The organism is Dactylosporangium sp. CA-092794 (assembly GCF_050948465.1).
Lineage (GTDB): Bacteria > Actinomycetota > Actinomycetes > Mycobacteriales > Micromonosporaceae > Dactylosporangium.
In genome coordinates, this window is the sequence record NZ_CP192044.1 from 2,693,768 (window position 1) to 2,750,703 (window position 56,936).

Below are 56,936 nucleotides of genomic sequence, written 5' to 3' on the forward strand. Positions count from 1 at the left end.
CGGTCGGTGCCGCCGTAGAGGTTGGCCAGCCCGCGGCCGTCCTGCGGCACGTGGAAGGCCATGTTCCAGGCGTCGGTCTCGGTGTAGTCGCCGCCCCAGTCGCGCGGGTCGAAGGCGCCGGGAGCCTTGCGCCAGTTGCCGGCGCTGTCGCGGCCCTGGAAGAAGCCGACCGACGGATCGAACATGTTCACGTAGTTCTGCGCCCGGTTGAGGAAGTACTGGTAATCCTCGGTGAGCTGGGCGCGCTGCGGGTCGCCGGGCGCGGCGTTGGCCAGCCGGGCCTTGGCCATGTTGGCGATGCCGAAGTCGTTGATGTAGCCGTCCATCGCCCACGACATCGCCTCGTCCGTCGAGTCCAGGGCGGTGTAGCCGAGGAACGGCGAGGATGCGAACCCCTTCCGCCCGACGTTGCTGTTGGGCGGCAGGACCGTGGCGTCCTTGACCGCCGCCTCGTAGGCCGCGTCGACGTCGAAGCCGCGCACGCCCTTGACGTAGGCGTCGGCGAACGCGACGTCGGAGCTGGTGCCCACCATCAGGTCGGCGTAGCCGGGGGAGGACCAGCGGGCGCTCCAGCCGCCGTCCTTGTACTGCTGCAGGAAGCCGTCGATGAACTCGCCGGCCTGGGACGGCACGAGCAGCGAGTACGCCGGCCACGCGGTGCGATACGTGTCCCAGAACCCGTTGTTGACGTAGACCTTCCCGTCGACCACGGGCGCGCCGGTGTGGGTCGGCGAGCTGGCCGGGGTGCTCGTCGCGGACTGCACGGCGTGCTGGTACTTCGGCCGGTCAGCGGTGCCGGTGTTCTCGAAGGCGGAGTTCGGGTACAGGAACAGCCGGTAGAGGTTGGAGTACAGCGTGACGAGCTGGTCGTCGGCGGCCCCCTCGACGTCGATCACGTGCAACTGCTTGTCCCACAGCGCCTTCGCCCGGTCGCGCACCGACTCCAGCGACTCGTCCGGCCCGATCTCCAGCTCCAGGTTGTGCCGCGCCTGGTCGAGGCTGATCAGCGAGGTCGCGATGCGCATCGTGACGACCTTCTCGGTCGACGTGTCGAACCGCGCGTAGCCGGTGGAGACCCGGTTGCCGTTCGGCAGCATGCCGCCGGCCACGACCGGCCGGTCCAGCTTGGCGTAGACGTACATGCGGGTGGCGCCGGTGGACAGGCCGCTGCGGTTGTCGGAGTACCCGGTGATGACCCCGTTGGCCTGGTCGATCGCGAGCGCGGAGGAGTTGTTGACGTTGTCGAAGACCAGGCTCGACGCGTTTCCGGTGAAGGTGAAGCGGAACACCGCCGCGTGGTCCGTCGGCGCGATCTCGGTCCGCATGCCGTTCTCGAACGTGACGCCGTAGTAGTGCGGGTACGCCACCTCGTTCTCGTGCTGGAACTCCAGCGCCCGGTTCTCCCGCACGCCGTCGGGCGTCGCGGACGGCGACGGCATCACCTGGAACGTCTGCCGGTCGCCCATCCACGGGCTCGGCTCGTGGCTGAGCGTGAACGCCTGGAGCATCGGCAGGTTGTGCGCGTCGCTGTTCAGCCGGTGGTACTCGTACAGCCAGCTCGAGGACCCGGCGCTGGTCATCGGCGTCCAGAAGTTGAACCCGTGCGGCACGGCCGTGGCCGGGAAGTTGTTGCCGCGCGAGAAGCCGCCGGTGGACTGCGAGCCGCGCCGCGTGTCGACGTACTCGGACGGGCCGGAGCGGGCTACGGTCACCGGGTCACCGATGCGGATGTCGTCGACCCAGGTCTTGAACGTGGTGGGCGGCCCGGTCGGGTCGTCGTAGCCGATGAGGATCCGCCGGACGGTCTTGCCCGCCGCGACCGCGCCGATCGCGGCGCGCTTGGCGTTCCACTGCATCGTGTACAGCGTCTTGGACGCGCCCTGGCCCTGCGGCGTGAGCAGCGCCCCCTGCGCGTCGAGCGCACCCAGGTCGGACAGGTAGGTGCCGTCGGAGAAGGCGAGGTCGACGGCGACGTACGTCGCGGGGTTGCGCAGGTCGCCGTCGGTGATCTCCGGGAAGATCAGGTACGACAGCTCGGTCGTCGGGGTCAGCGTCAGGTCGACGTCGAAGACCTTGTTGTACGAGTACGCGCGGCCGTCGCTCAGGTGCCGCCCGGAGACCTGGAACGCCCGCATCCCGTGGTAGCCGACCGCCGACTTGGCCGTGGGGGAGGACACCGGGCCCTTGCCGGCGAGGCTCTTCATGTCGCTCGGCGGCGGTGGCGTGGTGTCGCCGTCGGACAGTTGCCATTCGGCGAGCTGGATCAGCCCCGCGCCGCCGGCGGTGGCGCTGATGTCGAGCCGGTAGTACTGGTAGGCCGTCGTGTTGGCGATGTGGTACTGCTTGGTCGCGTGCCGGCCGGCGAACGTCTCGCCGCCGCGGCTGTCCAGCGCGATCCACCGCTGCCCGTCCACCGACCCGGACAGCGTCCAGTCCCGCGGGTCGCGCTCCGCGGCGTCGTTGGCGGAGGTCAGCGCGTAGTCCACGACCGCGACCGGCTCCGACAGCTGATACTGCACCCAGCCGGCCGCCGTGAACGTCAGCCACTTGGAGTTGACGTCGCCGTCGTTGAGGTTGCGGCTGACCTCGCCGGCGGCCGTGTTCTCGCCGCTGGCCCGCACGTCGATCACCTTGTCGGCGAGGTTGCCGGGAATGCCGGTGACCGAGGTGCCGTCGACCCCGGCCGCCTTGCGGGCGCCGGTGGCGTCGGTCTCCACGGTGCTGGTCCAGTCCGGCTGCGGGTCCGCGTCCTCGAACGAGGACGCGAACAGCGGCACCGGATCGGCCGCCGCCGGCGTGCGCCGCGACCCCGGCAGCGCCGCTACCGGGGCGGCGAGCAGCACCGCCACCACGGACCCGAACGTCAGCCAGAACCTGCCCGGCCGGAGCCGATGTCCGGTCATGGTCGCCTCCCTGCGCCCGTCCGACGCGGATGGCGGCCCGACGTCGGTCTGCCGGTCAGCCAAATACATAGATCCAAGCTTGTCAACGCCGCCCGGCGACCTTCACGGCGCCGGGCGGGTCGGGTCCCTCACACCGCGCGGGCCACCGCGATCGTGGCGGACAGGCGCGGGCCGGCCTCGTAGAACATGTACTGCACGCCGCCGTCGGTGCCGAAGGACGGGGCGGCGCTGCGGCCGCTGTCGGGGGCGCCGCTCAGCGGGGTGTGGAAGACGCCGAGGTGGATCTCGCGGTCGAAGTTGGTGCCGACCTCGGTGAGGAACATGCTGCCGCTGTTGCCGTGGTAGACGACGTAGGCCGTGCCGTTGCGGGTCAGCAGGTGCGGCCCGGAGATGTCCACCTGGTCGTCCGGTCCCGGCGTGACCAGCGGTGTCGGGTCGAACTGCCAGGTCTTGGCGTCGGCCGACCAGCCCCAGAAGATTTTCCGGGTACCGCCGGTGACGCCCATGAACAGCATCACGTATGTGTTGCCCAGGCCGGCGATCGCGTGCTCGAAGACGCGGGCGTAGGACGTCTCCGTCGTCCCGGGCACCATCGCGGTGCTCAGCACGACGCCGAAGTAGGTGAAGTGCACCCCGTCGGTGGACCAGGCCATCCGGGTCGTGCTGTTCTCGCCGTGGAAGTACAGGTAGAACTTGCTGTTCGCGGGGCTCCACAGCACGTGCGGGGAGGAGACGTGGCTGACCGAGTAGTGCGGTGACCAGACGTTGGACACGATCGGGTTGGCCGGGTACTCGGTGAACGGGCCGCCCAGCGAGTTGCCGTAGGCCAGGCAGATGCCGCCCGGCGCGTTGTGCGGGGCGTAGTAGAGGTAGTAGCGGCCGAGGCCGCCGCTGATCTTGTCGTAGACGCCCCGGATGCACGGGAAGATCAGCTCGTTGGTGGGGTTGTAGCGCAGCGCCGACTTGGTGAACGGCGTGCCGATGTACTGGTAGTTGGGGAAGCCGGCCGGCGCGGCGGAGGCCGGCGAGGGGAGCTGGAGCGCGCCGAGCGCGGCCGCGCCCGACGCCAGTGCCGCTCCCCGGAGAACCTGGCGGCGATTCATGGATGGGAGTGTGTCCGCGCCGGGAACCGCCGGTCAAGGTGCTAATACGAATTATCACGGGAACCCGGGGCTTGACGAAACGGCCGCGGCGGGTCCAGGATGGCGAGCCATCGAGTGATAATGCGAATTAGCAAGGATGGTCCGAGGTGACCGCAACACCGCGCCGCCTGACCCAGCGGGACATCGCCCGCATGACCGGGGTCAGCCAGGCGACCGTGTCGCTCGTGCTCAACGGGCGTTCCGACGGCGATGTGCGGATCGCGCCGGAGACCCGCGAGCGGGTGCTGCGGGCGATCCGCGACAGCGGCTACGTCGCCGATCCGATCGCCCGCCGGCTCGCCGCGCGCGACAACCGCATCATCGGCGTGTTCACCTACGAGCCGGTGTTCCCGGCCGGCAACAGCGACTTCTACCACCCGTTCCTGGTCGGCATCGAGGAGCGCGCCGAGGCCCTCGGCAGCGACCTGCTGCTGCTGACCAGCGCCCCGGTCGTCGACGGGCGGCGGCGCATCTTCCACGAGGGCAACCGGCTGCGCCTGGCCGACGGCTGCGTGCTGTTGGGCCGCTCGCTCGACCGGGACGAGCTGGCCCGGCTGGTCGCCGACGGGTTCCCGTTCGTGTCGGTCGGCCGGCGCGACGACGCCGGCGGGCCGGTGCCCTACGTGGGCGCGGACTACGCCGGGGCGACCGAGGCGCTGGTGCGCCGGGCCGCCGCCCTCGGCCACACCCGGATGGCCTACCTGGGCCAGGGGGAGGGGCCGGAGTCGCACGCCGACCGCAAGGCCGGCTTCGACCGGGGCATGGCCGCGACCGGGGCGACCGGGCCGCACCTGCCGGTCGGCGACCCCGCCGCGGTCGCCCGCCGCCTGGCCGGTGAGCGCGTGACCGCCGTGTTCGCCGAGGAGCACAGCGACGGCGTGGCCCTGGCGGCGGTGGCCGGGGAAGACCTGTCGATCGTCACGCTGGGCCAGCCGACCAGGCACGTCACCGACCCCACGGGCACCGAGTTCACCGGGTTTGCCATCCCGCGGCGCGAGATGGGCGCCCAGGCGCTCGAGGTGCTCACCGCCCTCATCGACGGCACCGAGACCGAGCTCCAGCGCCTGCTGCCGTGCGCGCTGGTCGAAGGCACCACCCTAACCGAAAGATCGTAAATGTCGGAAATGTCAACTGACGTGCTCGTCGTTGGTGGTGGCCTCGGCGGTGTCGCCGCCGCGCTCGCCGCGCTGCGGTGCGGCAAGCGGGTCGTGCTCACGGAGGAGTACGACTGGCTCGGCGGCCAGCTCACCAGCCAGGCCGTGCCCCCCGACGAGCACAGCTGGGTGGAGCGGTTCGGCGTGACCGCCTCCTACCGGGCGCTGCGCGACGGCATCCGCGACTACTACCGCCGCCACTACCCGCTCACCGCCGCCGCCCGGGCCTGGCGCGACCTGAACCCGGGCGCCGGCAAGGTGAGCCGGCTCTGCCACGAGCCGCGGGTCGCCGTCGCCGTGCTGGAGGCGATGCTCCTGCCGTACCGATCGAGCCGGAAGCTGATCGTGCTGCAACCGTTCGTGCCCACGGCCGCGACCACCCACGGCGACCGGGTCACCGCGGTGACGCTGCGCCATCGCGACACCGGCGACACCGTCGACGTGACGGCGCCCTACGTGCTCGACGCCACCGAGACGGGGCAGTTGCTGCCGCTCACCGGCGCCGAATACGTCACCGGCTTCGAGTCGCAGGCCGACACCGGCGAGCCGAGCGCGCCCGCCGCCGCCCAGCCGGCGAACATGCAGGCGGTCTCGGTCTGCTTCGCGGTCGACCACGTCGAGGGCGACCACACCATCGACCGCCCGGCGCGGTATGGCTTCTGGCGCGACTACACCCCGCCGTTCTGGGGCGGCCCGCTGCTGTCGTTCCGCGCGCCCAGCCCCCGCACGCTGCTGCCCACCGAGCGGGTGTTCGACCCCAACCCCGGCGACGACCCCCTCGCCGTCGACGCCGACCAGCGGCGCGACCCCGGCGATCACAACCTGTGGACGTTCCGGCGCATCGCCGCCCGGCGGCTGTTCGCCGAGGGCACCTACGACAGCGACATCTGCCTGATCAACTGGCCGATGCTCGACTACTTCGAGCACCCGGTCATCGACGTGCCCGACCCGGCCGCGCACCTCGCCGCGGCCCGGGAGCAGGCGCTGTCGGTGCTCTACTGGCTGCAGACCGAGGCGCCCCGCCCCGACGGCGGCACCGGCTTCCCCGGCCTGCGCCTGCGCGGCGACGTCACCGGCGGCGCCGACGGGCTCGCCCAGGCCCCCTACATCCGCGAGTCCCGGCGCGTGCTGGCCGAGTACACCGTCCCGGAGCAGGACCTGGCCCTGGCCGTGCGCGGGGACAAGGGCGCCGTGCAGTACCACGACAGCGTCGGCGTCGGGATGTACCGCATCGATCTGCACCCCTCGACCGGCGGCGACCACTACATCGACGTCGGCTGCTGCCCCTTCCAGATCCCGCTCGGCGCGCTCATCCCGCGCCGGATGGACAACCTGCTGCCCGCTGGCAAGAACATCGGCACCACCCACATCACCAACGGCGCCTACCGCCTGCACCCCGTCGAGTGGAACGCCGGCGAGGCCGCCGGCGCGCTCGCCGCCTTCTGCCTGGACCGCGGCTGCACCCCGCGCGCGGTCCGCAACACCCCCGGCCTGCTCGCCGAGTTCCAGTCCCGGCTCGACCGCGACGGCGTCGAGCGGCACTGGCCCGACGTGACCGGCTACTGACACCCCCTTGGAGTAGACGATGAAGTTCCGCGCCGCGATAGCCGCCCTGTCGCTCGCCACCCTCGCCGCCTGCGGCGGCGGCACCCCGGCCGCCGAGGAGACCGGCCCGGTCGAGCTGCGCATGACCATCTGGACCGCCAACGAGGCCCACCTCAAGCTGTTCAACGACATCGCCGCCGACTACAAGACGGCCCACTCCGACGTCACCGTGAAGTTCGACCCGCTGCCCTTCGACTCGTACACCACGACCCTCACCACCCAGATCGCCGGCGGCAACGGCCCGGACCTGGCCTGGATCCTCGAGGACTCCGCGCCCGACTTCGTCGGCTCCGGCGCGCTGGTCCCGCTGAGCAACCTCGAGAACCCCGACGACCTGGCGCCCGCCGCCACCAAGCTGTGGCAGAACGGCGGCAAGCTCTACGCATACCCGTTCTCCACCTCCCCGTTCGGCATGTTCGTCAACACCGACCTGCTCAAGCAGGCGGGCCAGGACAACCCGGCCGACCTCGTCACCGCCGGCACCTGGACCTGGGACAAGGCGTTCGCCGAGGGCGCCGCGGTCAACGCGAGGACCGGCACCGCCGGGATCGTCGTGCGCGACTTCGACTACAAGACCTGGAGCAACCTGTCGACGGTCTGGACCGGCTGGGGCGCGCAGGCGTGGAGCGCCGACGGCAAGACCTGCGGGTTCAACGCCCCGGAGATGGTCGAGGCGATGACCGCACTGCACAAGGCCGTCTTCGTCGACAAGGCGATGCCCGGCCCCGGCGTGGCCGCCGACTTCTTCGCCGGCCAGTCCGCGATGACCATCACCCAGATCTCGCGAGCGTCGCTGCTCAAGGACGCCAAGTTCGGCTGGGACCTGGTGCCGCTGCCGTCCGGCCCCAAGGGCAAGTACGCCGTCGTCGGCCAGGCCGGCCTCGGCGTGCTCAAGAAGGGCCGGCACGCGGCCGCCGCGGCGGACTTCCTCGCCTACTTCACCAACGCGGCCAACTCCGCCAAGCTCGCGCAGTACTTCCCGCCGGCCCGCAAGAGCCAGCTGGACGCCGGCACGATGGCCAAGACCAACCCCCTGCTCAAGCCCGCCCAGCTGCAGTCGGTCGTCATCGACGGCATCTCCACCGGCGTCGTCAAGCCCAGCCACACCGGCTCCGCCGAGATCGCGCAGAACGTGCGTGCCTCCCTCGACCCGCTGTGGAAGCCCGACGCCGACGTCAAGGGCGTGCTCGACGCCGTCTGCTCCGGCCTGAAGCCGCTGCTGGCGCGATGAAACTCTCGCTCAGAACCAGGGACCACCTGGCCGGCTACCTGTTCATCGCGCCGCAGCTGGCGGGCACGATCGTGTTCGTGCTCGTCCCGCTGGCGCTGGTCGCGTGGTACAGCCTGCACGAGTGGAACGTCCTCGCCGACGAGTTCACCTTCGTCGGCGGGGACAACTACCGGCGGCTCGCCGACGACCCCAACCTGCCCAAGGTGCTGGTCGCGACCGGCCTGTTCTCCGCCGGCCTGCTCGTGCTCAACCTGAGCCTGGCCCTGCTGCTGGCCGTGCTGCTCAACCAGCGGCTGCGCGGCACCGTCGTGTTCCGCACGCTCTTCTTCTCCCCGGTCGTGGTGTCGATGGTCGCCTGGACGATCGTCTGGGGGTTCCTGCTGCAGGACAACGGCGGCGTCAACGGCCTGCTCGACACCGTCGGCGTGCACGGGCCCAACTGGCTGCGCGGGGACGTCACCGCGATGGTGTCGGTCATCGTGGTCCAGGTGGTGAAGAACGTCGGCCTCAACATGGTGCTGTTCCTCGCCGCGCTGCAGGGCGTGCCGGCCGGGCTGCACGAGGCCGCCCGCCTGGACGGGGCCGGCGCGTGGCGGGCGTTCCGCAGCATCACGCTGCCGATGATCAGCCCGACCGTGCTGCTCACCTCGATCATCACGGTGGTCGGCTCGCTGCAGGTCTTCGCCCAGATCGCCGTGCTCACCCAGGGCGGCCCGGGCACGTCGACCACCGTGCTCGTCTACTACCTCTACCAGCAGGCGTTCCAGTTCCACCATTTCGGCTACGGCGCCACCCTGTCGCTGGTGCTGTTCGCGATCGTGCTGGTCCTCACCACCGTGCAGTGGCAGCTGCGCAAGCGATGGGTGTTCCATGAGTCGTAAAACCGCCCTCTACGGCCTGCTGTGCGTGCTGGCGATCCCGTTCGTGTTCCCCACCTGGTGGATGGTGACCTCGTCGGTGAAGCCGGTGAGCGAGGTGTTCCGGTTCCCGCCCTCGCTCTTCCCGTCCTCCGTCGACGTCTCCGCCTACCGCCAGGTGTTCCAGGCGCAGCCGTTCGCGCAGCAGTACCTCAACAGCATGTACATCGCCGCCGTGTGCACGATCGGCACCCTCGTCGTGTCCTCACTGGCCGGCTACGCGTTCGCCCGCATCCGCTTCCGCGGCCAGAACGCGTTGTTCCTGCTCGTGCTCACCGGCCTGCTGGTGCCCAGCGAGGTCACCATCGTGCCGCTGTTCCAGCTGTTCCAGCGCTGGCACATGATCGACACCCACTGGCCGCTGATCCTGGTGCCGATCTTCGGCGCGCCGAGCGTGCTGGCCACGTTCATCATGCGGCAGTTCTTCATCGCCCTGCCGCCCGAGCTGGAGGAGGCCGGGCGCATCGACGGCCTCGGCCGGTTCGGCCTGTTCCGCCGGGTCGCGCTGCCGCTGTCCCGCCCGGCCCTCGGCGCGGTGAGCATCTTCACCTTCCTGCACAGCTGGAACCTGTACCTCGAACCGATCGTGTTCCTGTCCACTCCCTCGAAGTTCACCCTGCCGCAGGCGCTCACCCAGTTCGTCGACGCCTACGGCGGCCCGGCCTGGAACGTGCAGCTGTCCGCGGCCACGCTCACCGCGATCCCGGTGCTGGCGGTGTTCGTCGTCGCCCAGCGCCAGTTCGTCGAGGGCCTCGCCCACACGGGCCTGAAGGGCTGAAGGGGATCATCGCGGTCTACGGGCATACAGCACGAAGGCGGGAGGTACGTTCCGCCAGACGGTGCGGCCGGGCACCACCTCTTCGAAGCGGCGGGCCAGCAGGTCACGGAACCGGCGAGCGGCGCTCATGGGCACGGCGTGGAGATAGGTGAAGGCGGTGAAGACTCCCCCCGGCCCGAGCGTCGAGGCTGCCGCGTCCATCAGCCGCCGCTGGGTGGCGGCGGGAAAGAGCGCCCACGGCAGGCCGCTGATGATCACGTCGGCGCGGTCGATGCCCCGTTCGTCCAGCAGGTCCCGCAGGTGCACGGCGTCCTGCTGGACCACCTCGGCCCCCGGGTAGCGGTCGCGCAGGTGCTCCGCCAGCCGCGGGTTGACCTCGACGGCCAGGTGCCGGCCACGGCCGCCGAGCCGGCGCTGGATCTCGGCGGTGAACGATCCGGCGCCGGCGCCCAGCTCGACCACGACCGGCTCGCCGCGCTCGGGCACGGGACCGCAGACCGCGCGGGCCAGGCGCCGCGAGCTGGGGGCGAGCGCGCCCATCCGGGCGGGCGAGCGCATCGCCTCGCCCAGGAACACGGCGAGGTCGTTCGGCCGGCCGTCGGCCGTGCAGCGGATCTTCGGCGGCACGGTCTGGATGTCGAACTCCGTCATGGCGTGTGGTCCTCCGCGTCGGTGGGGGCTCCCGGATCCGGCCATTCAACACCATCACCGTTTCCACCGGATCACCGTCCGGGCGCTCGCGGGAGTCCCCGCTGAGGGGGCCATCGGCAGGGCGGCGGTCACACCCGGTGCCGGTGCCGCTCTCAGGTGCGGCGGAGGACGAGCAGGAACTCGGCGGTGCCGTGGTCGGCGAGGGAGCCGACCGGACCGTAGCCTTCCGGGCTGGCCAGGCCGTAGTCCTTGAACGTGACCGGCAGCCGGCCGGCGACGTCGAGGTTCGCGCCGTCGCGGCGCAGCGCGAGTGGCACCGTCACGGTGTGGGTGACGCCGTGGAGGGTGAGCGTCCCGCTGGCATCGACCGTGGTGGCGCCGCCGGATTGTGCGGCGGTGCCGAGGGGCGCGGGCTGGGCCAGGCCGACGGTGGCCACCGGGTACTGCCCGGTGCCGAGGCTGATGCCGAACTGCGGTGCGGGCTTGTCGCCGTTGGAGGTGAGCGCGAGCAGGTTGATCCGGAGATCCGCGGCGGTGGCCTGGCCGCCGGTGACCGTGACCGTGCCGGTGACGTCGGTGGTACGACCGACCACCTCGCTGGTCAGGAACAGGACGGTCTGCTCGATCCGGAACCCGGCCGCGGACCCGGCGGCGACCTGGTAGGTGCCGTCGAGCGGCCCGTCGGGTGCGGCGGCGGAGGCCGGGAGGGCGAGCGGCGCGGGTGTCGGCTGGAGCTTGATGGCCAGGGCGACCCCGGCCAGCAGCAGCACGATGAGGGCGACGCCGCCGCCGAGGGTCCAGCGCAGCCAGCGGTGGCGCCGGCGTCCGGCGGGGATGTTCATGGCCTGCTCCCTCGAGCGTCGAACTCGACGCGGAAGACGGGGTACCGGGCCGCGACTTCCTCGTATGCGGACAGTGGCGCGCCGGGAGCGACCGGGACGTGCGGCCGCCCGCCGGGGACTTTCTGCAGGTAGCGCTTGAGGATCGGGGGCCGGTCGGCCGCGGGTACCTCGACCAGCCGGCACGGACGGGCGCGACCGTGCCGCAGTACGGCGCGACCGTCCGCCGCCCGGACGTTGCGCACCCAGTGACAGTCCTCGCCCAGCATCGAGACCAGGTACCACCGGCCCCGCCAGTCGGCCATGCCGATCGGGAACCGGGTGAGTCGGCCGGTCCGGCGCCCGGGGACCTCGAGGGTCACCCACCGGCGCGGCAACAGGCCGGCGCCGTGGACGGCCGCCCAGAACCGCGCGAACCGGCGGGCGGTGGCGTTGCCGCGGCCACCCGCATACATCGAGCGCAGCTGCTCATCTCGGTGCGTCCAGTGTGTCATGACCTCAGGATCGCCCGCGCTAGACTTGGGATACAGAGTCCAAAGTCCCAAAGGAAGCGTTCGTGACGGACGATCGATCCGCGCCGACCGGCCTCGGCCGCAGACACCGCCGCCTCACCGACGAGCAGACGCGGGAGCGCATGCTGCGAACGGCGATCGAGCGGATCAACCGGACCGGGCTCACGGTGTCCCTGGACCACATCAGCTTCGAGGACGTGATCCGCGAGGCCGGCGTGGCGCGCAGCACGGCGTACCGGCACTGGCCGTACAAGGACCTGTTCTACAGCGATCTCGTGCGGGAGCTGGCGAACACCACCAGCCCAGCGATCATCCGCGACGAGGTCGCCCTGCTGCGCCGGGTGCTCGCCGAGCATCTGGACTGGCTGGAGACCGCGCACCTGCGCGCCGCCCTGCTGCTCGAGTTGATCCGCGAGCTGGCCGAGCTGGACTTCCAGAGCGTGCTGGACTCACCCGGCTGGCGCACATACCTGACGCTGCACGCGGCGTTCTCCAGCCTGACCGACGACGACCTGCGCGAGCAGGTGCGGGCGGCGCTCGCCCAGGCCGACGCGGCCCACACCGCGCGGGTGGCGCGGGCCTGGCGAGAGCTGGCCGGGGTGTTCGGCTACCGCCTGCGGCCCGACCTGTCGACCAGCTTCGAGACGCTCGCGACGCTGCTGAGCGCCCAGATGCGCGGGTTGGTCATCACCGCGCTGTCGCGCCCGGAGGTGGCCGCCCACCGGACGCCGGCCAGCCCGTTCGGCGCCGCCGCCAAGCAGGACTGGTCGCTTGCCGCGATCGGCATCGCCAGCCTCGCGATGGCGTTCCTGGAACCGGACCCGCAGACCGAGTGGAACGACAACCGGCTCGCCGAGATCCATCGCCTGCTCGCCGAGTGGGACCAGTAGGCGCCCCAGCCCCGATCACCGCCTGAACCAGCGGCGCCGGACACTCCCGGGCCGCGCGCCCACGCCCAGCCCGAGCGCCGCGCCGTAGGCGACCAAGCCGTCCTCGGGCCCGTTGGAGAAGCGCCGCATGACCCGCTGCACGGGCCAGATCCGCTTGCCGTCCGGCAATTCGAGGCACACGTCGACCTCCGCGGCCGGATCGTCGTCGTCTCCCGACCAGTCGCCCCCCACGTGGCGGCGGACCACCTCGCCAACGTATGAGCCGAGCGCGAACAAGCGCGGGCCCAGCTGCTGCGCCAGCAGGCCGTTCGGGCGCGGCCGGCCGTCCGGGGCCTCGGCGTCGAAGAACCGCTCGATCTCCCACAAGGACCCCGGTGAGAAGTCGGCCCGGTAGCCGGACGCCGTCAGCGCCGCGGCAACCCATTCCGCGGCGTCGCGCACGTCACCGACGATCCCCATTCCCATGATCGTAGGAGCCCGCCGCCGTGCCGTCCCGCCGCCACAGAAACTCTCCGCGATCATGCAGGTGCCCGCCCCGACACCACGGGTTCTGCCTGATCTTGGAGACTTGTTGTACCTATGTGTACATCGACGCTCCACGATCATGAAAAACCCGTGGTGCGCGCGGCCGCTTTGCATGATCGCGGAGACATACGGTCACAGCACGCGGGGCGCCGGCGGCCGGCTTGATGGGCGACGACGCACAAGCTGCGCCGGCCCCGGGGACGGCGGGATAGGCCGATCGGTGGTGCGCGATGGCGAGAAGCGTGCGCTTGCCCACCGCACGTCACCGCACGCTGCGTCGCGCCGCGCGCCACCGGGCATCACCACACGTCGCGCGCCGCCACCGCTGCGCCACGCGACCCGCCCGTCGCTGGGTGCCGCCCTCGGCCTCGCGCGCCGTCATCGTTGCGGGGCGCGATCCGTGCGGCGCTGGGTGCTGTGCCGCCTCGCTGTGCCCTTACCCGGCGCGGCGTCACTCGCTGCGCCGAGGGTGGTGTTGCGCTTAGGGTGGGGTACATGCGTCACAAAAAGGGCAAAAGCCGTCGAAAGGGTGTCGTGCTGGGGGTGGCGGCGCTGGTGGTCCTGCTTGTGGTGGGGGTTGGTGGGTGGGGGGCGGTGCGTGCCGTGCAGGTGCGTGACGACCTGCAGGACGCGGCCCGGCTGCTGCAGCGGTTTCAGCAGGAGCTGGTCCGCGGTGATCCGGGGGCGGCCGCGGCCACGCTCGCGGCCATCCAGCGGCTGACCCGCAGCGCGGCCGGCGCGGCCGGCGATCCGGCGGTGCGGCTCGCGGCGCGGCTGCCCGGGCCCGGGCGTGACCTGCGGGCGGCTCGGGTGGTCGCGGTCACCGTCGACGACGTCGCGCGGCGCGTGCTGCCGGTGCTGCTGAGGCTGGCCGAGCAGGGCAACGGGCTGCGGGGCGGAAGTCTCGATCTCGGACGGGTACGGTCCATGGCCGGGCCGGTCGCGGCGGCGGCCGGGGCGCTCGAGCCGATCCGGCGGCGGATCGAGGCGGTGCCGGACGACGGGCTCTCGCCGCGCGTCGCGGCCGCCGTCGCCGAACTGCGCGGGCAGCTCGGGCGGGCCGCGGCGGCGCTCGACGCGGTGCGGCGGGCGACCGCGCTGGTACCGGCGATGCTCGGCGACGGTGGCGAGCGGACGTATCTCGTGCTGTTCCAGAACCCGGCCGAGGTGCGCGCCACCGGCGGCATGCCCGGTGCGTACGCGGTCGTCGCCGCGGGGGCCGGGCGGCTGCGGCTGGTGGCGCAGGGTACGGCGTCGGCGGGGCTGCGGGCGTTCGACGCGCCGGTGCTGCCGGTCGATCCGCAGACCCGGGCGCTCTACGGCGACGCCGTCGCCAGCCACCCCGCGAACATCACGATGGTGCCGAACTTTCCCGCCGCGGCGGCGGTGGCCCGGGAGATGTACCGGCTGCGCTCCGGCGTGACCGTCGACGGCGTGCTGGCCACCGACCCGGTGACGCTGTCGTATCTCCTCGCGGCGACCGGGCCGGTCGCCGTGCCGGACGGGCCGGCGCTGGACGCCAGCAGCGCCGTGCGGGTGCTGCTGGCCGACACCTACGCGCGCTTCGCCACGCAGCCGCAGCAGGACGCGTACTTCGCGCGCGCGGCGCGGGCGGCGTTCGAGGCGCTGACCACGCGGGCCGTCGACGGGCGGGCGCTGCTGTCCGGGCTGGCCCGCGCCGCCGGTGAGCACCGGGTGCTGCTGTGGAGCGCGCACCCCGAGGAGCAGGCGCTCATCGCGGGCTCGGCCGTCGAGGGTGCGCTGCCGGAGCGGGACGCCGCCGACCGGCCGACGGTCGGCGTGTTCCTCAACGACGGTGGCGGGGCGAAGCTCGACTACTACCTGGCCCCGTCGCTGGAACTGGCCGCGCCCGGGTGCCGCCGCGAGCTGACGGCGACGCTCACGCTCGGCTCGACCGCGCCGGCCTCGGGGCTGCCGGCGGGCGTGCTGACGTACCAGGGAATCACCGACCCCTACACGGCGCGGACCTTCGTGTCGGTGTACGCGCCGACCGGCTGGGGCGTGCTCGACGCGCAGCTCGACGGCGCGCCGGTGAGCATCGCCAGCGGCACGGACCGGGGCCGCATGGTGGCGCTCACGACGCTCGACGTGCGCCCCGGCCAGCGGCGGACGCTGCGGGTACGGCTGAGCGCGCCGGACGACGGCGCCGGACCGTGGACGCCCGCGGTCTGGACGACGCCGACGGTTGCACCCTGGTCCATTACCACGCGTTCGCCGGATTCCTGCGGCCGTGGGCGTTAGCTTGAAGGCGAAGAATCGGGGGTAGTGAGTATGAAACGGATGCTGGTTCTCCTGGTCGGTCTGTTCCTGGCGGGCGGCGCGGTCGCGGTGCCGTCGGTCGCGAGTGCGCAGGAGTACCCGCCGCAGGCGCCGACCGGCAGCGTGTCCAGCGGCACGGTCGGTACCAACGGGTCGGTCACGTTCTCCGGCAAGAGCACGCCGTTCGACACCGTGACGGTCACGGTGACCTACGCGTCGGGGGAGAGCGATCCGCCGCGCACGGTCACGGCGGACGCCGACGGTAACTGGTCGCTGGTCGTGTCGCTGAGCCACACGGGCGTGGCCACGCTGACCGCCGTCACCGCCCTGGGCACGGTGACCCAGCAGGTGGTCGTGCGCTCGGCTAGTTCGTCGGGCAGCGGCCAGCTGGCCACGACCGGCATCGCGAACGGCAAGCTGCCGATGCTGGCGCTGCTCGGCTCGGGCGTCGTCCTGCTCGGCGCGACGCTGCTCGTCGCCGGGCTGCGCTGGCGCCGTCGCACGGCCTCGGCCAAATAGCACCATCGCCCTGCCACCGCGCCTCGCCGGCGCGGCGGCGCCGGGCCGATGTCAGTGCGCGGGCCACCAGCCGCGTTCGTGAGCGATGGCGGAGTAGAGGCGGTCGGTGTCGGCGACGAGACGTTCGGGCCCGAACCGTTCGGCCGACAGCCGCAGGGCCGCCGCCGCCATCCGGGCGCGGGCCGCGGCGTCGTCCAGCAGGGCCAGCGTCGCCTCGGCCAGCTCGGCGGCGTCCGGGCGGCACAGCACGCCGGTCCGGCCGTCGGCCACCACGTCGCTCACCGCGCCGACCCGGGTGGCCACCGCGGGCACCCCGGCCAGCGCCGCCTCGATCAGGCAGACCGGCGTTCCCTCGTTGTCGGAGGTCAGCATCACCAGGTCGGCCGCGGCGTACACAGTGGACACATCCGCGCGCCAGCCGACGAAGCGCACCGCCGGGCCGAGGTCCGCCGCGGCGGCGCGGGTCGCGGTGAGCCGGTCGCCCTCGCCGCAGACGACGAACGTCGCGCCCGGGTGGGCGGCGAGCACCCGGCGGGCGACGTCGACGAGCCGTTCGGGGCCCTTGATCGCGGTGACCCGGCCGACGTAGGCGATGACCGGGCCGTCCGGCGGCAGGCCGAGGGCGCGGCGGGCGTCGGCGCGGGGCGGCAGGGGGCCGATCGTCGTGCCGGGCATGATCACCCGGTACTGCCCGGCCCGGCCCACGCCCGCGCGCAGCAGGTCGTCGCGGACGTGCCCGCCGACCGCGACCAGCCGGTGCGTGCCCAGGGCCAGCAGCCGCTCCACGCCGGTCACCAGCCAGGTCTTGACGGGCGGGAAGTACCCGTGCAGCAGGTGGCCGTGGAAGGTGTGCACCCGCACCGGAACCCCGGACACCAGCGCCGCCAGCCGGCCGAGCGTGCCCGCCTTCGCGGTGTGCGTGTGCACGATGTGCGGGCGGAACCTTCGCATGTGCGCGGCCAGTTCCGCCAAGGCCCGGCAGTCGCCGCCGGCCCGCACCGCCCGGCCGAGCGCCGGCACCCGGTGCACCGGCAGGTCCAGGCCGTGCAGCGCGTGGTAGTCGGCCTCACCGGGCGCGACGTGACCGGCGTAGAGCCGCTGGTCGTAACGGTCCGGGTCGAGGCCCCGCAGCAGGGTCGAGACCTGCATGGCCGGGCCGCCGACGTTGAGCCGGGTGACCACCCGCATCACGCGGACGCGCATCCGCGCCTCCTCTCCAATCCAACTGTCCGACGAGGCAGGCAACTGTCCGGCGGCCGTCACGACGGCGACGGGCGGGCGCTGCTGGCGATCGCGTCGCGCAACGGTGCCTGGAAACCCAGCGATCCCTCGACGTTGAGGTGTGCGCCGTCGCGGTAGACCAGGGCGCCGCCGGCGAAGGCGCTGCAGCCGCCGGACGGGGTGCACAGCCGGCCGCCCAGGTCGAGATACGTCGCGCCGGCGTGTTCGACCGCCGTGCGCTCGGCCGTCACGACGTCGGTGCGCATCCGGTGCGCCGTGGCCGGGTCGAGGTGCCCGCAGCCGGCCGCGGCGGGCGCGAACGTTCGCGGCACCAGGCACGTGGGCAGGCCGGGGAACTGCGGTATCGCGCCGACGAAGATGACCGGGCCGCGCCGGCCGACCTCGGCGGCGGTGCGGCCGGCGTCCGCCGCCCACGCCGCGATCCGCGCGGGGCGGTCCGCGGCGTCGAGGTGGAGCAGCTGCCACGGCGGGTTGCCGCTGACGTAGCCGACCGACGCGTTGGAGATGAGCACCGCCGAATACGGCGGGTTGCGCGCCGCGATGGCCGCCAGGCTGCCCTCCACGTACTGCCGGCAGGACTCGTTCGGGTACTGCGACCGGCGCAGCAGCGGACACCCGCCGGTCGTGGTGATCTGCAGGTCGTAGCCGGCGGCCCGGGCGGCGAGGATCGCCGGCTCGGCGAACTGGCCGGCGTTGGAGTCGCCGATGAGCAGCACCGTGCCCAGTGGATGCGCCACCGTCCACGTGCACGCGGGCCGCAGCGGCGAGCCCAGCGGCTCGTACTGCGCGCAGCCGGCCGTGGCGTCGATGTGCGACGGCGTCACGAGGGCCCGGATCGCGGCGACGTCGGGCCGCGACCACGACCGGTCCGCCGAGGCGGCCAGGCCCAGCCCGGCCGCCGCCGGCAGCAGCACGCACCCGGCCGCCAGCGCCATGGTCGCGCGGGCCGACGCCAGCCGGGCGCCGCGGTGGATCGGCTGTTCGACGAGGTGGTACGCCAGGACCGCGGGCACCAGCGACGCGAGCGCGGCCGTCAGCGCCACGGCCGGGGTCGCCGGGAAGCACGCCCGGGCGACCACGATCGCCGGCCAGTGCCACAGGTACCAGCTGTACGACAGGTCGCCCAGCGCCACCATGGGCCGCGCCGACAGCCACCGGGTCACCGCGACCGATGCCGGCCCGGGCCCGGCCAGCAGCAGCGCGACGGTCGCCGCGACCGGCAGCAGGGCGAGCCAGCCCGGGTACGGATCGGCGGAGCTCAGCCCGAGCGCGGCCGCCGCCAGCAGGAGCGCACCGGCGGCCGCGAGCGCCTGCCGCACCGCCCGGGGCAGCACCCGCCCGGTGCCGAGCCCGGCCACCAGGGCGCCGGCGAGGAACTCCCAGGCCCGCCCGACCGGCGCGTAGAAGCCGAACGACGGCCCGTGGTCGCTCGTGGCCAGCGATCCCAGCAGGTGCGGGATCCATCCGTACGCCAGGCAGACCGAGACCGCCAGGGACAGCGCCGCGCCGCCGAGCGCGAGCCCGGCCAGCACCGGCGGCCGGCCGGCCGGACGGCGGCGCTTCAGCCGCCAGGCCAGCAGCAGCAGCGCCGGGAAGACCAGGTAGAACTGCTCCTCGACGGCGAGGGACCAGGTGTGCAGCAGCGGGTTGTTCTCGGCGACCGGCTGGAAGTACCCGCCGGAGTACCGGTAGAAGTAGGCGTTGCCGGCGAAGATGGAGGTCGCCGCGGCCGCGCGCCCGGTCGTCGCCTGCGCGTCGCCGAGCGGGCTGAGCAGCAGGGCCGCCGCGACGAGCACGGCCCCGGTGACGAGCGCGAGCGCGGGCAGCAGGCGCCGGACCCGGCGCACGTAGAAGGCGCCCAGCCGGATCCGGCCGGTCGTGGCGAGCTCGCGCAGCAGCATCGCGCAGATCACGTAGCCGGAGACGACGAAGAACACGTCCACGCCGACGAAGCCGCCGGGCACCGCGACGCCGCCGTGGTACAGCACGGTGAGCACGACCGCCACGGCCCGGATGCCCTGGATGTCGGCCCGCCGGTGGGTCGCCGCGGCGCCGCGCGGCGTGGCGGGGTCCGGTGTGATGCGCTCGGCCGCGGCGGTCGTCGCGTCGGCCCTGGTCATGAACCGGATAGTAGGCGCCAAAGCCGCAAAATGGACCTAATATGACGAGTTATGGCAGTCTGGGGCATCGTCGCGGCCGGTGGGCGGGGAGCGCGGCTGCTGCGCGGCCTGCGCGCCGGGTGGGCGATCGAGGGGCTGCTCGTCGGCGGGGCCGCCGCCTATCTCGTGCTGCGCCAGCCGCTGCTGGCCGTCGGGCTCGGCGTGCTGCTGGCGATACCGGCCGCCCTGGCCCGCCCCGGCCTGCTGGTGGCGGTGCTCGTGCCGCTGAGCGTGCTGAGCAGCGGCGTCGGCAACGGCCTGGGCCTGCTGGTGGCCGGCATCGCCGTGCTGCTGGTGGCGGTGGCCTGCCGCGCCGCGGTCGGCACCCGGGAGCGGGCCCGGTTCGGCCGGCCGCACCTGGCCATCGTGCTGCTCGGCACGGTGCTGATCCTCAGTGTGCACGGCGCCGGGCCGAGCACCCGCGCCTCCGACCTGGGCGGCCTGCTCGCCGGGCTGGCGTTGCTCGCCGCGGTGGCCGCGCTGCCGGCCCGGCCGCGCACGGTGGCCCGGCTGGTGGTGCTCGCCGGCGGCGCGGCGGCGGTGTCCGGGCTGATCGCCGGCGTCGAGGTCAGCGGCCGGCTGGCGGGCGTGGGCCTGCTGGCCAACTACTTCGGCGCGATGCTGGCGGTGCCCGCGGCGGCCGGCGTCGGCCTGGCCCGCGTGGAGCGGCGCATCCTGTGGCTGGTCCCGTCCGCGCTGTGCGTGGCCGCGATCGTGCAGACCCACTCGCGCGGCGCGGCGATCGCGGCCGGCGCGGGCCTCGCGGTCGCGCTGCTGGCCGGGCGGCGGCTGCCCGCCCAGATCGCCGGCGCGGCGCTGGTGGCGGCCGCCGCCGTGGTCATGCTCCACGTCGCCAACCCGCTCACCGAAGCCGTGGTCAGCGGCCGCGACGCCGACCAGCTCGACATCAACAACCGGGTCCGGCTCGACGCGGTCCGGCTGGCGCTCACCGAGGCCGCGCACCATCCGGTGCTGGGCATCGGCTACGGCGCGTTCCCGCAGGTCGCCGCCGAGGATCCGCACCTGTACCTCTACATGAACACGCACGACGACTACGTGCGGCTGGCCGCTGAGTCGGGTGTGGCGGCCCTGCTGCTGTTCCTGGTGCTGCTCGGCGCCGGGCTGTTCGCCCGGGCCGGCCCCGCCTTCGTGCCGCTGCTGGCCGGCGTGGGCACCGGCGCGGCCAACCTGTTGTTCGCCAACTCCCTGGCCAATCTCACCGTCAGCGGCGTGTTCTGGGTCTGCCTCGGCACCCTGCTCGCCGGGCGGAGGAAGGAGACCGTCAATGCTTGACACCACCGCCGGCAGTACCGAGGAGATCGAGGCGGGCGACCGGTTCGCCTTCGGCGACAACTGGACGTCGTTCGCCGGCCTCGTCGACGAGGAGCGCATCGCCTCGGCGACCGAGTCGCTGACCCAGTCCCTGGGCGTCACCGACCTGACCGGACTGTCCTTTCTGGACATCGGCTGTGGCAGCGGCCTGTTCTCCCTCGCCGCGCACCGCCTCGGCGCCCGCGTGCGCGCGTTCGACTTCGACCCCGCCTCCGTGGCCGCCGCGACCGAGCTGCGCCGCCGCTTCGCGCCGGGGGCGGCCTGGAGCGTGGAGACCGGGTCCGTTCTCGACGCCGATTACGTGGCCGGGCTCGGCCGGTTCGACGTCGTGTACTCCTGGGGCGTGCTGCACCACACGGGCCGCATGTGGGACGGCCTGGCCGCGGCCGCCGCCCTGGTCGCGCCCGGCGGGAGGCTGTTCGTCTCCATCTACAACGACCAGGGCTTCGCCAGCCGCAACTGGCGGCGGGTCAAGCGCACCTACAACCGCTCGGGCAAGGCCGGGCGGATGCTGCTGGTGACGCTCAGCGGGCTCTACCTGAGCCGGCACCGTCCACTGTGGGCGCTGATCCGCGCCGTGCGGCCCGGCCGGCGCACGGCGCCCGCGCCGCGCCGCCGGGGCATGTCCCGCCGGCACGACCTGGTCGACTGGGTCGGCGGCTACCCGTTCGAGGTGGCCCGGCCCGAGGAGGTCTTCCGGTTCATCACCGGGCGGGGGTTCGTGCTACGCCACCTCACCACGTGCGGCGGCGGGATCGGCTGCAACGAGTACGTCTTCGAGCGGGTCGGGGACCCGGCGGCGTAGCGGGGCCGGCCGGGGCAGCAGCCGCCGCAGCGGCGTGCCGCTGGCCCGGCAGAACCGGCCGATCTGCACCGCGGCGACGAGCACGTAGCTCACCGACGAGGCCAGCGCGCAGCCGACGATCCCCAGCCGCGGCACCAGCACCAGCACGGCCACCACGTTGAGCGCCAGGGCCACCGCCGACGGGGCGGACATGGTCAGCGGCCGGTGCAGCCGGACCAGGTAGGCGCTCACCTGCCGGGCCGCGCCGAGCGCGAACATCCCGGGGGCCAGCGCGTACAGCGCCGGTACGGCACCGGCGAACTCGGCGCCGTACCCGGCCGGCAGCAGCACCGGCGCGGTGAGGCACAGCGCCGCGACGGATCCGCCGGCCAGCATCACCGACGTGCGGGTGGCTCGCACCGTCGCCGCCGCGACCGCGCCGAGGTCGGCGGCCGCCTGCCGGGACAGCGCCGCGCGGGCGAGCGCGTCGGTCGGGATCCGGGTGAGCTCGGCGAAGGTCACCGCCACCGTGTAGAGCCCGACGGCGTGGGTGGAGGCGAGCGCCCCGAGGAGGATGACGTCGAGCCGCTGGGTCAGGTACGCCGCGACGGCGCCGGTGTGGTAGCGGGCGCCGAGCGACAGCGCCCGGCGGGCCAGGCCCGCGTCGAAGCACCGCAGCCGCGGCCGGGTCGCGGGCAGCAGCAGTACGAGCGGCGCCGCCATCGCGAGGGTCCACAGCCCGACCACCCACCCGACGGTGATCCAGCCGGCCGCGGCGACGGCCAGCAGCGCACCGCACTGCACGACGCCGGAGAGCAGCTGCGAGCGGTCGACCACGCCGACCCGGCCGGAGAGCATCAGGGCGGAGGAGAGGTACAGCCCGGTGATCATGGCCGGCACCGCCAGCAGGCCCAGCGCCAGCAGCCCCGGCTCGCGGGTGGCCTGCAGGCCCAGCGCACCGGCCGCGGCCAGCCCGGCCGCGGCGGTGCCCAGCAGCGGGCCGAGCACCGCGCCGTTGGCGGTGAGCGCGTCGCCGCGGCCCGGCCACAGCCCGACGAACGCCTGCTCCAGCGAGAGGTGACCCAGCGCCATCGCCGCCGTCGCGATCGCCACCACGATGGCGTAGGCGCCGCGGCCCTCCGGGTGCAGCGCCCGCGCGACGATGATGCCGGTCGCCCCGCCGAGCGCGACCAGCACCAGCCGGACCGCCACGCTGCGGGTCGCCTGGGGCAGCGGCCTCATGGCCGGGCGATGGGTCCCGCGCCGTCCGCGGCGGCGGCCGGCTGCGCGGCCGGCCGGTCCAGGAACCGCCGGTGCCACAGCTCGAACTGCAGCAGCGACCACAGCCGCCGGCTCTCGTCGACGCCGTCGGCGTGGCGGCGCAGCATCGCCCGGACGTGCTCTTGTCGGAACAGGCCCCGGCCGCGCGCGGTGTCGTCGGTGAGCAGGCTCCAGGTCAGCTCGCTCAGGTCGCCGCGCAGCCACTGCGCCAGCGGTACCCCGAAACCCATCTTCGGCCGGTCGATCACCTCGGCCGGCAGCCAGCCCGCCATCGCCCGCTTGAACAGGTACTTCGTCGTCCCGCCGCGGACCTTCAGCCGGGTCGGCAGCCCGGCCGCCCAGGCCAGCAGGTGCTGGTCCAGCAGCGGGGAGCGGGCCTCGACCGAGTTCGCCATGGTGGTGACGTCCACCTTGGCCAGCAGGTCGCCGGGCAGGTAGGTGTTGATGTCGGCGTCGATCAGCCGGCCGATCGCGTCGGGCGAGCGGGAGCGTCGGCAGGCGTCCTCGAGCAGCGCCAGACTGTCCACACCGGACAGTTCGGCGCGCAGGTCGGGGGTGTAGAGCGCGTCCAGCTGCCCGGCCGAGAAGATGGTCATCAGGTGGCCGTAGCGGGCCGCCGGCGCCTCGCCGAGCAGTTGCAGCGCCCACCCGGCGCGCCGGGTGAGGGTGTGCGGCGCCGCCCGGCCGGCGAGGTGGCCCAGCCGCTGCAACAGCCGCCGCGGCGGCAGGGCCGGCAGCCGGGCCAGCAGGCGCATCGCGGTGTAGCGGCGGTACCCGCCGAAGCACTCGTCGCCGCCGTCGCCGCCCAGCACGACGGTCACGTGCGGCCGGCACAGCCGGGCCACGGCGAGGCTGGGCACCGCCGACGGGTCGGCGAACGGCTCGTCGAAGTGCCACGCCAGGTCGCTGAGCAGCTCGCGCAGCTCGGCCCCGGCCGGCGGGCGGACGACCAGCTCGTGGTGGTCGGTGCCGTAGCGGTCGGCCACCATCCGCGCGTAGCGGCGCTCGTCGAAGCGGGGCTCGTCGAAGCCGATGGAGAAGGTGCGCACCGGCGCGCTGGACAGCCGGGCCATCGCGGCCACGACCGCCGAGGAGTCCAGGCCGCCGGAGAGGAACGCGCCCAGCGGCCGCTCGCCGACCAGCCGGACCCGCACCGCGTCCAGCAGCAGCTCGCGCAGCCGCTCGGCGGCCTCGTCCTCGTCGGGCACGGGCCGCTCGGAGCTGTCCAGCCGCCAGTAGCGGTGGACCCGGGTGACGCCGCCCTGCCAGGTCAGCAGGTGCCCCGGCGGCAGCTTGGCCACGCCCGCGTAGATCGACCACGGCGCCGGCACGTACTGGTAGGTCAGGTAGTGGTGCAGCGCGACCACGTCCAGCCGGGGCGCCAGGCCCGGGTCGGCCAGCAGCGCCTTGGCCTCCGAGGCGAAGGCGACGCCGGCGCCGGTGTCCCGCCAGTACAGCGGCTTCTTGCCGACCCGGTCGCGGGCCAGCAGCAGCCGCTGCCGCCGGGCGTCCCACAGCGCGAACGCGAACATGCCGCGCAGCCGGTGCACCAGGTCGTCGCCGTACTCCTCGTAGAGGTGCACCAGGCACTCGGTGTCGCCGGCGCCGGTGAACCGGTGCCCGCGGCGCAGCAGGTCGGCGCGCAGCTCGGGGAAGTTGTACAGCTCGCCGTTGCAGATCGCGACGACGGTACCGTCCTCGTTGGACACCGGCTGCCGCCCGCCGGCCACGTCGACGATCGCCAGCCGCCGCATGCCCAGCGCCGCGGCCGGCTCGGCGTGCAGCCCCTCGTCGTCGGGCCCGCGATGGACCAGCGCGTCGCACATCCGCCGCACGAGCACCGGGTCGGCCCCCGCGCCGGCGGTGCCCGCTATGCCGCACACCGGCGCCCCACCAGGCCGGCGTAGAGGTCCAGGTGCTGCTGCACCATCGTGTCGCAGTGCAGGTGCGTGCGGCTCCAGCGGCGCGCCGCGCGGCCCATCTCCCGGGCCCGGTCGGGGTCGCCGAGCACCTTGGCGACGGCGTCGGCCAGCCCGCGCGCGTCGCCGGGGCGCACCAGGATCCCGCGGCCGTCGCCGAGCAGCTCGGGCGTGCCGCCGACCGAGGTGGCCACGACCGGCCGGCCGGCCGCCATCGCCTCCATCACCGCGTTGGGCATGCCCTCGCTCATCGACGCGAGCACCACCACGTCGGCGCGCGCGATCAGCCGGTCGACGTCCTGGCGCGCGCCGAGCAGGCGGACGTCGAGGCGCAGCTCGGCGGCGCGGCGGGCGAGCTCCGCGTGCTCCGGCCCGAAGCCGGCGAAGACGAACGTGCACGGCAGCCGGCGCTTGCGCAGCAGCCGGCCGGCCTCCAGCAGGCTGGCGTGGCCCTTGCCGGGCTTGAGGTTGGCCACGCACAGCACCACCGGCCGGCCGGTGTCCAACAGCGCCGGCTCGGCCTCGTTGAACGCCTGCTCCGGCAGGCCGTTGTAGATGACCCGGACCTTCCGGGCCGGCACCCGCTCGGTGGTGCGCACGCAGTCGGCGACCGCGTAGGCGTTGGCCACCAGCAGGTGGGTCAGCCGGTTGGCGATCCGCTCGGCGGCGAGCGCCCAGTGGTGCCCGCGCTTGAAGTCGTCGAGGCTGCGCCGGCCGGCGACGACGACCGGCACCCCCGCCAGCCGGGCGGCGGGCGCGGTCAGCACGTAGCTGTGGAACAGGAACGCGTGGACGAGGTGCGGCCGGGCGCCGATGAAGTACCGGGTCAGCCGGACCAGCGCGCCGGCCAGCTGGGCCACCGCCCGCCAGCCGGGCACCGGCACCAGCCCGAGGTAGACCACCGGGACCCCGGCCTCGCGCAGCGCGGCCTCGCGGGGGCCCTCGGTGGTGAGCACGACGACCGTCACGTCCACGCCGCGCCGGCGCAGCCCGTCGGCGAGCAGGACCACCTGTTTCTCGGTGCCGCCCAGGCCCAGCTGCCCGATGACGAGACACACCCGCAGCTGGCCGCGCCGGGTGGACGCGGTCGCCCGGACCACCGATGGCAATTCACTCACGTTCGTCAGGTTAGGTGGGGGTACGACGAAATTGGCCGGTTTTTCGAAGTCTGCCCACATCTGCGCCTGAGATGGGTAGTTTTCTAGCCAGGCGAAGCCGCCAAGTGCATTCCCCATCGACGTTGGAGCTGCGATCGTGCCAGGCGCGACGCCGGACGGACCGGCGACCTACCTCGTCACCGGCGGTGCCGGTTTCATCGGCTCACACCTGGTCGACGCGCTGCTGGCGCGCGGCGACAAGGTCATCGTGCTGGACAACCTGTCCACCGGACGGTTGTCCAACCTGGACAGTGACCGGCCGCGGCCGAACCTGCGCTTCGTCCACGGCTCGGTCCTCGACGAGCTGGTCGTCGACGAGCTGGTGCACCAGTGCGACGTGGTCGTGCACCTGGCCGCGGCGGTCGGCGTGAAGCTCATCGTCGAGCAGCCGCTGCGGTCGCTGACCACGAACATCCGCGGCTCGCAGATCGTCATCGAGGCGGCCTACCGGCACCGCCGCACGATCCTGCTGGCGAGCTCCTCGGAGATCTACGGCAAGAACTCCTCCGGCCCGCTGCGCGAGGACGCCGACCGGATCATCGGCAGCCCGGCCGTGGTGCGGTGGGCGTACAGCACCGCCAAGGCCGTCGACGAGATCCTCGCCAACGCCTACCACGCCGAGCGCGGCCTGCCGACCATCGTCGCCCGGCTGTTCAACACCGTCGGCGCGCGGCAGAGCCCCGCCTACGGCATGGTCATCCCGCGGCTGGTCCGCCAGGCGCTGGCCGGGCAGCCGCTGAGCGTCTACGGCACCGGCGCGCAGACCCGCTGCTTCGCGCACGTCGCCGACGTGGTCGCCGCGCTCGTCGCGCTGCTGTCCACCCCGGCCGCGATCGGGCAGACGGTCAACATCGGCTCCAGCGAGGAGATCAGCATCCGCCGCCTGGCCGACCTGGTCATCGAGGCCGCCGGCAGCCCATCGCGGGTCGAGCTGATCCCGTACGAGCGGGCCTACGGCGCGGGCTTCGAGGACATGGACCGCCGGGTGCCCGACACCGGCCGGCTGCGCGCGCTGACCGGCTGGGCGCCCCGGCACGCCCTGCGCGACGTGCTCGCCGACGCCATCGCCGAGGCGCGTGCCGAGGCCGCCGCGGACACCGCCGCCGCCCCCGCCGGGCAGCTGATCCGCTCGTGACCCCGCCGTCGCTGACCGCCACGGCCGTCGCGGCGCTGGCCGCGGTGCCGCTGTCGGCCGTGCTCACCGCGGGCTGCCGCCGGGCGGCGCTGCGCTGCGGGCTGGTCGACCGGCCGGGCGGGCACAAGCGACACGCCGCGCCGACGCCGTACCTGGGCGGGGTGGCCGTGGTCGGCGCGACCCTGCTGCCGGCGCTCGCCGTCGCCGCGACCGGGCCCGCGCCCGCCGGCACGCTGCTGCTCGCCGTGGCGGCGCTGTCGGTGGCCGCGGTCGGCCTCGCCGACGACGTCGCGCCGCTGGGCATGACCGGCCGCCTCGCCGCCGAGGCCGTGGCCGCCACGCTGGTCGTGCTCGGCGGCCACACCCTCGTCGTGTCCGGCCTGCCGTGGCTGGACGGCGCGCTCACCGTGGCCTGGATCGTGCTGGTCACCAACGCCTTCAACCTGCTGGACAACATGGACGGCGCGGCCGCCTCGGCCGCCGTGGCCACCGCCGTGCTGCTCGGCGCGGCGACGGCCGGCGCCGGCTCGGCCGTGCTGTGGTGGTGCCTGGCCGGCGGCTGCGCCGGGTTCCTGTGGCACAACCGGCCGCCGGCCCGCATTTTCCTCGGCGACACGGGCTCGCTGTTCGTCGGGTTCGTCGTCGCCGCCGGCACGGTCGCCGCCGCGCCCGACCGGTCGCTGTCCACTGTGGTCGTGCCGGTGGCGCTGGCCCTGCCCGCCCTGGTCGACACGACGCTGGTGGTCATCTCCCGGCGCCGGGCCGGGCGGTCCTGGCACGACGGCGGCACCGACCACGTCGCGCACCGCCTGCGCCGCCTGGGCCTGTCCGCCGGCCAGGTCCCGGCCGTGCTCGCCGGCGCCGCGGCGCTGTCGGGCGGGCTCGGGCTGGCCGTGCTCGGCGCGGCCGTGCCCGCGGCCACCGCCCTGGCCGGCGCGGTCGCCGCCGGCACCACCGCCGTGCTGCTGCTGTTGCGCGTGCCGGTGTACGCCGGGCCGATCGACCCGCCGTCGCCCGCCCTGAGTGCCGCCGCCCGAACGTCACAGCCCGCCCCCGACCGGTCACACTGAACCCGAGAGGACCCGCGGCGTGGAGCTGCGCTCGATCCTCCCGCTGCTGCGGGAGCGCTGGAAATCCATCACCGCCACCGTGCTCGTGGCGATCGCCGTCGGCGCCCTGCTCACCGCGCGGCAGACGCCGTGGTACGAGGCGCACACGACGCTGTTCGTCTCCGCCTGGGGCGACGCCAGCGACGTGTCGAAGGCCTACCAGGGCGACATGCTGTCGCGGCAGAAGGTCAAGTCGTACGCCCTCATCGTCCGCGACAAGCGGGTCATGAGCGGCGTCGTCGACCGGCTCGGCCTGCGGATGTCGCCGGAGGCGCTCGCCGCCCGGGTCAGCACCGAGACGGTCGAGGACACGGTGCTGCTGACGATCCGCGCCACCGACCCGTCGCCGCAGCAGGCGCAGCGCATCGCCACCGCGGTCGCCGAGGAGTTCATCGACATCGTGCCGTCCCTGGAGGCCACGCCCGACGGGCATCCGGCCGCGGTGCGGGTCAGCCTGGTCAGCCCCGCCGACGTGCCGGGCGTCCCGGTGTCGCCGCAGCCGGTGCGCAACCTGGCGCTGGCCCTGGCGGTGGGGCTGCTGGCCGGCATCGCGCTGGCCGCGGCTCGCCAGGCGCTGGACACCAGCGTGAAGACGGCCGAGCAGGCCGAGGAGATCACCGGAGCGGCGCTGCTCGGCGTGATACCGGCCGACGCCGACGAGGACCGGATCCCGGTCATCGCCACCGACGGCCCCGCCGGACACCAGGCCGAGGCCTACCGCCAGGTGCAGACCAGCATGCAGTTCATGGACGCCGACCGCAAGACGAAGGTCGTGGTCGTGACCAGCTCCGTGCCCGAGGAAGGCAAGTCGATCACGTCCTGCAACCTGGCGCTGTCCATCGCCGAGTCCGGCCGCAAGGTGCTGCTCATCGACGCCGATCTGCGCCGCCCGCAGGCCGCCGGCTACCTCGGCGTGCCCTCCGGCGCCGGGCTCACCAGCGTGCTGGTCGGCCAGGCCGAGCTCGACGACGTGATCCAGCCGTGGGGCGACACCTCGCTGTCGGTGCTGGCCAGCGGGCCGATCCCGCCCAACCCGAGCAAGCTCGTCGGCTCCAACCACATGCGCCAGCTCCTCGAAGAGCTGCGGGCCCGGTACGACATGGTCATCATCGACACGCCGCCGGTGCTGCCGGTCGCCGACGCCATCGTGCTCGGCACGGTCGCCGACGGCGCCGTCTTCGTGGTCCGCCACGGCCGCACCCGCCGCGACCACGTGCGCGAGGCCGCCGCCACGCTGCGCCGGGCCGAGGTCGACGTGCTCGGCCTGATCCTCAACATGGTGCCGCGGCGCGGCCAGGACTACGGCTACTACGGCGCCTACTCGGTGCCCACCCACGCCGCCGGCGGCGCACCCGGCGGCCGCAGCGGGCGCCTGGGCGGCCTGCGCGAGAAGATCGCGCTGCGGCTGTGAGCGCGCAGGAGCAGTTCCGGCTGCTGTACGTCTGCGTCGGCAACGTCTGCCGCTCCGTGCTCGCCGAGCGGATGACCCGCCGGGAGCTGGAGCGCAACGCGCCGTTCGCGGGCCTGTTCCGGGTCGGCAGCGCCGGCACCCGCTGCCGCGGCAGCCGGCCCATGCACCCCTACACCGCCCGGCTGCTGGCCGACCGCACGGCGGACACGTCCGGCTTCGCGGCCCGGCGGCTCACCGCGGAGCTGGTGCGGCACACCGACCTGGTGCTGACCGCGACCGTCCGCGAGCGCGACGACGTGCTCGGCCTGCTGCCCGCCGCGATCCGCCGGACGTTCACCATCAAGGAGTTCGCCCGGCTCGTGGCCCGGGCGGCCGACGCGGGCGATTACCGTCCGGCCGACCCGGTCGAGCGGGCCCGGCAGATCGTCGTCGACGCGCTGCGCTGGCGCGGGCGCGTGCCCTACCGCGTGGACGGCGACCCGCTGCCGGACGACATCCCCGACCCGGACCGGACCGTCGAGGCGTTCCAGGCGTGCGCCGCCACCGTCGACCGGGCGGTGCAGGCCATCGTTCCCGCGCTGTGCGGGCCCGCCCGGGCGCCGGGCGGCGCCGCGGTGGACCGCGATGCCTGAGCGGCGCCCGGCGCTGGACGGCCTGCGCGCCGTCGCGGTCGTCGCCGTCGTGCTGTACCACCTGCGCGCGCCCTGGCTGCCCGGCGGCTTCCTCGGCGTCGACCTGTTCTTCGTCCTCTCCGGCTACCTCATCACCGGCCTGCTGCTGCGCGACGCCGAGCGCGGGCCGCTGGACCTGGCCGCCTTCTGGGTGCGTCGCGCCCGCCGCCTGCTGCCGGCGCTCGTGGTCATGCTCGGCGCCGTGCTGGTCGCGATCCGGCTGTGGGAGCCGGCGCCGCTGTGGCGCGTCCGGCAGGGCGACGCGCTCGCGGCGCTGTTCTACTACGCCAACTGGCACGACATCGGCGCGGCGCACTCCTACTTCGACGACACCGCCGCGCCGTCGCCGCTGCGGCACATGTGGTCCCTCGCCGTCGAGGAGCAGTGGTACCTGCTGTGGCCGCTCGTCCTGGCCGCGCTGATCGCGCTGCGGCTGTCCCGGCCCACCGTCGTGGCGCTGCTGTGCGCCGCCACCGCCGCCAGCGCGGTGACCATGGCCGTGCTGTACGACCCGGCCGACCCGATCCGCTCCTACGCCGGCACCGACGCCCGCGCCCAGCAACTGCTCATCGGCGCGCTGCTGGTGCTGCTGACCCGCCGCTACCCGGGCGGCGCCGCGCCGGCCGCCCGGCTCGCCCCGGCCGCCGCCGCGGCCGGGCTGGTGCTGCTGCTCACCGTGCGCGACTCCGGCGACTTCTACTACCGCGGCGGCGCCACCCTCACCGCCGCCGTCTGCGCGCTGCTGATCTGGTGCGCCGAGCGGGCACCCGGCACCCGGCTCGTGCGCCTGCTCGCCACCGGGCCGCTGCGCGGGCTCGGGCGGATCTCCTACGGCGTGTACCTCTGGCACATCCCGGCCATCGCGTTCGCCCCGCACCTGCTGCCCGGCGTGCCGGCGCCGGCCGCCGCCGTCGTGCTGACCCTCGGGCCGGCCCTGCTGTCGTACCACCTCGTCGAGCGCCCGGTCCGTGCCGGGCGCCCCCGGTTCGCCTGCCGGACCACCGGCCGGTTCGTCACCAGCGCGGCGGCCGCGGTCGCCGCCTGCGCCCTGCTCGCGACCGCGGTCACCACGCGGCCGGACGGCCGGCAGTCCGAGCAGCTCGCCGCCGCCGACCGGGCCGTGTTCGGCGGCGCGGCCGACGGCGCGGCGGTCGGCGGCCCGGCCGCCGCGATGGCCCGCACCGGGGACCCGAGCGCGCCGCCGCCAGCCGAGGCCGGGTTGTGCCCCGACACCACGTCCCTGTGCGAGCGCGCCCCGGCGCGACCCGGACAACGGACCGCCGCCGTGGTCGGCGACTCGGTGGCCCGCTCGCTCGATCCGGGCATCGCGGACCTGGCCGCCCGCAAGGGCTGGGGGTACATCCTGGCCGCGCACAACGGCTGCGGCCTCACCGGCCTGGTCAGCGTCGACCCCGGCAGCGGCCGCGCCAAGCCGTTCATGCAGCAGTGCGCCGAGCAGACGCCCGGCCGCATCCGGCAGCTGCTCGCCGACTACCGGCCCGGCCTGGTGATCGCCTACTCCCGGTGGGAGAACTTCGCGCACCTCGGCACCGACGGCCGGCCGGTCGCACCGCCGAGCGCCCGCTGGGCCACCGACGTGCACGACGGGCTGCGCGCCTTCGCCGAGACGGTGGTGCACTCCGGCGCCACGCTCGTGCTCATCTCCGTGCTGCCGGCCGCACCGGCCGACCCGGCCTGCCTGACCCACCCCGACGGCCGCGGCTGCGGCGCCGCCCCGGACGAGACGACCGCCGCGGTCAACCGCATCTACGCCCGAATCCGCGACGAGGTACCCGGCGTGAAGCTGGTGTCGCTGCAGGACGCCCTCTGCCCGGACGGCCGCTGCCGCGCCGTCGTCGACGGCCTGCTGGTGCGCTTCGACGGCCTGCACTTCTCCGCCGACGGCGCCCGCTGGTTCGCCCAGCGCCTGGAGCCCCTGCTGCCCTAGCCCCTGGGATTAGGCCGCCCCGGCCGTTCGTGCGGCCTCCGGGTCCTGGGCGGCCGAACGTTGTGCCGCTCGGCGCAGCGCCACCCAGGACCACCGCGGCACCGCCGTGGTGCTCCGAATGCGGCCAGCGATGCCCGGCGCGCGGGTCGCAACGCGTTCGGGCGGGAATGGCCCGCGATCACGCCACACACGTCGGCCGCTGCACGCCGCGAACCGCGGCGCAAGGACCGGAAGTCTCCGCGATCATGCCGCACGAGGCACCGACACCACGGTTTTTCATGATCACGGAGCGCTGATGTACCCCTGTGTACCAGAAGTCTCCGGGATCATGGCAAACCCGGTGTGCGGCCACCGCGGGCATCATGATCACGGAGACATACCTCCGCCCGCATGGACTCTGCGCTAACCTGGCCCCGTGAGCACACGCCGAGCCGTCGAGCCGACCGTCGCCGGCTCAACGGGCCCGGGGAATGCCATGTCGCTGAGTTGGACGCTGCGACACCACGGGTGGGTCATCTGCGTGGTATCCGACCGGCATGCGCGCGCTGAGGCCGTCGCGTCCTACGTGACCGGCGGCCCGGAGGAGTTCCTGACCGCCGTGACCACGGTCGTCCTCGGCGCGGCCGATGCTCGGGCGGAGTTCGAGGCGGAGCCGACCGTCTACCGGTGGATCTTCCACCGTCGCGGCACCGACGTTGACATCCGGCTGCTGGAGGTTCCATCGGGACGCCTGCCTGACGATGCCGGAACGGTCGCGTGGACCAGCCGCCAGACGATCGACGCACTCGCCCGCGCCGTTCTTCGCGCCTTCGACGAAGCCATGGCCGAATACGGCGAAGACGGCTATGCGACCGCTTGGGGCCGGGCCTTCCCGGGCGTCGAGCTCGACGCTCTGCGAACCGCCTGGCGCACGCCGGACCAAACGCGACACCTTCGATAGCGTCGGCACCGGCACCATGCCGGTCGGGAACGGCCTGGTGCCGGGTGTCGCGCTATCGGATGACCTGGTCGCCGAGGACGCGGCGGGCGTCGTCCGGCTTGTCGACGCACATGGCGTAGACGGCCTCGCCGCCGCAGATCGAGGTGGCCAGGAGGCCCTCGATGTTGATGTTTGCCTCGGTGAGCTTGCGGGCGAAGCGGCCCGCCTCGCCGGGCTGGTCGGCGCACTTGATCAGCATGGCGGGGTGTTCGGTGAAGGCGACGCCGGCCGTGTCGAGCGCGGTGCGCGCGCTGTCCTCGTCGCCGGCGGTGAAGTAGACGAGGCCGCGGTCGCCGGCGGTCACCCCGCCGATCTCCACATTGACACCGCGCTCGCCGAGCGCCTCGCAGACGTGCGCCAGCTCGCCCGGCTGGTTCTTGAGATCAACGGTGAAGATGTTCATGGTGGGGTGGTCCTCCTTTCAGGAGCTCGGCAGGAAGCTGCTCCATCTCGGGCGGGGCCGATTCCGGTTTGCGCTCCAGGAAACGCAGCAGCTCGACCGGGAACGGCAGTACCACCGTGGAATTCTTCTCGGCCGCCACCTCGACCATCGTCTCCAGCAGTCGCAGCTGCAGTGCCGTGGGCGTCTGCGCCATCGTGGCCGCGGCGCTCGCGAGCTTGCGCGACGCCTGCAGTTCGCCGTCCGCGGTGATGATCCGGGCGCGCCGTTCCCGCTCGGCCTCCGCCTGACGCGACATCGAGCGCTTCATCGACTCCGGCAACGAGACGTCCTTGATCTCCACGCGGTCGATGTGGACGCCCCAGTCGATCGCCGGGCTGTCGATCATGAGCTCCAGGCCCTGGTTGAGCCGTTCGCGGTTGGTCAGCAACTCGTCGAGGTCGCTCTTGCCGATGATGGAACGAAGCGACGTCTGCGCCACCTGGAGGACGGCGAAGGTGTAGTCCTGCACCCTCACCGCGGCCCGGACGGGGTCGGTGACACAGAAGTACACCACCGCGTCCACCTTGACGGTGACGTTGTCGCGCGTGATGCCGTCCTGTGCCGGTACCGGCATGGTGATGATCTGCAGGTTGACCTTCTGCAGGTGGTCGATGACGGGAACGATCATCGCTAGGCCCGGCCCGCGGGTCACCTCGCGCAGGCGCCCGCACCGGAAGATCAGGCCGCGTTCGTACTGCCGGACGATCCGAACGCTGGCCACCAAGCCGACGACCGCCATGATCAACACGATGATCAAGAATGCAGTCATGAGAGTTCGTGCCACCCTTGTCGCCTTAGTTGTACCGTAGCGCCACTTTTCGCGTGCGGAATCACCCGCCGTCCACGGGCAGGGCGGCCGGCGCGTGCACGATCGGGTCGTGGGAGCGCCACGACGGCTCGCCGGCGGGGGCCAGCCGCGGGAACCGCTCCAGCAGCGCCTCCAGCGCGGCGCGGGCGGTGAGCCGGGTCAGCGCGGCGCCCGGGCAGTAGTGCGGACCCAGCCCGAAGGACAGGTGCGGGTTGGGGGAGCGGTAGGGGTCGAACCGGCCGGGGTCGGCGAAGCGGGCCGGGTCGCGGTTCGCCGCCGCGGTCATCACCACCAGCTCCGCGCCGGCCGGGACGGGCCGGCCGGCGAGCGTGACGTCGCGGGTCGCGCGGCGCAGCACGCCGAGGACCGGCGGTACCATCCGGGCGGCCTCCTCGACCGCGCCGGCCACCGCCGTCCGGTCGCGCGCCAGCCCGGCCCACGCGCCCGGCCGGTGCAGCAACGCGTGGACGGCGTTCACCACCAGGTTCTGCGTGGTCTCCACCCCGGCGAAGAGCAGCATGAGGCTGTGCGCGCCGACCAGCTCGTCGCGCTCGCCCCACGCCGCGCCCAGCGCCGCCGGCACCGGCGCCCGCAGCCGCCCGGCGCGCAGCCCGTCCCGCAGCGCCCGGGTGGCGCCGGCCATCGCGGCGAGGCCCGCGCGGCGGGCGACCGGGTCGCGGGCGTCGGCGTCGGCGCGCTCCAGCGCCCGGGCGCGCCGCAGGAACTCCTCCGTCTGTGTGCCCGGCGCGCACAGCAGATCCGCGACGACCCGGGCGGCCAGCGGGTGGGCGAAGTCGCCGAGCAGGTCGAACCGTGGCCCGCTCAGCCCGGCCAGCAGCCCGCGGGCCAGCTCGGCGATGTCCGCGGTGAGTTCCGCGACCGCGCGGGGGGACAGGGCCCGGGTCACCGGCACCCGCTGTACCGTGTGCTCCGGCGGATCCAGGAAGAACAGCCACCGCGCCGACCAGTCGGTGAAGCCGGCCAGGCGGTCCCGGTCGGCGGCCGGCACCCGGGGGATCACGGCCGAGGAGAAGGCGGCCGGGTCGTGCAGCACCGCCGCCACGTCGGCGTGCCGGGTCAGCACGAAGCGGCGCAGCCGATCGCTCCAGAACACCGGCTCGGCGGCCCGGAGCCGGTCGAAGGCCGCGAAGGGATCCTCGGCGTATCCGGGGCCGAACGGGTCCTGCGTCACCGGACGGGCCGCTCCTGCAGCAGTGCGTCGACCACTTCGACGGCCCGCGTGAAGCGCTGCTGGCTGGGGCCGTCGATCAGGGTGTACGGCCGGCCGAGCCGGGCCAGCTCGCGCTCCCAGGCGGCGTGGAACTCCCGCCGCTCCGCCGGGGTGTTGCGCCCGTCGTCGCCGGCGAACGGAATGTCCGGCGCGGTCAGCAGGTACAGGTCGGCGGTCGCCTCCCCGGCCGCCTCGCGCAGCCAGCCGGGGGCCGTGCCGAACAGCCGCTCGCTCCACATCCGCACCGACAGCACCCCGGTGTCGCAGATCAGCACCCGGCTGGCCCGCCGTGCGAGCACGTCCTCGGCGACCCGCTGGCCGTGGGCGGCGAGCGAGATGTCGGCGGGGCTCACCGCGCCGGCGCCCGACCCGATGGCGCGCAGCCGCTCCGGCACCCACACCGTGCGATAGTGCTCGGCGAGCCGCGCCGCGAGCGTCGTCTTGCCGGTGGACTCGGCCCCGACGATGCACACGCGGCGCGCGTACCAGGCCCGCACCGGCGGCGGCAGGTACCGCTCGAACGCCCACGGGTCGTCGCGCACCTGCGTGCCGGAGACCGGGATCGCACTGCGGTCGACGGCCACGAACCGGGCGCCGAGGCGCCGCGCCAGCCCCGCCCCGTAGGCCTCGCCGGCGAACAGGAAGTCGGGGCGCACCCGGTCCAGGATCGCTGCCACCCAGCGCTCGCTCGCGTCGGGCCCGTCCTGGACCGCGGTGAGCGTCACGCCGGGGTACAGCTCGGCCAGCCAGTCCCGGCGCACCGCCCAGGGCACCGGGTCGCCGGGCTCGACCCGGACGAAGACGTGCAGGTCGGCGACGTGGGCGCGGGCGAACTCGATGAGGTACCGGTGGCCGTCGTGGACCGGCAGGAACCGCCCGAGGACCACGCCGCTGCCCTCGTCCCCGCCGGGTTGCGGCCCGAACTGCTCCGGCGCGAACCCGGCCAGCCGCTCCTCGCGGGCCCGCTCGGCGGCGGCGTCGAGTTCCTCGTCGGTCGGCGCGGGCGGGTCGTCGTAATAGGCGAAGCTCGACCCGTACCAGGCCAGCGGGGGAGGAGAAGCGGCAACGGCCATCCCGGAAGAATACGACCCGCAGCAGTGCGCCCACCTCGGCGCACAAGCCCTCATCGGCGCCGACCCCGGGGCGGCGCGGCGCGGCGGACCGGTGCGGATGTCGCACCCGCGGGGCGCGGCCTCCGATCCGCGCGGCCGGGCCGGACGTATGTCTCCGTGATCATGATGCTCGCGGTGGCCGCACACCGGGTTTGCCATGATCCCGGAGACTTGTGGTACACGGGGGTACATCAGCACTCCGTGATCATGAAAAACCGTTGGTGTCGAGGCCGGGTGCGCATGACGCTTCTATAGGGAAGGTGATCGGGCCCGGGGTTCGTGATCCGCTAGGTTCGATGCCGGTGATCTTGGATGACTCTTCCGTGATCTGACCACCGTGTGGTGTGTCTTTCGCATGACGTGTCGACAAGGTCACCGGCGTCGGCCCAGCTCGCTGTCCCTTGGCCTGATCAGAAGCCTGTCCGTGCTCAACCACGTGACTCATCACAGATGTGCCATGGTCAGCACCGTGTTCCCGGGCCGACGCCGTTGCAACGGCAGCGCTCATGGAAGGAACCACCGTAATGACCATGGTGACAGATCGTCGGGGCCGGCGTCGCCGGGCAGCGCCCGCCGGGCAGGGCGGCCGGGCTGTGTCCACCGCGTGGGTGGTCGGGGTCGACACCCACACCGACACCCACACCGCGACCCTGGTCGACGAGGTGAGTGCGGTCCTGGCCCAGACCGAGGTCCCGGCCACCCCGGCCGGCTACGCGCAGGTGCAGGCCTGGGCGCAGCGGCAGATCCCGGCCGGGCAGCGGATGTTCTGGGCGGTGGAGGGCACCCGTTCGCACGGGCACGGCCTGACCCGGCACCTGCAGGCCGCCGGGTACCGGGTCGTGGAGGCCGTGAAACCCGAGCCGGCCCGCCGGCGGCGGGGCAAGTCCGACCCGATGGACGCCACCCACGCCGCCCTGGCCGCGCAGGCCGTGGAGCGGGACCCCGCCGCCCGGCACGCCGAACCCCGCGCCGACGGCCGGCGGGAGGCGCTGCGGATGCTGCTGGTCACCCGCCGGCACGACTCCGACGTGCGCACCGCCACGGTCAACCTGTTCAAATCGCTGCTGCTCGGCGCCGGGCAGCTGCGCGAGACGCTGCGCGGGCTGACTACCACCCGGCAGGTCCGCGCCGTGGCGGGCCTGCCCGACGACCCGGCCGCCGACCTGGAGACCCGGGTCCGGCTGCAGGCCCTGCGCCGGGCCGCGGCCACCATCGCCGAGCTGGACCGGGCCATCGCCGCGGCCGAGAAACAGCTCGCCGGGCTGGTCAAGCAGGCCTGTCCCGGCCTGCTCGACCAGCCCGGCGTCGGCCCGGTCACCGCCGCGACCCTGCTCACCGTCTGGTCCCACCACGGCCGTATCCACAGCGAGGCCGCGTTCGCCGCGATCGGCGGGATCAGCCCCTACCAGCCAGCTCCGGCCGGGTCGTCCGGCACCGGCTCAACCGCGGCGGTGACCGCGCCCTCAACACCGCCCTGCACACCATCGTCACCGCCCGCCGGCGGATGAAACACCCACCAACCAGCGACTACATCACCCGCCGCACCACCGAAGGCCTCTCCAACAAAGAAATCCTTCGATGCCTCAAACGCTACGCCATCCGCCAGCTCTACCGCTTCCTGGAAGCCAACGCCGTCGACGCTTGACAAAACCCTTCACAGATCACGGAGACTTCCGGTGCCGGCGGACGTGACCGAGCTCAGCTCGACCCGGCGCCGTAGCGGAGTCCGTCGATGAGCAGGGCGACCATGCGATGGTCGGCGGCGAGGTCGGTGCTCGCCGGCGAGCAGAGCCGGGACACCGCGCTCAGCAGTTCCCTGGGCTCGACGCCGGCGCGGATCTCCCCGGCGGCGGCCGCGGCGGCGAGCAGCGATCCGAGGGCGGGCTCGAAACGCTGCTGGAAGTAGACGGGCAGCGGCTCGAAGGCGGGGTTGCCCGAGTGCAGGGCCGCGGCGAGCCCGTGCTTGGCCGCGACGAACCCGGTGAACCGGTGCAGCCAGCGGACGAGGGCTTCGAGCGGCTCGTAGGTGGCGGCCAGGGTGGTCGCGGTGTCGGCGCAGGCGTCGACCTCATGCCGGAAGACGGCGGTGATCAGGTCGGCGCGCTCCGGGAAGTGCCGGTAGAAGGTGGCGAGGCCGACCCCGGCCTTGGTGGTGATCTCACGCACCGGGGCGTCCACGCCCGAGGTGCGGAAAACCTCCCGGGCCGCGTCGACCAGCGCGTCGATGCTGCGCCGTGCGTCGGCGCGCACGGGTCGTGCCCGGTCAGGCGTGGCCGCGCTCACTGCGGTACTCCCGGTTGCATAAGTGAGAAGGTGTTCCGTATTGTGGGTATCTGATAAACCGTTCCGTTTGGCCGATGCTACGCCACCGGAGGAGAGCCATGCACTACCGCACGCTGGGCCGCACCGGCATCCAGGTCAGCCCCTACTGCTTGGGCGCCATGATGTTCGGGGCCATCGGCAACCCGGATCACGACGACTCGATCCGCATCATCCACAAGGCCCTGGACGCCGGCATCAACTTCGTCGACACGGCCGACGTGTACTCCCGCGGAGAGTCCGAGGAGATCGTCGGTAAGGCGCTGCAGGGCCGCCGCGACACCGTCGTGCTGGCCACCAAGGTCAACGGCGTCATGGGTGACGACCCCAACCAGCGCGGCATCTCGCGCCGCTGGATCATCGCCGAGGTCGAGAACTCGCTGCGCCGGCTGCGGACCGATTACATCGACCTGTACCAGATCCACCGGCCGGACCCGGCCGTCGACATCGAGGAGACCCTCTCGGCCCTGACGGACCTGATCCGCAGCGGCAAGGTCCGGGCGATCGGCTCCTCGACCATGCCGGCCTCCGACATGGTCGAGGCGCAATGGGTGTCCGAGCGGCGCGGCCTCGAGCGGTTCCGGTCCGAGCAGCCGGCCTACTCGATCCTCGACCGCGGCATCGAACGCGAGGTCCTGCCCGTCGCTCAGCGCTACGGCATGGGCGTGCTGGTCTGGAGCCCGCTGGCTCAGGGCATGCTCACCGGGCGCATCCGCAAGGGGGCGCAGACCGACCTGCGCCGCGCCGCCATGTTCAAGCACATCACCGACGAGCGACGCCTCGACGCCGTCGAGCAGATCGTCCCGCTCGCCGAGAAGGCCGGCCTGCCGATGACCCACCTGGCGATGGCTTTCGCGATCGCCCACCCGGCGGTGACCTCGGCGATCATCGGGCCGCGCACGATGGAACAGCTGGACGACCTGCTCGCCGGCGTCGACGTCACCCTTCCCGACGAGATCCTCGACCGCATCGACGAGATCGCCCCGCCCGGCACCGACGTCGGCGTGCTGGACATGGCCTACCAGCCGCCCGCGATCCGCAGCGCGAACCTGCGCCGCCGGCCCGTCGGCGAACGCGCCGCCGCGTAGCGCCGGGCAGCGGTGAGCCGCGGGTGAGCGGCCCGTCGCCGGACCGCCCACCACGGGGATCGGCTATCTGATCTGGTACACGTGGACGCCCGGCGGAGAGCCCTCCGTCGACGTCGCCACGAGGCTGCCCGGTGCGCCGTCCAGGAAGCTGCCGGGCCGGCGTGACCCGTCGAGCTCGAGGTAGGTGCCCGCGCCGTTGGTGTAGCCGACGGTCGCCGACGTGCCGCCCAGGCCCCCGGCGCCGCCGCTCGCGTCGCCGGTCTCCCAGGTCAGGTGGGTGTATTGCAGCACGATGTCGAACGCGCCCGGCGCCACGTCGGAGCGGTCGACGACGTAGATTTGGAAGGAGTTGAGCTTGTCGGCGTGCTGCGCGTAGTAGCCGACCTTGTCGTAGTCGACGCAGAACGCCCGGCGGCCGTTCACGGTGCCGAAGCCGTACCGTGCCGGCGTGGTGCCCTCGGCCCGGGTGTCGATGTCGGCCCACCAGCCGGCGATCATTGCCGTCGTGAGCCCGGACAGCGGCGCCGAGGTGTAGTCGGAGACCGGGCGGTCGAAGGTGATGTTGCCGTTGTTGTTGACCCACAGCGCGTTGAACTCGCGGCCCTCGAAGTTCACCGCGAACCCGAGCGGGATCTGCGGGCTCGACTCGTCGTCATTGGGTGCGACGGTGTTGGCCTGGCAGCTCAGGCCGCCCTGGCCGCCGTTGACCTGGAAAGCGTAGGCGCCCGTGAAGCCGCCCGAGTTGTAGACGCGGATCTGGTACCGGCCGCCCTGGCGCAGTCCGGTCACGCCGAGGAAGCCGCAGCCGTCGCCCCGGCTGCGGGCGATCGGCTGCCCGTCGGGCCCGATGACGGTGAGCGAGAACGTCGCCGGATCCGGGCAGACGCCCGAGGTCGTGACGGTGAGGTCGGCGCCGGTGTCGAGGTCGATGGTGTAGACGTCGGTCGCGAACGCGGTGCCGATCGTGCCGTTGACGGTGTCACCGGCGTGGATCGCGGTGGTGTCCTCGACCGGCGCGGCCAGCGGGCCCAGGTCGACGGTGGTGCGCAGCAGGTTGGCCACGACGGCCGCCTGGGCGGCGTAGGCCGGGTCGCCGGTCAGGCCGACGTCGAGGATGCACTGTTCGAGGCCCGCGCCGGGGCGCAGGCCGGCGTTGCGGCAGACCTGCTCGGCCTGGGCGCGCACGTCCGCCGGCAGCGACTCGATCGTCGCCGGCGCGGTGGGCAGCTGCGGTAGCGCCTCGGCGTCCGGCAGGGCGGTGCGGAACAGCGAGGCGGTGCCCACCGCCCGCCAGCCGGCCCCGAACGAGCCGTAGACCTGCGCCGCGTCGTGCGCGTTGGTGACCGGCGTCCCGTCCCGGCCGACCAGGTCCTGGGTCCGCTCCGTGTCGGCGTTGCCCAGCAGCCCGCGGACCTTGCCCACCCGCGCGTCGGACAGGTCGACGAAGGTGTTGTCGCCGGTGTACCGGCCGGCGGCCAGTTCCGTGCCGTCGGGCCAGTGGACGAAGGCGCCGTTGGCGTTGGAGTACGTCAGCAGCGCACCGCCGGGCAGGTTCACCCGGGCGCCGTCGGCGAGGGCGATGCGCTGCCCGTCGAGGGTCGCCACGAGTGGCTGGCCGGGCTGGACGGCCGGGTCGTCGCCGAACGCGATCACCGAGTCGCCGACCCGGGCCGCGATCGCCCGGTTGAAGGCGATCGTGGGGTTGCCGCGCCGGCCGTAGCGGGTCTGCACGAGGAAGTTGTCGGTGGTCGACTCGACGGTGACGTAGTCGCCGGTGGCTTGGAAGTCGTAGCTGAGGCCGTCGAAGGTGACCAGGTGCGGGTCGCCGAAGCTGCCACCCTGCCGGGGGTGGCGCGGGGTGTCGGGCACGGGGTTGCCGTCCGGCGGGATACCGTCACCGGGCTCGCCGCCGGGCGGCAGGTCGTCGTCGGTGTCGCAGGCGTCGCCGGTACCGTCGCCGTCCCGGTCGGCCTGGTCGGCGTTGCCGACGGTGGGACAGTTGTCCAGACGGTATGTCGCGCCGGTCCACGGCTGGCTCTCCGGCACGCCGTCGAGGTCGTGGTCGTTGGAGGGGTACGCGCCGGTCACGTCCACCAGGTACGGTGCGATGTCGGCCGACGCGGTGAACAGGTACGGCCGGGCGTAGGTGCCGTTGCCGGCCTGCGCGGTGACCTCCAGCCGGCTCATCGCGATGGTGAAGACCTTTTGCATGTCGCTGCCGAGCGCACCGGGGCAGAAGTCGATGGCGTCGTTGACGACGATCTTCGACGTGACCTTCACGTCGACGTGCGTGAGGACGCCTTTCGCGTCCGCCTGCGGGATGAACGTGAGCGGGCCGGTGAAGTCCCGGGTGTCGGGCTTCGAGCCGGTGGTCCGGCTGGACTCGCCGAAGTGGCCGGCGAGCAGGCCCGGGACGGTCGCGGCCTCGGCCGCCTTGAAGTCGATCTTCCAGTTCTTGCCGATCGCGGCGCTCGCCGACGGGAACTCGGTCAGTTGCCGCACGGTCGGGGACTGCGGCGCGGCGAGCGGCGGCGGAGCGGCCGAGACCGCGTTCTTCAGCTTGGTCTTGAGCTGCTCGACCGCGTCACGGGTCGGCTGCACGGTCGCGAACGACGGGTCCGAGAGGTCCTCCCGGGCCTGGGTCGCCCGGCCCCCCTGGAGGTAGATGCTGTACGCCTGCGCGGCCCGCGCGCCGACGGCGGCCCGCAGGTACGGGATCAGCGTGGTCTGCACGTACGTCCGGGCCAGGTTGGCGTCGCTCGTGCTGAGCGGCCGGCACTTGTCGGCCTCGGTGCCGAACGGCCGGACGTACTGCCAGAACGTCTGCCCGCGCAGGCTGGTCAGCTCCACGGACCAGGCACCCCGCACGACCCGCAGCTGCACCGGTACCCGCGACATGTCGGCCGGGTCCAGGCTCACCACCTCGGCGGTGGCCGTGGACAGGCCCAGCGCCGCCGGGTCGATGGTGACCGCGATCGGCCTGGCGAACCGCAGCCCGGTCGGCGAGATGTCGACGATGGGCGCTCCCCACGCGCCGGTGTCCTGCGCCGGGATCAGCTGCGTGAAGTTGATCGCGGTCGGCCGGGACAGCGCGCCGCGCGGGATCTCCACCCGCCAGCCGGGCCCGGAGTAGGTGCCGCCGCCGGGTCCGACGGTGACCGCCGGCGCCAGCCGCTGCAGCGCGAGGTCGCCGGCCTGCCCCGTGGCACCGGCGACCTTGGCCAGGGTCAGGCCGCCGATCCGGCCGGGCGCGGTGGCCGTGATCGCCAGCGTGCCCTCCGGCAGCCGGGACAGCGTGTAGCCGCCCTGCGCGTCGGTGGTCGCGGACTGGTCGGCGTAGCGCACCCGGGCACCGCCGACGGGCGCGCCGGTCTCGGCGTCGACCACGCGGCCGGTGAGACGGCCGGGCCGGTTGCGCAGCCGCTGCTCGACGGTCACGCCGCGGGAGAGCACCTTCGTCGCGATCTTGGTGGAGACGTCGAGGTTGCTGCGGCAGCCGGCGCGCAGGACCACCTCCACGGTGTACCGCCCGTCGGCGTCGGCAACGGTCTCGGCGGGCAGCATGCCGCCCGCCACGGCGACCGTCGCGCCCGGCTCGGTCGTGCCGGACACCATTACCGAACCGCGATCCGTGCTCGAAGGCGCGCCGGCCGTGAACGCCGGCGGCCTGTGGTGGTGTGCTCCAGGGCCGCCAGCGGCCGCGGGCATCGCCACCGCGGTACCGAGCACCGCGCCCGCCAGCGCCGCGACCCAATATCGGAATCGATGCACTACCCCTCCCCATGGGATTACGAAAAGTAATCACATGGTCACGTCGGGGTATTCGGTATGCAACGCCGTTCGGCTCGCTCTGCCCCGCCGTGCGGTCGCATGCCGGTCGAACGAACGGCCGCGCCAAGGGCTCAAGCGTGCCAGCCATGGTGACAACGGTATGCAAGCCAGCATAGACTTGTTCAACTAGCCGAACCCGCCGACGACGCTGGGATGCCCGCATGACCGACGCTCAGCCCTGGACCCTCGGATACACACGCCGGCAGTTCACGGTCGGCGGAGGCTCGATCAGCTGGCTGGAGCTCGACGAGTCGAAGGCGGCCGCCGGCGTCCCGATCGTGATGGTGCACGGCATGCAAGCCTGTGCACTCGACTACTGCGAACTCGGACGCCTGCTGGGTCGGCGCGGCCCCGTCTATCTGCTGGACCTGCGCGGCCACGGACACTCCTCGGCCGCCCCGGACAACCCCATCGCGGGGTCCATGGCCGACCAGGTCGATGTGGTCGTGGCCTTCCTTCGCGAAATCGTCGGCCGCCCGGCGGTGGTGGTCGGGAACTCGTTCGGCGCGATGATCTGCGCCCGCGTCGCCCGCGTCGCGCCCGGCGACGTGCACCGGTTGGTCCTCATCGGGCCCGCCATGACACCGTCCCGAGCCCCGCTGAACCTGACCCGGACCCTGCAATGGCTCGTGCAGAAGCCGCGGCTGGTGCGCAAGGTCTACGACGACGACGTTCGCTCCGGCAAGCGGCGCGAGGACCCGGACGGTCTCAAGGCCGATGTGGTGCCGAATCTGGACCTCATACCCGCTGCGTACCGGCAAGCCATCCGAGCCGAGCCCGAGCCCGCCTGGTCGGTCGGCAACCCGGACGGGCGCCGCAGTCTCTGGCGCGGCCGCAACGACGTGTGCCAGCAGCTCAGCCGGCCAAGGATGCTGAACGACCTGCTCAATGCGCTGACCACTCCCGGGCTCTGGCTGCACGGCATCGACGACCCGCTCATGCCCGCGGTACCGGCCGAAGCTCTCCGGCGTCTCCTGCCGGGCTGGGACGTTGAAGTGGTCGGCGAAACCGGCCATGAGCCGCACCTGGAGCGAGTCGAGTGGACCTCGAAGTGCATCGACGCATGGCTCGGCCGCGCCGTCCCAGGGGGCGGGTGACCGCGCGCGGACCTCTCCGTTTTCGGAGGGCCGGTGTCGCCCATGCCCGGGTCCGGCGGCGTAGCTTGGTGACCGCCGAACCAGCCGGGCGGGCAGCCCGGGAAAGGTGACAACCGCCAATGAGATTCGTGACCTACGCCGACGCACGTGGCTCCCACGCCGGTGTGCTGTCCGATGACTCGATCTACGGGCTGCCGGCAGGCGTGTCGTTGCGGAGCCTGCTCGGCGATGACGGCGAGCAACTGCGCTCTGCCGGTGAGCGGGCCATGCGCGACCCCCGCGAAGTCGTTGCCCTCGATCAGGCGCACCTGCTCGCACCCATTCCGGATCCGCCGACGGTGCGTGACTTCATGACCTTCGAGAGCCATTACGCGGGTACACTGCTCGCGCTCGGCCCCGGGGCGACCATTCCGCCCGCCTGGTACAAGGCCCCGGCCTTCTATTTCACCAACCCCTACGCGGTGCGCGGCCCGAACGACGACATTCCGGTGCCTCCGGGGAGTTCGCGCTTCGACCTCGAACTCGAGGTCGCGGCCATCATCGGCCGCGGTGGCCGGGACATCGGCGTGCCGGACGCCGAGCGCCACATCGCCGGCTACTGCCTGCTCAACGACTGGTCCGCGCGCGACCTGCAATTCGAGGAAATGACGGTGCGACTGGGGCCGGCCAAAGGCAAGGACACGTCGTTGTCGCTCGGCCCGATGCTCGTCACCCCCGATGAGCTCGCGCCGTACCGATCGGGGACGTCTTTCGACCTGGGCATGACGGCCCAGATCAACGGCGTCACGATCGGAACCGATCGGTGGAACTCGATGCACTTCTCATACGCCGAGATGATCGCCTACGCCAGCCGCGGCACGGAGGTGCGCCCCGGCGACGTCCTCGGCTCCGGCACGAGCGGCGGCGGCTGCCTTGCCGAACTGTGGGGGCGCAAAGGACCGGACGCGCACGCTCCGCTGAGCCCCGGCGACGTCGTGACGATCTCGGTCGAGCTGCTCGGGACGATGACCTCGCGCATCGTCGCCTACGGCGACCAACCGCGGTAACCGTCGACCCATCCGGCGCCGCGCCGCGCCGCCTCCGGGCCGGCGCCGATGACCGGTCGTGTCCCACCGGCGGCCGTCGACATCGGCCACGGCGACCTGAGGCGCTCGGGTTGTCGCTCGTGCGAGGGACGGCGAGTGTCTGTCCAAGGGTGATTTTCGATGCCTCGGCCTTCCGTAGCGTCCTCCTCGTCGATGCGCGAGGTGTTCGCGCGGCTCACCGAGGAGGAAGCATGGCAGCCGAGGCCAACCACGAAGTCAGGTCCGCACCGCCGCGGTGGCTGCGGCCGATCGGGATCCGGCTGCTGGTCCTGCTCGTCCTGTTCGCGATGATCGACGGCGCCTTCGCGTGGCTCAACGTTCTGGCCGCGAAGAACCCGATCACCGGGCTGGCGTCCGGCGTCGCCACCGCGGCGGCCGCCCTCTTCGCGTACGCCAAGGTGACGGGCTGGCTGGAGCAGCGGGCGACACCGGAGGTCGCGTTGCGCAGTCTGCGACCGCAGTTGATCCGTGGCGTCGCGATCGGCGCGGGGCTGTTCACCGTGACCATGCTGCTGATCATCATCTGCAACGGTTACCGTGCCGGCTGGGGCTCCGTCGGCGACATGTTCGCGACGCTGGGCCTGATGACAGGCATTGCCACCTGCGAAGAGCTGCTGTTCCGCGGGGTGCTCTTCCGGATCGTCGAGGAGCGGGCGGGCACCGTCATCGCCGTGGTCGCGTCGAGCCTGCTGTTCGGCGGCCTGCACCTGATCAACCCGTCCGCCACGGTCTGGGGCGCGGTGGCGATCGCCATCCAGGGAGGTCTGCTGTCGGCCGCCTGCTTCGTGCTGACCCGCAAGCTCTGGCTGCCGATCGGATTCCACCTCGGCTGGAACTTCGCCGAGTCCGGCATCTTCGGTACCACGGTATCCGGCTCGCAGAGCACGGTCGGCGGTCTGCTGCACGGCATGACGCGTGGCCCGGCCATCATCAGCGGCGGCGAATTCGGCCCGGAGGCCAGCATCTTCGCGGTACTCGTCGGTGGCGTGGCCGCGCTGGTGATGCTCCGCATTGCCCACAAGCGGGGAAAATTCATCGATCCCACGTGGTGAGCTGTCACGCGGACGGTACCGGTAGGGGCGGTGGGAAGCATCGCCCCGCGGGCGCGACGGGCGGACCTCGGTCCGCGCCGTCGCGTGCCGTCTACGGCTCCGCCTCGTCCCAGTTCGAGGCGGTGTCAGATGTCGATGCCCTGCTCGATCTGCCGTAAGTGGTGGCGGGCGAGGGCGAGGTTGGCCCGGGCCTTGGTGAGGACGAGGTAGAGGAAGAGGCCGCGGCCGGACCGTCCGGTGAGCGGTCTGATGAGGTGGTACTGGTCGTTGAGCGTGACCAGGATGTCCTCGACCGACTCGTTCAGCCCGAGCATCTCCATCGTGCGCAGCTTGGCGCGGATCACGTCGGAGTTGCCGGCGGCAGCGATGGTCAGGTCGAGGTCCTTGCCCCCGCCGGCGATGCCGAGGGCCATCCCGCTGTTGTAGTCGACGAGGGCGGCGCCGAGCGCGCCGTCGATCTGCATCGCGTCCTTCAACGCGACGTCCATGTCCGGCATTGCGATGTCCTCCAGTGTCTCGCAGGGTGCTGCGACGTGACGGTGGCCGAGCCGCGGAGCCGAGCGTCGCGTATACCGCCGGGCAGTGGTCGCACACCGTGTCCGATGCGATGCACCGGATGCACAAGAAGCTGGAGTCATCGTGAACGCCGACTTGACAACTTCTTCAAGTGGACAAGTTGTCAAGCGCCGACCGCGGAAGCCGCGCTCGGCGACCGGTTCCTGCTAGCCTGCGAGGCCAGGACCGGGGCGGAGATGGTGACGACATGTCGGTACCGCTGTATCAGGCGAAGGCGGAGATGTTCCGCACGCTCGGCCATCCGGCACGCATCCGGGTCCTGGAGCTGCTGCAGCACGGTCCGCGACCGGTCCGCGATCTCCTGGCCGAGATCGAGATCGAGGCGTCCAACCTCTCACAGCAGCTGGCGGTCCTGCGCCGGGCCGGGATCGTCACCTCCTACCGCGACGGCCCGCTGGTGATGTACTCGCTGAGCACTCCCGACATCGCGGACCTGCTCGCCGTCGGCCGCAGGATCCTGGGACAGCTGCTGACCGACCGCGACGAGCTCCTCGTCGAGCTCCGCGCCCGCAACGAGTAACCATCCCGCCCGGCCACTCCCGGCAGCAGCGACAGCAGAGCGGGGAAGGCCCCTCACCGACCTTCCCCGCACCGATGGGGGAGTCAGCCGATCGGCTTACGGCCGGACGTGGTGTACATGCGGTGTCCGTGCAGGACCACGTCCGGGTCGCCCAGCAGTTCCTGGACCCGGTCGAGCTGGGCCGGGTCCAGGCCGCCGATATCGATGAGGTCACCGCGGGTCTGGTTCAGGGTCGCGGCGAGCAGCCGCGCGCCGGGGCCGCCGCCGGGCCAGCTGCGCGCCGCCACCGTGGTCTCCACCGAAACCAGGCCCTCCTCCCGCATCGCCGTGTACGCTTCCGCCGCCCACGCGCGGCTGTTGCCGTGCGCGTCCAGCACCTTGAGCACGGCGGTGTGGTAGTCCCGCAGCAGCGCCCGGTCCGCCCGGTCCGGCGCGAATGCCACCCACGACGCGGGCGGTTCGGACCAGAAGTCCTCGGTGACCAGGTATCCGCCCGGGGCGAGCGCCGCCGCCAGCACCGCCAGCACCTTGCGCCGCTCGGGCAGGTGGTTGAGCAGGAGCCGGGCGTGGATGACGTCCCAGCTTCCCGCCTCCGGAATCGCGTCGGTGGTGACGTCGTGGGCGATGACGGTCAGGCGCGGGTGCGCCGCGACTGGCCGGGGCGTGATGTCGGTCGCCAGGACGGTGCCGGTCGGGCCGACCTGTTCGGCCAGCCAGAGGGCGAAGCTGCCACCCCCGGCGCCGACCTCCAGGCAACGCTTCCCGGCCAGGTCCAGCAGCCCACCCACCCGCTGCCCGGACGCGCCGTCCAGCAGCTCGGCCAGCGCCGTATGGTGATCGCCGGCGTGGCCGGACGCGTTGCTGTACGCGTACCTGCTGGCGGTCATCAGGCGGCCGCCGGCGCGGTGCCGAGCAGGTCCCCGCGCACGATCTGCTCCGCCGTGAGCGGGGCGGTGAACAGGCCGGCGCTTTGCAGGAGCGCGATCGTCCGGGCCACCCGCGACGGTTCGAGCACGCCGATGGTGGCGCCCTTCGTCGGCAGCACATACGGCCGCATCAGCTTCAGCTCCGCCGCCGCCACGGCCGGATCCTGCGTCGGCTCCGACTTGTGCAGGATGTCGCCCGCCTCCTCCGGGTGGTCCACGGCGTACAGCAGGCCCTGCATCAGCGCGCCGGTGAACCGGCGCACCTGATCCGGCTGCTTCTCGATGAGCGCTTTCGGGGTGACCAGGACCGTGCCGAACAGGTCGTTGAGATAGGTGCTGTACGGCAGCACGGTCGCCTTGCGCCCGCCCGCCGCCTTCTCCACGGCCGGGACGCCGACCACGAACAGGCCGGCGCCGTCGATCTTCCCGCCGACCAGCAGCGAGTTCAGCGCCTGCGGGGTGCTGTTGACCCAGTTGACCTTCGACTGGTCGATGCCGGCGAGCCGCGCGTACGCGGGGAAGATGGTCTTCGGCGCCGCCCCGGTGGCCACGCCGATGGTGCGGCCCTCCAGGCTCTTCGGCGTGTTGAGCTTCCCGTCCAGGGTGATGATCGACAGCAGCGTCTGCTGCTGAATCGCCGCCACGATCTGGAACGACGTGTCGTCCCCCCGCGCATACCGGGTGAACGCCCCGGAGGCGTCGACCGCGGCGAATTGGGCCTTGCCCGACGTGAGCGCCTCGTGGTTGGCGTCGCCGGCCGCGCCCGCCTGGATCGTGACCTCCAGACCCGCGTCGCGGAAGAAGCCCTTCGCCTGGGCGACCCACGCGTACGACTCCCGCCCGAACGTGCCGAATCCGGTCAGGTAGGTGACCTTCTCGATCGGCTGGTCCTTCGACGCGGCGGCCGGCTTGTCGCCGCTGTCGCAAGCGGCCACCCCGCCCAGCAAAGCCGCACCAGCGGCGCCCACCAGCCCGGCGGTGAACCGCCGCCGGCTCAACCGCACCGGATCGACATCATGCAACACGACGAACCTCCTCTTTTCCATAGTCCGAGGTCGATGCAACCACGGATCCTTCAGTCCGCAGGCCAGCGCCCGAACCAGGGTGTTTCCCCGAGCTTCGGGACACGCGACCATGAATGTCGTCGTCGCGTGAGCACATTGTTTGCGCTCGCGTTCGACCGAAATGAATCAGTCAATATGAATGGCGAAATCCCGCACGCGGCTCAACGGCGAGCGGGCGCCCCGACAATCGGTGGCGATTCCGTGAGGAGAAGTTCGTGGAGCTCGGCCACGCATGACGCGACCTCCTCCAGATGCGAGTTGCGGCCGAAGGAGCGCGGGCGGGGGATCTTGACGTCGAGGATCTGCCGGACCCGGCCGGGCCGCGCGCTGAGCACGATCACCCGGTCGGCGAGCATGACCGCCTCCTGAATGGAGTGGGTCACGAAGACCGTCGTGCAGGTCAGCTCCATGTGAACCCGCTGCAGTTCGCCGGCCATCTCTTCCCGGGTCAGCGCGTCGAGCGCGGAGAACGGCTCGTCCATCAGCAGCACGCGGGGCTGCTGGATGAGCGCGCGGCACAGCGCCACCCGTTGCTGCATCCCGCCGGACAGCTCGTGCGGCAGGCGCCGCTCGAACCCGGCGAGGCCGACCGTGGCGAGCAGCTCGAGCGCCCACCGGCGGTGCTGGTCACCGCGTTGGCGGCGGATCTCGACCGGCAGCAGGACGTTGTTGAGGACGGAGCGCCACGGCAGCAGCGCGGGTCGCTGGAACATCATCGCGATGTCGGGTCGCGGTGCGGTGACGGGTGCGCCACCGACCCGGACCTGCCCGGCCGTAGGCGGCAAGAGACCGGCGATCAGCCTCAGCAGCGTCGACTTGCCGCAGCCGGAGCGGCCGATCACCGCGACGAATTCGCCCTCGTGGATGTCCAGGTTGATGTCGCGCAACGCCTCGACGGCGTGGCCCTTGCCACGGAACGTCCGCGACGCACCGACCAGCTCAATCATGATTCCGCCCCTGACCGACCGTTATCCACTGATTGCCCGTGCCCAGGGAATGAGGAGCCGTTCCAGCAGTACGATGAAATAGAACAATGCGATGCTCAGCAGGGCGAGCAGCGTGATGGCGGCGAAGGCCAGCGGTGTGTCGGCGGAGCCGCCGGAGAGGGCGACCACCGCGCCGAGACCATGCGCCGGATTGCTGTTCTCGGCAACGACGGCGCCGATGACGGCGAGTGGCAGGGCCACCTTGAACCCGACGAAGATCTGCGGCAGTGCCCATGGCAGGCGGATCTTCAGGTAGGTCTGCCAGCCGGACGCGGACAGCGAACGGCTCAGCTCGCCGAGCTCGGCCGGGGTGGAGGCGAGCCCGGCCATGGTCGCGACCACCACCGGGAAGAAGCAGATCAGTGCCACCAGGACGATCTTGGGATGCGGTCCGAAGCCGAGCCAGATCACCAGCAGCGGCGCGAGCGCCACCTTGGGCACCGAGTTCAGCGCGACGAGCAGGGGCAGCGTGGCACGCTCGATGGTCCGCGACGCGGCCAGCACGATCGACACCACGAGCCCGGCGACCATGGCGATCCCGAAGCCGATGAGCGTCTCGGTCAGCGTGGTCCAGGTCTCCCGCAGCAGGTAGCTCGGCGATCCGCGGAACGACGTGACGATGTCCGGTGGCGCCGGCAGGAAGAAGGGTCTGATGTGAAAGACCACCGTGATCGCCCACCAGACGCCGATCGCGGCGGCCGCACCGAGCAGCGGCGGCCCGCTTGCCGAGATCCGCTGGAGCCAGACCCATTCCCCCGCCTCCCCGGCGCCTTTGGTCCCGATGCCCAGGCGCGCGGCGCCGCCGTCCGGCATGCCGTCGGCCGGTTGGTAGAGGTCGACCTCGTCGGTGCTCATGGACCTTGGCTGCTCCGTTCTGGAGATCGGCTCGTGTCGTTGGGGTCAGGCGACGAGTCGCCAGCGGCCGCCGCGCGCTACCAGGACGGTGAGCGACTGCGGCGTCAGACCCGAGTGGTTTTCCGGGGCGAGCCGGATCGGACCGGTCAAGCCGTCGAACTGCGCCGTTTCCATGGCGGCGCGGATCGCCGTGCGGTCCGTCGAGCCGGCCCGGCCGACCGCGTCGGCGATGAGCTGAACGGCATCGGCGGCGAACGAGGCCTGCGCGTAGTAGGAGCCGTACCGTGCGGTGTAGTCCTGGAACCACTGCTTGCGGGCGGCCTTGGCCGGCGTCGTGGCGATCACGTCGTCGATGGCCAGCGTCTGGGTGAACACGAGGGTGGCGTTCTCCGCGGACGCGGCGGCCGAGGCCGGGAGAAAGAGATCCCCGGCGGCGCTGGCATCGAGGTAGATCTGTCCCTTGAACCCGGCGCCGCGCAACTCGGTGATCGCGAGCCGCGCCTGCGCGGGGAATGCCATCACGACGACCGCTTCCGGCGCGGTCTTGACCTGGGTGATGGTGCGAACGGCCGGCCCGAGATCAACGTCGGTGGGGTTCACCTGGGCGACCGGACCCACGTGGATCGGCGAGCCGTCCAGCTCATGGATCATCGTCTCGCGGGCGCCGGTGCCGTAGGCATCGGTCGTGGTCAGCAGCCCGATCGTGCGCACCGCCGGGCGCGCGCGGCCGAGCTCCTCGAACAGCGTGGTCGCATCCTGGTCGACGTTGGGCGCCAGCTTGAAGATGAACTGCCGCTCGCTGACCGGCGCATCGACCTGTGACGACGGCGCCAACGCGACGGTCGGCAGGCGCTTGTCGTTGATGGCGGGTGCGGCGGCGACCACGCACTCGACGCAGACGCCCATCACCGCGGCGGTGACGCCGGTATTGCTGCCGAACTCGGTCATCTGCGAAGTCGCGACCGAGGCGTCGCCGCGGTTATCCCGCACATCGAGCCGGATTGTGTGGCCACGCAGGGCACCACTGTCGTTGAGCTGATCGACCTTGAGCCGCAACGCCTGCTCGTATGCCGTTCCGATTTCGGCATTGGCGCCAGTCAGTTCAATGCTGGCCCCGACAACGATGTCGCCCCGGTTGTCGGAGGTCGTTTCGGTGGAGGTGCAACCTGCGGCGAGGAGCAGCGACAGGGCCGGCGTCAACACGAAGATGCGCTTGCCGCGCAACTCGGCCTCCCAGGTGACAGCACCGTCTCCAGGCACGCCAGATCGGTGTTGGATAGCGGGACCTTTTGTGCGCGCCGTCGCGCCGAGTAGCCGGGGGACGGCCGCCTGATCGGCTCATACCTAACCAACCGGAGTCGATCGGGTCAAGCCGGGGGTCCGCTCGAACCTCGTCGGAACGGCCAGCCTTTACTCAAGCTGAAGCTCAGTCTTACTTACATGGCGACATCCGATTACTTATTACACCCGTTAACATTATGCGGCAATGTGCGTCTGTCCTGGTGAACTGTGACCCGAAGAGCGGACGGCGGCTTTTGTCCGATATTCCGAATTTGTTCCGGCGGATCAAATTCGTGGTTCGGCTGGGTTTCCTCAATGGGTTGGCACGTGATGAAATCCTTCGGTCACGCGCCGATCAGGCTTACCAGCCGACCACATGCGCGGGTCGGTTCTTATGGCGGCAGGACAACAACGCCGGCGTCGATTACGAGTCTGCGGGGATGGTGCATGTCCTCTTCGGGAACGCCGGTGCGGCGGCGGTCGGTATTTCGGTCATTGAGTCCAGCGAATGCCAGGATCAGGTCCAAGCTTGGACTCATCCTTGTGGTGCCGATCGCGGCGATCCTGACCCTCACCGCGCTACGCCTCGTCGACGCCACTTCGCGGGCGACCGACGCGAGCCGGGTCGGCGCCCTCACGACGTTGTCCGCGAACGTCTCGCAGGTCGCCCACGAGGTGCACCGGGAGCGCATGGCCGCCGCCGCCCTGCTGGCCGCGCCGGCGCCCGCGGTGAGCGACGCCTTCAACCGCCAGACCAGGGCCACCGACGTGGCGATCGCCGACTACACGGCCCGGCGCGGGAAGCTCCCTGCGGTACCGGGCGACGTGCAGCAGCGGCTGAACCGCATCGACGAGCAGATCGCCGACATCGGCAAGGTCCGGCAGGTGGTCAACGCCCGCGGGGGATCGGTCCCACAGGTCATCCTGCGGTACGGCGTCGTCATCGACGACCTCGTCGCATACCGCGAAGCGCTCAGCCAGGTCACCGGCAATCAGGGACTGTCCGACGCCCTGCGCGCCGCCGGGGCCTTCTCGAAGGCCAAGGCCGGACTCGACGACGAGCAGGCCCTCGCGTTCACCATGCTCCAGGCGCACAGCACCGACGAACAACAGCTCGGCTCGCTGCTCGTGACGCTCACCGTGCAGCAGGAGTCGTTCATCACGTTCTCGCTCGCCGCCAACGTCGACCAGCGGCAGATCGTCGCCTCGGCCATCACCGGCGACGCCGTCGAGCTCGCCGACGAGGTCACCGGCCAGCTGCGCCGGTCGACCACACAGACAATGGGGCTGCGGCTGGAAGACGCGATGTCCTCGCTCGGCGCGGCCGACAACCTGATGCGATGGGCCGAGCAGCGTCTGGACACCGCCCTCAGCACGGACGCGAGCGATGCCGCCGTCGCCGTGCAGCGTCGGGCGTTGATCGAGTCGATCGTCGTGGTCGTGGTGCTGGGCATCGTCATCGCGCTCGCGCTCGTCATGGCGAGGTCGATGATCGGATCGCTGCGCCGGCTGCGGCAGGCCGCGTTCGCCGTCGCCGAGATCGACCTTCCCGAGACGGTGAACAAGCTGCGCGACGCGCAGAACGTCGGCGAGGACACCCCTGAACAGCTCGCCCGTCAGGTCCACGATCCGATCGAGCTGCACACCCGCGACGAGATCGGTGAGGTCGCCCGCGCGTTCAACATGGTCCACCGGGAAGCGGTCCGGGTCGCCGCCGAGCAGGCGGTGCTGCGCACCAGCGTTTCGGCCATGTTCCTCGGCCTGGCCCGGCGCAGTCAGACCCTGGTCGACCGGATGATCGGCCAGCTGGACCGCATCGAGCGCACCGAAGAGGACCCCAAGCGCCTGGCGGAACTGTTCCAGCTCGACCATCTCGCCACGCGGATGCGGCGCAACGACGAGAACGTGCTCGTGCTCGCCGACGCCGACTCGACGCCACCCCGCAGTGACAACGCGCCCCTCGCCGACGTCATGCGCGCCGCACAGTCCGAGATCGACATGTACGAGCGGGTCGAGTTCGGCACCGTCGACGAAGACGTGCTCATCGCGTCGCGTGCGGTCAACGACGTCGTCCGCCTGCTCGCCGAGCTGTTCGACAACGGTGCGCGCTTCTCACCGCCGACCAGCATCGTCGTCGTTGAGGCGCGCCGCGTCGGCGACCGCGTGCTCGTCCAGGTCGAGGACGCCGGCCTCGGCATGAGCCCGGAGACGCTGGTCAGCTACAACACCCGGCTGGCCGCACCGCCGGCAATCGACATCGCCACGTTCCGCATGATGGGTCTGGCCGTCGTGGGCCGCCTGGCACACCGGCACGGCATCACCGTCCAGCTCCGTGACCGCTCCGGCGCCGGCACCATTGTGGAGGTTCTGCTGCCTGCGGCGGCTCTGATCCTGCCGCAGGCACGGACCTTTCGCCAGCTCCCGTCCGGGCCGTCGGGCAACGGCAGCAGGCCGGGGCTCGGTGCGCATCCGTATCCGCCGGCCGGTCCGCCCGGCGTCTCGCGGCCCGCGCCGTTCGCGACCGTAACCGGACGCGGCATGTCCGGGGCTCCGGTCCGCACGCCGCCGCCCGTGCCGCCGCGGTGGCCGATGACGGCGAACCCGGTCCCTGCTCCCGCGACCGTCAGTGCACCGCCCGAAAACCGGTGGGCCGACCTGCTGGCCGAGCCACTCGTGGCCGGACCGGGCACCGACTCGTGGCCCTTGCACGACGAGACGACCGAGCTGCCGATATTCCGCGAGATCGAGGCGGTGTGGTTCGAGACCCACGCCGACCGCGACGTCGAGGCGCCGACGGTCGTGCTCGTGTCGGCATCCGCGTCCGCGGGCGCGCCGGCCTCACCGCCGACGCAGTCCGGCGCGAGCGGCCCGCCCCCGGACACCTCGGCGGCGGCGTCGGCGTCGTCCCGATCGCAGCCGCACGGCGCCGAGCGCCCGGCCGCGGCGGCCGCCGGCACGATCCCGCCCGGCGGCGGGCACGGTCCGGGCGCGACCGGTGGACCGGGCGGAGCCGCGTCCGAGCCCCGCGCGTGGCGCACCCGCGCCGACGAGGGTTGGGCCGCCGCGCGTGCCGCCGCCGAACCGGTCGTCGCCAGTACCACCCGGTCCGGCCTGCCCAAACGCGCTCCGCAGGCACAGTTGGTGCCCGGTGGCGTGGCGTCCGAGCCGGCAACCGAGATCCGGCGGACCGCGGACGAGGTGCGAGGGCTGTTGTCGTCGTATCACCGGGGCGTGCGGCGTGGCCGGGCCGTTATCGGACTTGACGGTACCAATACAGATGGCGGCCTTCCGCCGGTAAAGGGGAATGGTTGATGACCGGGCCCGGGGTAATGGCGGACCTCAGCTGGCTGCTCGACAACTTCGCCGACGAGATCACCGGGGTCGCGCACGTCGTTGTGGTGTCCTCGGACGGCCTGCTGCTCGCCGCATCGCGCGATCTGCCGGCGGATCGCGCCGATCAGCTGGCCACGATCACGGCGGGTCTGGTCAGTCTCGCCTACGGGACGTCGCGGAACTTCGACGGCGGAAACGTCCAGCAGACGATCGTGCACATGACCGCGGGGTACCTCATCGTCATGTCGATCGGCGAC

46 protein-coding genes and 2 pseudogenes (2 of these 48 running past the window's edge) are annotated in these 56,936 nt (G+C 72.7%); 25 read left to right on the forward strand and 23 right to left on the reverse strand.

Annotated elements, in window-relative coordinates; genetic code table 11:
* Both ACQPXD_RS11785 and ACQPXD_RS11790 read right to left on the reverse strand, forming a co-directional pair.
* A protein-coding gene (locus tag ACQPXD_RS11785; protein ID WP_432837635.1) for a GH92 family glycosyl hydrolase crosses the window boundary here: on the reverse strand, positions 1-2,903 show its 5' portion. Its footprint begins 1,861 nt before the window's first position; 2,903 of the gene's 4,764 nt are visible here — the first part of the coding sequence; the start codon lies at positions 2,901-2,903; its stop codon lies off the left edge, out of view.
* Between the two features lie 128 nt (positions 2,904-3,031).
* Positions 3,032-4,006: a twin-arginine translocation signal domain-containing protein gene (locus ACQPXD_RS11790; protein ID WP_432837637.1), complete on the reverse strand. Its 975-nt coding sequence runs from the start codon at positions 4,004-4,006 to the stop codon at positions 3,032-3,034.
* A gap of 146 nt (positions 4,007-4,152) precedes the next feature.
* On the opposite strand from ACQPXD_RS11790, the gene ACQPXD_RS11795 reads away from it, so the two are divergent.
* From ACQPXD_RS11795 to ACQPXD_RS11815, 5 genes are read left to right on the forward strand one after another with little or no spacing between them, the layout of a single operon-like run.
* Positions 4,153-5,160 carry a LacI family DNA-binding transcriptional regulator gene (locus tag ACQPXD_RS11795; protein ID WP_432837639.1) on the forward strand — a complete coding sequence of 336 codons (1,008 nt, stop codon included), beginning with the start codon at positions 4,153-4,155 and terminating at the stop codon, positions 5,158-5,160.
* Between the two features lie 9 nt (positions 5,161-5,169).
* Positions 5,170-6,765, forward strand: coding sequence for an FAD-dependent oxidoreductase (locus tag ACQPXD_RS11800; RefSeq protein WP_432837641.1), 1,596 nt, complete (start codon positions 5,170-5,172; stop codon positions 6,763-6,765).
* A gap of 19 nt (positions 6,766-6,784) precedes the next feature.
* Positions 6,785-8,035: an ABC transporter substrate-binding protein gene (locus tag ACQPXD_RS11805; protein WP_432837643.1), complete on the forward strand. Its 1,251-nt coding sequence runs from the start codon at positions 6,785-6,787 to the stop codon at positions 8,033-8,035.
* Positions 8,032-8,916: a carbohydrate ABC transporter permease gene (locus tag ACQPXD_RS11810; RefSeq protein ID WP_432837645.1), complete on the forward strand. Its 885-nt coding sequence runs from the start codon at positions 8,032-8,034 to the stop codon at positions 8,914-8,916. The genes ACQPXD_RS11805 and ACQPXD_RS11810 overlap by 4 nt, the downstream gene beginning before the upstream one ends.
* On the forward strand, positions 8,906-9,730 hold the full coding sequence (locus ACQPXD_RS11815; RefSeq protein ID WP_432837647.1) for a carbohydrate ABC transporter permease: 825 nt from the start codon (positions 8,906-8,908) through the stop codon (positions 9,728-9,730). Before ACQPXD_RS11810 ends, ACQPXD_RS11815 begins: the two co-directional genes overlap by 11 nt.
* A 6-nt stretch (positions 9,731-9,736) precedes the next feature.
* On the opposite strand, the gene ACQPXD_RS11820 is transcribed toward ACQPXD_RS11815, so the two are convergent.
* The 3 genes from ACQPXD_RS11820 to ACQPXD_RS11830 form a co-directional block, all read right to left on the reverse strand.
* Positions 9,737-10,381 (reverse strand): class I SAM-dependent methyltransferase, encoded by a 645-nt coding sequence (locus ACQPXD_RS11820; protein WP_432837649.1) that lies wholly within the window; start codon positions 10,379-10,381, stop codon positions 9,737-9,739.
* Between the two features lie 152 nt (positions 10,382-10,533).
* A complete protein-coding gene (locus tag ACQPXD_RS11825) occupies positions 10,534-11,223 on the reverse strand; it encodes a YceI family protein (RefSeq protein ID WP_432837651.1) in 690 nt (229 codons plus the stop codon).
* Positions 11,220-11,714, reverse strand: coding sequence for a nitroreductase/quinone reductase family protein (locus ACQPXD_RS11830; RefSeq protein WP_432837653.1), 495 nt, complete (start codon positions 11,712-11,714; stop codon positions 11,220-11,222). Before ACQPXD_RS11830 ends, ACQPXD_RS11825 begins: the two co-directional genes overlap by 4 nt.
* Before the next feature lie 62 nt (positions 11,715-11,776).
* Here ACQPXD_RS11830 and ACQPXD_RS11835 point away from each other — a divergent pair, with 62 nt between their 5' ends.
* Positions 11,777-12,622, forward strand: coding sequence for a TetR/AcrR family transcriptional regulator (locus tag ACQPXD_RS11835; RefSeq protein ID WP_432837655.1), 846 nt, complete (start codon positions 11,777-11,779; stop codon positions 12,620-12,622).
* Between the two features lie 15 nt (positions 12,623-12,637).
* Here ACQPXD_RS11835 and ACQPXD_RS11840 read toward each other — a convergent pair whose 3' ends face one another.
* Positions 12,638-13,081, reverse strand: coding sequence for a hypothetical protein (locus tag ACQPXD_RS11840; protein ID WP_432837656.1), 444 nt, complete (start codon positions 13,079-13,081; stop codon positions 12,638-12,640).
* A gap of 660 nt (positions 13,082-13,741) precedes the next feature.
* Here ACQPXD_RS11840 and ACQPXD_RS11845 point away from each other — a divergent pair.
* Positions 13,742-15,409 (forward strand): DUF4012 domain-containing protein, encoded by a 1,668-nt coding sequence (locus tag ACQPXD_RS11845; RefSeq protein ID WP_432837658.1) that lies wholly within the window; start codon positions 13,742-13,744, stop codon positions 15,407-15,409.
* Positions 15,410-15,448: 39 nt separating this feature from the next.
* Positions 15,449-15,946 carry a hypothetical protein gene (locus tag ACQPXD_RS11850; protein ID WP_432837660.1) on the forward strand — a complete coding sequence of 166 codons (498 nt, stop codon included), beginning with the start codon at positions 15,449-15,451 and terminating at the stop codon, positions 15,944-15,946.
* Between the two features lie 51 nt (positions 15,947-15,997).
* On the opposite strand, the gene ACQPXD_RS11855 is transcribed toward ACQPXD_RS11850, so the two are convergent.
* Together ACQPXD_RS11855 and ACQPXD_RS11860 are read right to left on the reverse strand one after the other, a co-directional pair.
* Positions 15,998-17,149, reverse strand: coding sequence for a glycosyltransferase (locus ACQPXD_RS11855; RefSeq protein ID WP_432837661.1), 1,152 nt, complete (start codon positions 17,147-17,149; stop codon positions 15,998-16,000).
* A 56-nt stretch (positions 17,150-17,205) separates the two neighbouring features.
* The gene (locus ACQPXD_RS11860) at positions 17,206-19,308 is read right to left on the reverse strand and encodes an acyltransferase family protein (protein WP_432837663.1); all 2,103 of its coding nucleotides are present in this window, start codon (positions 19,306-19,308) and stop codon (positions 17,206-17,208) included.
* Between the two features lie 51 nt (positions 19,309-19,359).
* On the opposite strand from ACQPXD_RS11860, the gene ACQPXD_RS11865 reads away from it, so the two are divergent.
* The gene (locus ACQPXD_RS11865; RefSeq protein WP_432837665.1) at positions 19,360-20,640 is read left to right on the forward strand and encodes an O-antigen ligase family protein; all 1,281 of its coding nucleotides are present in this window, start codon (positions 19,360-19,362) and stop codon (positions 20,638-20,640) included.
* Positions 20,633-21,484 (forward strand): class I SAM-dependent methyltransferase, encoded by an 852-nt coding sequence (locus ACQPXD_RS11870; protein WP_432837667.1) that lies wholly within the window; start codon positions 20,633-20,635, stop codon positions 21,482-21,484. Before ACQPXD_RS11865 ends, ACQPXD_RS11870 begins: the two co-directional genes overlap by 8 nt.
* Here ACQPXD_RS11870 and ACQPXD_RS11875 read toward each other — a convergent pair.
* From ACQPXD_RS11875 to ACQPXD_RS11885, 3 genes are read right to left on the reverse strand one after another with little or no spacing between them, the layout of a single operon-like run.
* Entirely contained in the window at positions 21,404-22,705 is a 1,302-nt protein-coding gene (locus tag ACQPXD_RS11875; protein WP_432837669.1) for a lipopolysaccharide biosynthesis protein, read from the reverse strand. The genes ACQPXD_RS11870 and ACQPXD_RS11875 overlap by 81 nt on opposite strands.
* Positions 22,702-24,627, reverse strand: coding sequence for an asparagine synthase (glutamine-hydrolyzing) (gene asnB / locus ACQPXD_RS11880; protein WP_432837671.1), 1,926 nt, complete (start codon positions 24,625-24,627; stop codon positions 22,702-22,704). The genes ACQPXD_RS11875 and asnB overlap by 4 nt, the downstream gene beginning before the upstream one ends.
* Positions 24,615-25,781: a glycosyltransferase gene (locus ACQPXD_RS11885; protein ID WP_432837673.1), complete on the reverse strand. Its 1,167-nt coding sequence runs from the start codon at positions 25,779-25,781 to the stop codon at positions 24,615-24,617. The genes asnB and ACQPXD_RS11885 overlap by 13 nt, the downstream gene beginning before the upstream one ends.
* Before the next feature lie 136 nt (positions 25,782-25,917).
* On the opposite strand from ACQPXD_RS11885, the gene ACQPXD_RS11890 reads away from it, so the two are divergent.
* From ACQPXD_RS11890 to ACQPXD_RS11915, 6 genes are all read left to right on the forward strand, one after another.
* On the forward strand, positions 25,918-26,955 hold the full coding sequence (locus tag ACQPXD_RS11890) for an NAD-dependent epimerase/dehydratase family protein (protein ID WP_432837675.1): 1,038 nt from the start codon (positions 25,918-25,920) through the stop codon (positions 26,953-26,955).
* Positions 26,952-28,025, forward strand: coding sequence for a glycosyltransferase family 4 protein (locus ACQPXD_RS11895; RefSeq protein WP_432837677.1), 1,074 nt, complete (start codon positions 26,952-26,954; stop codon positions 28,023-28,025). Before ACQPXD_RS11890 ends, ACQPXD_RS11895 begins: the two co-directional genes overlap by 4 nt.
* 19 nt (positions 28,026-28,044) lie before the next feature.
* On the forward strand, positions 28,045-29,475 hold the full coding sequence (locus ACQPXD_RS11900) for a polysaccharide biosynthesis tyrosine autokinase (RefSeq protein ID WP_432837679.1): 1,431 nt from the start codon (positions 28,045-28,047) through the stop codon (positions 29,473-29,475).
* Complete coding sequence (locus tag ACQPXD_RS11905; protein WP_432837681.1) at positions 29,472-30,107, forward strand: low molecular weight phosphatase family protein; 636 nt, start codon at positions 29,472-29,474, stop codon at positions 30,105-30,107. Before ACQPXD_RS11900 ends, ACQPXD_RS11905 begins: the two co-directional genes overlap by 4 nt.
* Positions 30,100-32,094: an acyltransferase family protein gene (locus ACQPXD_RS11910; RefSeq protein WP_432837683.1), complete on the forward strand. Its 1,995-nt coding sequence runs from the start codon at positions 30,100-30,102 to the stop codon at positions 32,092-32,094. The genes ACQPXD_RS11905 and ACQPXD_RS11910 overlap by 8 nt, the downstream gene beginning before the upstream one ends.
* 475 nt (positions 32,095-32,569) lie before the next feature.
* The gene (locus ACQPXD_RS11915; RefSeq protein WP_432837685.1) at positions 32,570-33,034 is read left to right on the forward strand and encodes a hypothetical protein; all 465 of its coding nucleotides are present in this window, start codon (positions 32,570-32,572) and stop codon (positions 33,032-33,034) included.
* A gap of 52 nt (positions 33,035-33,086) precedes the next feature.
* On the opposite strand, the gene ACQPXD_RS11920 is transcribed toward ACQPXD_RS11915, so the two are convergent.
* The 4 genes from ACQPXD_RS11920 to ACQPXD_RS11935 form a co-directional block, all read right to left on the reverse strand.
* On the reverse strand, positions 33,087-33,476 hold the full coding sequence (locus ACQPXD_RS11920; protein ID WP_432837687.1) for an ACT domain-containing protein: 390 nt from the start codon (positions 33,474-33,476) through the stop codon (positions 33,087-33,089).
* Positions 33,457-34,284, reverse strand: a complete 828-nt coding sequence (locus tag ACQPXD_RS11925; protein WP_432837689.1) for a slipin family protein — start codon at positions 34,282-34,284, stop codon at positions 33,457-33,459. The genes ACQPXD_RS11920 and ACQPXD_RS11925 overlap by 20 nt, the downstream gene beginning before the upstream one ends.
* 61 nt (positions 34,285-34,345) lie before the next feature.
* Positions 34,346-35,515 (reverse strand): cytochrome P450, encoded by a 1,170-nt coding sequence (locus tag ACQPXD_RS11930; RefSeq protein WP_432837691.1) that lies wholly within the window; start codon positions 35,513-35,515, stop codon positions 34,346-34,348.
* Positions 35,512-36,627 (reverse strand): AAA family ATPase, encoded by a 1,116-nt coding sequence (locus ACQPXD_RS11935; protein ID WP_432837693.1) that lies wholly within the window; start codon positions 36,625-36,627, stop codon positions 35,512-35,514. The genes ACQPXD_RS11930 and ACQPXD_RS11935 overlap by 4 nt, the downstream gene beginning before the upstream one ends.
* A gap of 569 nt (positions 36,628-37,196) precedes the next feature.
* Here ACQPXD_RS11935 and ACQPXD_RS11940 point away from each other — a divergent pair.
* A pseudogene (locus ACQPXD_RS11940) lies at positions 37,197-38,137 on the forward strand (IS110 family transposase); the annotation flags it as partial.
* Positions 38,138-38,170: 33 nt separating this feature from the next.
* Positions 38,171-38,311 (forward strand): hypothetical protein, encoded by a 141-nt coding sequence (locus ACQPXD_RS11945; protein WP_432844390.1) that lies wholly within the window; start codon positions 38,171-38,173, stop codon positions 38,309-38,311.
* A gap of 53 nt (positions 38,312-38,364) precedes the next feature.
* On the opposite strand, the gene ACQPXD_RS11950 is transcribed toward ACQPXD_RS11945, so the two are convergent.
* Positions 38,365-38,916, reverse strand: a complete 552-nt coding sequence (locus ACQPXD_RS11950; RefSeq protein WP_432837694.1) for a TetR/AcrR family transcriptional regulator — start codon at positions 38,914-38,916, stop codon at positions 38,365-38,367.
* 131 nt (positions 38,917-39,047) lie between these two features.
* Between ACQPXD_RS11950 and ACQPXD_RS11955 the strand changes: the two genes are divergently transcribed.
* Positions 39,048-40,073 (forward strand): aldo/keto reductase, encoded by a 1,026-nt coding sequence (locus ACQPXD_RS11955; RefSeq protein ID WP_432837696.1) that lies wholly within the window; start codon positions 39,048-39,050, stop codon positions 40,071-40,073.
* Between the two features lie 63 nt (positions 40,074-40,136).
* On the opposite strand, the gene ACQPXD_RS11960 is transcribed toward ACQPXD_RS11955, so the two are convergent.
* Complete coding sequence (locus ACQPXD_RS11960) at positions 40,137-43,688, reverse strand: nidogen-like domain-containing protein (protein WP_432837698.1); 3,552 nt, start codon at positions 43,686-43,688, stop codon at positions 40,137-40,139.
* Positions 43,689-44,065: 377 nt separating this feature from the next.
* Here ACQPXD_RS11960 and ACQPXD_RS11965 point away from each other — a divergent pair, with 377 nt between their 5' ends.
* From ACQPXD_RS11965 to ACQPXD_RS11975, 3 genes are all read left to right on the forward strand, one after another.
* Complete coding sequence (locus tag ACQPXD_RS11965; protein ID WP_432837699.1) at positions 44,066-45,001, forward strand: alpha/beta fold hydrolase; 936 nt, start codon at positions 44,066-44,068, stop codon at positions 44,999-45,001.
* A 128-nt stretch (positions 45,002-45,129) separates the two neighbouring features.
* Positions 45,130-46,047 (forward strand): fumarylacetoacetate hydrolase family protein, encoded by a 918-nt coding sequence (locus ACQPXD_RS11970; RefSeq protein ID WP_432837701.1) that lies wholly within the window; start codon positions 45,130-45,132, stop codon positions 46,045-46,047.
* A gap of 149 nt (positions 46,048-46,196) precedes the next feature.
* A complete protein-coding gene (locus ACQPXD_RS11975) occupies positions 46,197-47,138 on the forward strand; it encodes a lysostaphin resistance A-like protein (RefSeq protein WP_432837703.1) in 942 nt (313 codons plus the stop codon).
* A 125-nt stretch (positions 47,139-47,263) separates the two neighbouring features.
* Here ACQPXD_RS11975 and ACQPXD_RS11980 read toward each other — a convergent pair whose 3' ends face one another.
* Positions 47,264-47,635, reverse strand: coding sequence for a hypothetical protein (locus ACQPXD_RS11980; protein WP_432837705.1), 372 nt, complete (start codon positions 47,633-47,635; stop codon positions 47,264-47,266).
* A gap of 266 nt (positions 47,636-47,901) precedes the next feature.
* On the opposite strand from ACQPXD_RS11980, the gene ACQPXD_RS11985 reads away from it, so the two are divergent.
* Positions 47,902-48,234, forward strand: a complete 333-nt coding sequence (locus ACQPXD_RS11985) for an ArsR/SmtB family transcription factor (RefSeq protein ID WP_432837707.1) — start codon at positions 47,902-47,904, stop codon at positions 48,232-48,234.
* An 83-nt stretch (positions 48,235-48,317) separates the two neighbouring features.
* Here the strand turns inward: ACQPXD_RS11985 and ACQPXD_RS11990 are convergent, their stop codons facing one another.
* From ACQPXD_RS11990 to ACQPXD_RS12010, 5 genes and pseudogenes are all read right to left on the reverse strand, one after another.
* Positions 48,318-49,121: a class I SAM-dependent methyltransferase gene (locus ACQPXD_RS11990; RefSeq protein WP_432837709.1), complete on the reverse strand. Its 804-nt coding sequence runs from the start codon at positions 49,119-49,121 to the stop codon at positions 48,318-48,320.
* The gene (locus ACQPXD_RS11995; RefSeq protein WP_432837711.1) at positions 49,121-50,185 is read right to left on the reverse strand and encodes an ABC transporter substrate-binding protein; all 1,065 of its coding nucleotides are present in this window, start codon (positions 50,183-50,185) and stop codon (positions 49,121-49,123) included. The genes ACQPXD_RS11990 and ACQPXD_RS11995 overlap by 1 nt, the downstream gene beginning before the upstream one ends.
* Before the next feature lie 200 nt (positions 50,186-50,385).
* A pseudogene (locus ACQPXD_RS12000) lies at positions 50,386-51,063 on the reverse strand (ABC transporter ATP-binding protein); the annotation flags it as partial.
* A gap of 129 nt (positions 51,064-51,192) precedes the next feature.
* Positions 51,193-52,065: an ABC transporter permease gene (locus ACQPXD_RS12005; RefSeq protein ID WP_432837713.1), complete on the reverse strand. Its 873-nt coding sequence runs from the start codon at positions 52,063-52,065 to the stop codon at positions 51,193-51,195.
* Between the two features lie 45 nt (positions 52,066-52,110).
* Entirely contained in the window at positions 52,111-53,289 is a 1,179-nt protein-coding gene (locus ACQPXD_RS12010) for an ABC transporter substrate-binding protein (protein WP_432837715.1), read from the reverse strand.
* A gap of 600 nt (positions 53,290-53,889) precedes the next feature.
* On the opposite strand from ACQPXD_RS12010, the gene ACQPXD_RS12015 reads away from it, so the two are divergent.
* Together ACQPXD_RS12015 and ACQPXD_RS12020 are read left to right on the forward strand one after the other, a co-directional pair.
* The gene (locus tag ACQPXD_RS12015; protein WP_432837716.1) at positions 53,890-56,658 is read left to right on the forward strand and encodes a sensor histidine kinase; all 2,769 of its coding nucleotides are present in this window, start codon (positions 53,890-53,892) and stop codon (positions 56,656-56,658) included.
* A protein-coding gene (locus tag ACQPXD_RS12020) for a roadblock/LC7 domain-containing protein (protein WP_432837718.1) crosses the window boundary here: on the forward strand, positions 56,658-56,936 show its 5' portion. The gene runs 129 nt beyond the window's last position; 279 of the gene's 408 nt are visible here — the first part of the coding sequence; it begins with the start codon at positions 56,658-56,660; its stop codon lies beyond the right edge, outside the window. Before ACQPXD_RS12015 ends, ACQPXD_RS12020 begins: the two co-directional genes overlap by 1 nt.

Excerpts from the sequence above, each read along its gene's own strand:
- ACQPXD_RS11935 (WP_432837693.1), bottom strand. The coding sequence starts at position 36,627 with ATGGCCGTTGCCGCTTCTCCTCCCCCGCTGGCCTGGTACGGGTCGAGC.
- ACQPXD_RS11915 (WP_432837685.1), top strand. The coding sequence starts at position 32,570 with ATGTCGCTGAGTTGGACGCTGCGACACCACGGGTGGGTCATCTGCGTG.
- ACQPXD_RS11965 (WP_432837699.1), top strand. The coding sequence starts at position 44,066 with ATGACCGACGCTCAGCCCTGGACCCTCGGATACACACGCCGGCAGTTC.
- ACQPXD_RS11990 (WP_432837709.1), bottom strand. The coding sequence starts at position 49,121 with ATGACCGCCAGCAGGTACGCGTACAGCAACGCGTCCGGCCACGCCGGC.
- ACQPXD_RS11875 (WP_432837669.1), bottom strand. The coding sequence starts at position 22,705 with ATGAGGCCGCTGCCCCAGGCGACCCGCAGCGTGGCGGTCCGGCTGGTG.
- ACQPXD_RS11980 (WP_432837705.1), bottom strand. The coding sequence starts at position 47,635 with ATGCCGGACATGGACGTCGCGTTGAAGGACGCGATGCAGATCGACGGC.
- ACQPXD_RS11810 (WP_432837645.1), top strand. The coding sequence starts at position 8,032 with ATGAAACTCTCGCTCAGAACCAGGGACCACCTGGCCGGCTACCTGTTC.
- ACQPXD_RS11910 (WP_432837683.1), top strand. The coding sequence starts at position 30,100 with ATGCCTGAGCGGCGCCCGGCGCTGGACGGCCTGCGCGCCGTCGCGGTC.
- ACQPXD_RS11805 (WP_432837643.1), top strand. The coding sequence starts at position 6,785 with ATGAAGTTCCGCGCCGCGATAGCCGCCCTGTCGCTCGCCACCCTCGCC.
- ACQPXD_RS11920 (WP_432837687.1), bottom strand. The coding sequence starts at position 33,476 with ATGAACATCTTCACCGTTGATCTCAAGAACCAGCCGGGCGAGCTGGCG.
- ACQPXD_RS11815 (WP_432837647.1), top strand. The coding sequence starts at position 8,906 with ATGAGTCGTAAAACCGCCCTCTACGGCCTGCTGTGCGTGCTGGCGATC.
- ACQPXD_RS11945 (WP_432844390.1), top strand. The coding sequence starts at position 38,171 with ATGAAACACCCACCAACCAGCGACTACATCACCCGCCGCACCACCGAA.
- ACQPXD_RS11850 (WP_432837660.1), top strand. The coding sequence starts at position 15,449 with ATGCTGGTTCTCCTGGTCGGTCTGTTCCTGGCGGGCGGCGCGGTCGCG.
- ACQPXD_RS11865 (WP_432837665.1), top strand. The coding sequence starts at position 19,360 with ATGGCAGTCTGGGGCATCGTCGCGGCCGGTGGGCGGGGAGCGCGGCTG.
- ACQPXD_RS12005 (WP_432837713.1), bottom strand. The coding sequence starts at position 52,065 with ATGAGCACCGACGAGGTCGACCTCTACCAACCGGCCGACGGCATGCCG.
- ACQPXD_RS11860 (WP_432837663.1), bottom strand. The coding sequence starts at position 19,308 with ATGACCAGGGCCGACGCGACGACCGCCGCGGCCGAGCGCATCACACCG.
- ACQPXD_RS11955 (WP_432837696.1), top strand. The coding sequence starts at position 39,048 with ATGCACTACCGCACGCTGGGCCGCACCGGCATCCAGGTCAGCCCCTAC.
- ACQPXD_RS11855 (WP_432837661.1), bottom strand. The coding sequence starts at position 17,149 with ATGCGCGTCCGCGTGATGCGGGTGGTCACCCGGCTCAACGTCGGCGGC.
- ACQPXD_RS11825 (WP_432837651.1), bottom strand. The coding sequence starts at position 11,223 with ATGAACATCCCCGCCGGACGCCGGCGCCACCGCTGGCTGCGCTGGACC.
- ACQPXD_RS11840 (WP_432837656.1), bottom strand. The coding sequence starts at position 13,081 with ATGGGGATCGTCGGTGACGTGCGCGACGCCGCGGAATGGGTTGCCGCG.
- ACQPXD_RS11870 (WP_432837667.1), top strand. The coding sequence starts at position 20,633 with ATGCTTGACACCACCGCCGGCAGTACCGAGGAGATCGAGGCGGGCGAC.
- ACQPXD_RS11985 (WP_432837707.1), top strand. The coding sequence starts at position 47,902 with ATGTCGGTACCGCTGTATCAGGCGAAGGCGGAGATGTTCCGCACGCTC.
- ACQPXD_RS11820 (WP_432837649.1), bottom strand. The coding sequence starts at position 10,381 with ATGACGGAGTTCGACATCCAGACCGTGCCGCCGAAGATCCGCTGCACG.
- ACQPXD_RS11830 (WP_432837653.1), bottom strand. The coding sequence starts at position 11,714 with ATGACACACTGGACGCACCGAGATGAGCAGCTGCGCTCGATGTATGCG.
- ACQPXD_RS11790 (WP_432837637.1), bottom strand. The coding sequence starts at position 4,006 with ATGAATCGCCGCCAGGTTCTCCGGGGAGCGGCACTGGCGTCGGGCGCG.
- ACQPXD_RS11800 (WP_432837641.1), top strand. The coding sequence starts at position 5,170 with ATGTCAACTGACGTGCTCGTCGTTGGTGGTGGCCTCGGCGGTGTCGCC.
- ACQPXD_RS11960 (WP_432837698.1), bottom strand. The coding sequence starts at position 43,688 with ATGGTGTCCGGCACGACCGAGCCGGGCGCGACGGTCGCCGTGGCGGGC.
- ACQPXD_RS11925 (WP_432837689.1), bottom strand. The coding sequence starts at position 34,284 with ATGACTGCATTCTTGATCATCGTGTTGATCATGGCGGTCGTCGGCTTG.